Below are 56,635 nucleotides of genomic sequence, written 5' to 3'. Positions count from 1 at the left end.
GATGCCCTGCTGAAGCTTGGCCGGTTCTTCACCCGCTGGGACGGCACCGACGACGGCCGCGCCGTTTTCCGGCAGGGGGGCCGCGCGGGCGATGTCTTCTACCGCGACCGCTGGAGCCACGACAAGGTGGTCCGCTCAACCCACGGCGTCAACTGCACCGGCTCCTGCTCGTGGAAGGTCTACGTCAAGGACGGGATCATCACGTGGGAGGCGCAGCAGACGGACTACCCCACCACCGGCCCGGACCGGCCGGAGTACGAGCCCCGCGGATGCCCCCGTGGGGCCGCGTTTTCGTGGTACACCTACTCGCCCACCAGGGTGCGCTACCCCTACGGTCGCGGCGTCCTCATCGAGATGTACCGCGAGGCGAAGAAGCGCCTGGGTGACCCGGTGGCCGCGTTCCGCGAGATCTCGACGGACCCGGTCAAGCGTCGCAGGTACCAGCAGGCACGCGGCAAGGGCGGCCTGGTGCGCATCTCGTGGGAGGAGGCCCTCGAGATCTCGGCCGCCAGCTACGTCAACACCATCAAGTTCTACGGCCCGGACCGCTGCGTCTCGTTCTCGCCGATCCCGGCGATGAGCATGGTCTCGCACGCCATCGGCACCCGATTCACGCACCTCATCGGCGGCGCGATGACCAGCTTCTACGACTGGTACGCGGACCTCCCCGTCGCCTCACCGCAGGTGTTCGGCGACCAGACGGATGTGCCGGAGTCCGGCGACTGGTGGGACTCCACGTACCTCATGATGTGGGGCTCCAACGTGCCGGTCACGCGCACGCCCGACGCGCACTGGATGGCGGAGGTGCGCTACCGCGGCACCAAGGTGGTCACCGTCAGCCCGGACTACGCGGACAACGTGAAGTTCGCCGACGAGTGGCTGCCCGCGCAGGCCGGCACGGACGCCGCGCTGGCCATGGCCATGGGCCACGTCATCCTCAAGGAGAACTTCGTCGACAAGAAGGTGGAGTACTTCGACGGTTACGTCAAGCAGTACACCGATCTCGGCATGCTGATCACGCTGGTGGACCACCCGGACGGCCACGGCCTGGTGCCGGGCAAGTTCCTCACCGCCGCGGACCTCCCCCTCCACTCGTCGGTCTCCGATGCCGCCTTCAAGACGGTGGTGTGGGACGACGCCACCTCCGGCCCCGCCGTGCCCAACGGCTCCATGGGCTACCGCTACTCGGAGGACGGTGCCGGCCTCTGGAACCTGGACCTCGGCGACATCCGTCCCGCGCTCACCCTGCTTGAGCAGGCGGAGGCGGACAAGGTCGAGATCTCCCTGCCCTGCTTCGAGGACCCGAAGGGGGAGGGCAGCATCATCCACCGGGGCGTCCCCGCCCGGATGGTGGAGGGCAAGCTCGTCACCACCGTCTTCGACCTCATGCTCGCCCAGTACGGCGTGGCCCGCGACGGGCTGCCGGGCGTGTGGCCCACGGGGTACGACGACGCCACCGTTCCCTACACCCCGGCCTGGCAGGCGGAGATCACGTCCGTGCCGGCAGAGGCGTGCCTGCGCATCGCCCGCGAGTTTGCGGCGAACTCGGAGGAGTCGAAGGGCCGCACGATGATCATCATCGGCGCGGGCATCTGCCACTGGTTCCACGCGGACGTCACGTACCGCGCCATCATCGCCCTGCTCATGATGACCGGCTGCATCGGCAAGAACGGCGGCGGCTGGGCCCACTACGTGGGCCAGGAGAAGTGCCGCCCCATGACGGGCTGGTTCAACATGGCCAACGCCACGGACTGGTCGCGGCCACCGCGCACCATGATCGGCACGGCCTATTGGTACATGCACACGGACCAGTGGCGCACCGACGGCTTCTCCGCGGACCGGATCAAGTCTCCGCTGTCCACGGGCAGCCTCGACGGGACCCACTCGGCCGACGCGATCGCGCTGTCGCACCGCCTCGGCTGGATGCCCTTCTACCCGCAGTTCGACGCGAACCCGCTGGACCTGGCCGACGAGGCCATCGCCGCCGTGGGCCGCGGGGAGTACGAGACGCCGCAGGCCTACGTGGCCGCCAAGCTCAACTCGGGCGAGCTGAAGAGCTCCGTCGAGGACATCGACGCGCCGCAGAACTGGCCGCGCACCATGATCCTGTGGCGCTCCAACCTGTTCGGCTCCTCCGCCAAGGGCAACGAGTACTTCCTCAAGCACCTACTGGGCACCCACAACAACGTGATGGCCAACGGTCACGGCGCTGAGCTGCGCCCGGACGTGGTGACCTGGCACGACGAGGCGCCCGAGGGGAAGCTGGACCTGCTGATCACCGCGGACTTCCGCATGACCAGTTCGACGCTGCTCAGCGACATCGTGCTGCCGGCCGCCACCTGGTACGAGAAGTACGACCTCAGCTCCACCGACATGCACCCCTTCGTGCACGCCTTCACCCCCGCCATCGACCCGCCATGGGAGACGAAGAGCGACTTCGACGTCTTCGCCGAACTCGCGATCAAGCTCTCCGAACTGGCGAAGGGTCGCCTGGACACCCGCAAGGATCTGGTGGCCGTCGCGCTGCAGCACGACACTCCGGGGCAGATCGCCCAGCCGGGCGGCCACGTGCCGGACTGGCGGGGGACGGACCTGGAGGGGGTGCCCGGGAAGAACATGCCGGTGCTGGCCGTCGTGGAACGCGACTACACGGCCATCGCGGACAAGTTGCTCACCGTCGGCCCGCTGGCGGAGAAACTGGGCTTCACGGTGAAGAACATCACCTACGACGTGGGCCACCAGGTGACCAAGCTCGGCAAGCTGCACGGCGTGTACCCGTCCGGCCCGGCCGAGGGCCGTCCGGCGATCAACACGGACCAGCGGATGGCCGAGGCCATCCTGATGTTCTCCGGCACCACCAACGGCGAGCTCGCGACGCAGGGTTTCCGGGACCTGGAGCGCAAGACCGGCCGCAAGCTCGCCGACCTGTCGGAGGGGTCGGAGGAGAAGCAGATCACCTTCATCCAGACCCAGCAGTCGCCGCAGCCCGTGATCACCTCACCGGAGTGGTCGGGCTCGGAGACCGGCGGGCGCCGCTACGCCGCGTTCACCATCAACACCGAGCGGCTCAAGCCGTGGCACACGCTTTCGGGCCGCATGCACTTCTTCCTCGACCACGACTGGATGGCGGATGCGGGGGAGCAGCTGCCGATCTTCCGGCCGCCCCTGGACATGGGGCGGGACTACGGCGAGCCGGAGCTCGGGCCCAACGGCGAGAAGGCCATCACGCTGCGCTACCTCACGGTGCACAACAAGTGGTCCATCCACTCGGAGTACCAGGACAACCTGTTCATGCTCAGCCTCGGCAGGGGCGGGCCCCAGGCGTGGCTCAGTGTGGCGGACGCCACCAGCATCGGGGTGAGGGACAACGACTGGATCGAGCTCACCAACGCCAACGGAGTGTTCGTGGCCCGCGCCGTCGTCACCCCGAAGCTGCCGGACGGCATCTGCTACGTCCAGCACGCGCAGGAGCGCACCATCGACGTGCCGAAGTCCGAGGCCACCGGCCGACGGGGCGGCATCCACAACTCGGTGACCCGGATCCTGCTGAAACCCACCCACCTCATCGGCGGCTACGCGCACCAGGCGTACGCCTTCAACTACATCGGCCCCACCGGCGTTCAACGCGACATTGTGTCGACGGTGCGCCGCCGTTCCCAGGAGGTCCAGTACTGATGGCCAAGCAGCGTCGCGTGATGGCCCAGGTGGCCATGGTGATGAACCTCGACAAGTGCATCGGCTGCCACACCTGCTCGGTCACCTGCAAGCAGGCGTGGACCAACCGAGCCGGCACCGAATACGTGTGGTTCAACAACGTCGAGACCCGCCCGGGTCAGGGCTATCCCCGCACGTACGAGGACCAGGAGAAGTGGCAGGGCGGCTGGGTCCGCACCAAGTCGGGGCGGCTGAAGCTGCGCTCCGGCGGCCGGTTCAAGAAGCTGCTCAGCATCTTCGCCTCCCCGGTGCAGCCGGAGATGAGCGACTACTACGAGCCCTGGACCTACGACTACGAGAACCTGGTCCAGGCCCCACTCGGGGACGACTTCCCGGTCGCCCGGCCGAAATCGCTCATCACGGGCGAGAACATGGCGATCAAGGCCTCAGCCAACTGGGACGACGCGCTGGGGGGCATCCACGAGTCCGGCCACGATGACCCGATCGTCAAGAAGCTCCTCGAGGACGCCAACCTGCAGATCAAGTTCGAGTACGAGAAGACGTTCATGTTCTTCGTGCCCCGGATCTGCGAGCACTGCCTCAACCCCTCGTGCATGGCCGCCTGCCCCTCCGGCGCCATCTACAAGCGTTCCGAGGATGGCATCGTCCTAGTGGACCAGGACAAGTGCCGTGGTTGGCGGCAGTGCATCACCGGCTGTCCCTACAAGAAGATCTACTTCAACCACCGCTCCGGCAAGGCCGAGAAGTGCACCATGTGCTACCCGCGCCTTGAGGTGGGGCTGCCGACGGTGTGCTCCGAAACCTGCGTGGGGCGGCTGCGCTACATCGGCATCATCCTCTACGACGCGGACCAGGTCACGAAGGCCGCGCTCGCCGATGAGAAGGACCTCTACCAGGCCCAGCTGGACCTGATGCTGGACCCGCACGACCCTCAGGTGATCGCCGACGCCAGGGCCAACGGCATTCCGTCGGACTGGCTGACCGCCGCGCAGAAGTCGCCGGTGTATGCGCTGATCAAGCACTTCAAGGTGGCGCTGCCGCTGCATCCTGAGTACCGCACCATGCCCATGGTCTGGTACGTGCCCCCGCTCTCCCCGGTGGTGGACCTCCTCAAGGAGCAGGGTCATGACTCGGAGGCCGGCGGCAACCTGTTCGGCGCCATCGACGCGCTCCGCATCCCGGTCGAGTACCTGGCGGAGCTGTTCACCGCCGGGGACGCCGACGTGGTGACCCGCGTCCTGCAGAAGCTCGCCGCCATGCGCTCCTACATGCGCGACGTGACGCTCGGCCGCGAGCGGCAGCCGGAATTGGCGCACGCCGTCGGGATGGAGCCCTCGGCCATGGAGCAGATGTACCGGCTGTTGGCCATCGCGAAGTACGACGAGCGCTACGTCATCCCGAAGGCGCACGCCGAGCAGGCGCACAACCTTGAGGAGATGGGCTGCTCCCTGGACTTCGAGGGTGGGCCGGGGGCCGGGGGCGAAGGGGTGTTCGGCACGTCATCGGGCCGCGTCGTGCCGGTGGCGATCGAGAGCTTCGCCGACGCCAAGGCGCGCCAGCGCGACGCGAGCGGGGCATGATGTCGGCGGTGGTGTTCCAGGCCGCCGGGCTGCTGCTCAGCTACCCGGACGAGGCGCTGCTGGCCCGGCTGCCGATGATCGAGGACGCGGTGGCCGAGACCGGTGCCGGTGCGCTGTTCGCGCCCACCGTCGCGCACCTGCGCAGCATGCCGATCATGGAGCTGCAGTCGTGGTACGTGCAGGAGTTCGACCTGTCCCGCCGCCACGCGCTGCACCTCACGTACTGGACCGACGGCGACACCCGTCGCCGCGGCGAGGTGCTGGCCGCCATCAAGCAGACCTACCGCGATTCCGGCCTCGTCGTCGACCTCGCGGGCGAACTACCGGACTACCTGCCGATGGTGCTGGAGTTCGCCGCCGTCGGGCATCCCGAACTCGGGCTCAGCCTGCTCAACACCTACCGCGCCAGCCTGGAATTGCTGCGCATCGGTTTGCAGGAGGACAAGCTGCCGCAGGCCGGCGTCGTCGCGGCCGTCTGCGACGCCCTCGGCGGCCCGTCCCCCAAGACCCGTTCCGAGGTGCGTGACCTGTTGGGCGGCCCGCCCAGCGAGACCGTCGGCCTGGAGCCCACGTTCCTGCCCTATCCGCAACTGCAAGGGAGCATGCGATGACCACTCTGCTCTGGGGCGTCCTGCCCTACGTCGTGCTGCTGGTGCTCGTCGGCGGGCTGATCTGGCGCTACCGGTTCGACCAGTTCGGCTGGACCACCCGGTCCTCCCAGCTCTACGAGTCGAGGCTGCTGAAGATCGGCTCCCCGATCTTCCACTTCGCGCTGATCGCGGTGCTCATGGGGCACCTCGTCGGGCTCCTCATCCCCAAGGCGTTCACGGACTGGATCGGCATCGACCAGCACACCTACCATGCCGGGGCGCTGTACGGCGGCGGCCTCGCGGGGCTTGCGCTGGTCGTCGGCCTGGTGTTGCTGATCTGGCGCCGGCGCTCCACGACGGCGGTGTTCAAGGCCACCACGTGGAACGACAAGATCATGTATCTCGTGCTGGCCACCGTCATCGGCCTGGGCTTGGTGGCCACGCTGACAGGGGACACCACGCCCACGGGTGAGGAGCACAACTACCGTGAGACCGTCTCGGTGTGGTTCCGCTCGCTCTTCGTGCTTCAGCCCGACGTCGAGGCCATGGGCAACGCCACCTGGCAGTTCCAGACGCACGTCGTCATCGGCATGCTCCTGTTCGCCATCATTCCGTTCACGCGGCTGGTGCACGCCTTCTCGGCGCCGTTCCACTACCTCTTCAGGCCCTACATCGTCTACCGCTCCCGCGACGACTCGGCGCGTCGATCCGCGACCGTGAAGGGCCGCGGCTGGGACCCCGTCGGTACCCAGGACAACAAGCGCGCGCGGCGCTGAGCACCTCCCTCCAGACCCTTCCCCCAGAGAGACCAACGAAGTGAGCAAACACCTCATCGAGGTGGCGCCCGTCCACGACACGGGCCAGGGCGCCGGCCGGGTCATGGTCATGTCCACCCTCGCGTTCACGCTGATGTTCGCGGTGTGGCTGATGTTCGGCATCCTCGGCGTCCCCATCCAGAAGGAACTCGGCCTCACCGACGTCGAGTTGTCCTGGATCTCGGCGCTCGCCGTCCTCAACGGTTCGATGTGGCGCCTTCCGGCCGGGATCCTGGCGGACCGCATCGGTGGCCGGAAGGTCACCCTGTTCCTGCTGTTCGCCACCGCGCTTCCGGCCTTCCTGGTGTCCAAGGCGGACAGCTACGGGTTGCTGCTGGTTCTCGCCTTCCTCGTCGGCTTCGCCGGCAACCTGTTCTCCGTGGGCACCACCTGGAACGCCAGCTGGTACTCGCGCAAGCGGCAGGGCCTCGCGCTCGGCGTGTTCGGCGCCGGCAACGTGGGCGCCTCCGTCACCAAGTTCATCGGGCCGCCCCTCATCGCGGGGACGGCCGGGGCCACCTTCGCGTTCGGTATCGAGGGCGGCTGGCGGCTGGTGCCCGTGATCTACGCGGTGCTGCTGGTCATCGTCGGTGTGGCGGTGTGGATCGTCGTGCCGCACGTGGACCGGGCGCCGGGAACCAGCAGGAGCGTCCGGGAGATGCTGCTCCCGCTCCGGCACATGCGCGTGTGGCGGTTCAGCCTCTACTACGTGGCTGTCTTCGGGGCCTATGTCGCGCTGTCGGCGTGGCTGCCCAAGTACTACGTCGACAACTTCGACGTGAGCCTCACCACGGCAGGCCTGCTCACCGCGACCTTCATCTTCCCCGCCTCCCTGCTGCGCCCCGTCGGCGGGTGGCTCAGCGACCACATGGGCGCGCGCCGGGTCATGTACTGGACCTTCGCCCTGATGCTGGTCACCACGGGCATCCTGATGATGCCCAACGGCCACATCGTCATCGACCACGCCGACGGCACCCAGACCCAGCACCTCGCGTACTCGCTCAACCTGTGGATGTTCGCGGTGCTGGTGTTCCTCCTGGGCTGCGCGATGGGCCTGGGGAAGGCGGCCGTGTTCAAGCACATCCCCGAGTACTTCCCGGAGAACGTCGGCTCCGTCGGCGGCCTCGTCGGCACCCTGGGTGGCCTCGGCGGGTTCGTCCTCCCACCCTTGTTCGCCTACACGAAGGTGTGGTCGGGGTTCCCGACCTCCACCTTCTTCGTCCTGTTCATCCTCACCGTCATCTGCGCGGCCTGGATGCATCTCACCATCGTCAAGATGCTGCACGACAAGTCCCCTGAGCTCGCCGGCACCATCGAACTTCCTCTGGAGGAGGCCACAGTATGAGCACCAAGTTCGAGACCAAGGGTGACTGGCTGCAAGCATGGGATCCGGAGGATCCCGAGAAGTGGGACAGCAGGCTCGCCTGGAACACGCTGACCATCACGACGTTCACGCTGACGTTGGCCTTCGTCGCCTGGTTCCTGCCGAGCGCCATCGTGCCCAAGCTCAACGCGCTCGGGTTCACCTTCACGAAGGAGCAGCTTTACTGGATGGCCGCCATGCCCGGCCTGTCCGGCGGCCTGCTGAGGCTGGTGTGGATGGTGCTCCCACCCAAGATCGGCACCCGCAAGATGGTCACGTTGACCACCCTGCTGCTCATCCTGCCGGTCCTCGGATGGGGCTTCGAGGTCACCAACCCCGACGTGCCGTACTGGCGCCTCATGGGCCTGGCGTTCCTCTCCGGCATCGGTGGCGGCGCCTTCTCCGGCTTCATGCCGTCGACGTCCTACTTCTTCCCCAGGCGCATGCAGGGCACGGCGCTCGGCCTCCAGGCCGGCATCGGGAACTTCGGCGTGTCACTTGTCCAGCTCATGACGCCCTGGCTGATCACCTTCGGCATGTTCGGGTTCCTCGGCTCGCAGCAGATGGCGTTCGCGGGCAAGGACCCCGTCACCGTCTGGTACCAGAACTCGGCGTTGGTCTACATCCCGTTCATCATCGTCGGCGCCATCTGGGCCTACATCGCGCTGCGGTCCGTGCCGATCAAGGCCAACATCAAGCAGCAGTTCGACATCTTCTCCAACCAGGACACCTGGTGGATGACGGTCCTCTACATCATGACCTTCGGCACGTTCTCCGGCCTGGCGGCCCAGTTCGGCCTCCTGATGCTCAACCTGTACGGGGCGGGCAACACCGCCATCGTTGAGGGCGCGGGGGCCACCGCCACCATGCTCGTCGACGGCTACACCCTGCCGGACCCGGTGAAGTTCGTGTTCCTCGGCCCGCTCGTCGGTGCCGGGGCCCGCATCGTGTTCTCGCCGTTGACGGACCGGATGGGCGGCGCCATCTGGACGCTCATCTCCGGCATCGGCATCCTGGGCTCGATCCTCTTCACGATTCCGGCGCTCACCCCGGACACCTCCAGCGCCGCCGCGCTGCAGGGCGGTTTCAACCAGTTCCTGTGGGGCATGCTGCTGATCTTCCTGTTCTCCGGGAACGGCAACGCGTCGACGTTCAAGCAGATGCCGATGATCTTCGAGAAGCGGCAGGCTGGCGGCGTGATCGGCTGGACCGCGGCCATCGCGGCCTTCGGACCGTTCCTGTTCGGCGTCGGACTCACCATCATGAGCCCGACGATGTTCTACGCGATCGGCGCTGTCTGGGCCGTGATGTGCATCGCGATCACCTGGTTCCGCTACGCCCGCCCAGGCGCGCCGAAGCCCAGCTGACCCCTCGGGCTAGGGTGTGTGTGTGAAGCAACTCGCAGGGGTGACGGCCGACGACGTCGACGTCGACGCGCTGACGGGGTTCGTCACCGATGACCGCGCGGGCGCCGTCGTCACGTTCGGCGGCATCGTGCGCAACCACGACCACGGGGTGGCGGTCACGGGCATCGAGTACGTCGGGCATCCGACGGCGCAGGCCGTGATGCGGGAGATCGTGGCCGAGTTCGAGGGGCGCGACGGCGTCCACGCGATCGCCGCGCAGCACCGCGTCGGCACGCTGGGCATCGGGGGAGTTGCCCTGTTCGTGGCGGTCGCGGCCTCGCACCGGGCGCAGGCGTTCGGCTGCGCGTCTGACCTGGTGGAGCGGGTCAAGGAGAGGTTGCCGATCTGGAAGAAGCAATTCCTCGCCGATGGCACCCACGAGTGGTCGCAGTGCCCGTGAGCCGTGGCTGCGAATGCTGAGCGTCGAGGGGTACCTGGAGCGGGTGCTGGCGATGGCCGCGCTCTTGCCATCCGAGGTGACGCCCGTGGGTGAGGGTCGCGGACGGGTCCTGACTGAGGACCTGGTGGCGCGGCTGGCGGTCCCCCCCTTCGACAACTCGGCCATGGACGGGTTCGCGGTGCGCGCCGCCGACGCGACGCCCGGCGCCGCGCTGCGCGTGGTCGGCGACGTCCCTGCCGGCGTCACATCCACCCCGACGGTGGGGCCCGGGGAGGCGGCCCGGATCATGACTGGCGCACCGATGCCGCCGGGGGCCGACGCCGTCGTCCCGGTGGAGGCGACCGACCAGCCGATGGGCGCCGCGCCGCTGCCCGATCGTGTCGTCGTCCACGAGGTGGCGGTGCCGGGCAGGCACGTGCGACGGGTCGGTGAGGACGTGCGCGCGGGTGACGTCGTCCTGCCCTCCGGCGCCATCTGGGGGCCGGAGGCCGCGTCCGCGGCGGCGTCGATCGGCTTCGGGACCGTGCCGCTGCGGCGGAGGCCGCGGGTCGCGGTGCTGTCGACAGGCTCCGAGCTGGCGCCCGCCGGTGAACCGCTCGGCTTCGGCCAGATCCCGGACTCCAACTCGATCCTGCTCGCCGGCCTCGTGGAGAGGTTCGGCGGCCAGGTGGTGCTGCGGCGATCGGTGCCCGACGACGGAGCCCAATTCGCGCGGGTGCTCGACGAGGCCTCCGGCGCAGCAGACGTGGTGGTCACCTCCGGCGGGGTGTCGGTGGGGGCGTTCGAGGTGGTTCGTCAGGTGGTCGAGGGCGAGATCGAGTTCGTCACGGTGGCGATGCAGCCGGGCAAGCCGCAGGCCTGCGGCGCACTGCGCGCCCGGGACGGGCGGGCCGTGGCGTTCCTGGGTCTGCCCGGCAACCCGGTCAGCGTGTTCGTCTCAGCGTGGGCGTACCTGCGCCCGCTGCTGGCCGCTTTCCAGGGCCTGCCCACCCGGTGGCCGTCCGTCGAGCTTCCCGTCGCCGAGGGGTGGCGCAGCCCGCCGGGCCGTCGGCAGTACACGCCGGTGCGCATCGTCGACGGCGCGGTGCTGCCCTCGCACCGGCTCGGCTCAGGCTCCCACCTGGTGGCCTCGCTCCACCTGGCCGACGGCCTCGCCGTCGTTCCAGAGGTGGAGGAAGCCGTCAGTCCGGGCGACGTCGTGGCGGTCCACGTCACCAAATGACCTGAGGAGTGACGTCGGGTGCCGGGTGCGACACCCGACGTCACTGCCTGCGGCGCTCGACAATCAGGCGGCGGGTTCGTCCATGGATCGGCCGGTCTCCAGCAGGGTCTTGAGCCCCGACAGTGCCCACGGCCATCCACCGCCACCGGAGCTCGGATCCGCGCCGCCGGTCACCTCGGCGAGGAGCTGCGGGTTCTTCGTCACGTCGTGGGTGAGGACGAGCTGTGTCAGGCCGCTCGGATACTCGGTGAGCTCCCATGTGACGCGGGTTGCCTCTGCGCCGGGGTACCAGGCCGGCGCCCAGTCAAGGACCAGGCGTCGCGGCTCCTCGATCTCGACCACCGTGCCGCTCACGGCGACGTCTCCCATGCCCATCTGCTTCATCTCGTCGGTGGCCAGATTGCGGTAGTTGCCGCCGGGGCGGGGGTCGATCTCGACGTCGCCGCCGTAGCCCCACCGCGTGGTGTATTCGGATGTGGTGATGGCGTCCCAGACCTTCTGCGCCGGGGCGTCGATGTAGATGCTGTAGATGACGGTGTTGTTCATGATCAGCCTTTCGGAGTGTCGCTCTCGACGACGTGTCTGAGCTGAAGCAGCACGGACGCGATGCCGGCCCGCTCGGTGTACTTGCCGATCCACCGGTCGTGGATCTGCTGGATCGGGACCGGGTTGAGGTGGTGGAGCTTCTCCCGGCCTTGCCTTCGCGTGGTGACGACGCCGGCCTCCTCCAGGATGCGGAGGTGCTTGGCGACGCCGAACCGGGTCATGTCCGCCCGGGTCCGGACCAGGTCCGTCAGTTCCGCGAGCGGGCGGCCGTCCCGCTCGAAGAGCGCATCCATGAGCAACCGACGGATGGGATCCGCCAGCGCCTTGAACACGAGGTCCTCGTCCATGTCCCGAGCATAGGTGACCGAAGGGTCACATATGAAGGGTCGGCTGGCCGGATGTCCGCCGACCTGCCAGGCTTGCGTCATGGAGTTCACCCATCTGGATGCCCGCGGCGAGGCCCGCATGGTCGACGTCACCGGGAAGCAGCCCACGGTGCGCTCGGCCACCGCCGTCGCCTCCGTCCGATGCTCGGCGGAGGTGGTCGCGGCCCTCCGGGGCGGCACGGTTCCGAAGGGCGACGTCCTGGCGGTCGCGCGGGTCGCGGGGATCGCGGCGACGAAGAAGGTGCCGGACCTCCTGCCGTTGGCGCACGTCATCGGCGTCCACGGGGCCGTTGTGGACCTGCAGATCGTGGATTCAGGGGTGTTCATCGAGGCCACCGTCCGCACGGCGGACCGCACGGGTGTCGAAATGGAGGCGCTGACCGCCGTAACCGTCGCGGCGCTGGCCGTCGTCGACATGGTCAAGGGCGTGGACCGCTCGGCCGAGATCGCCTCGGCGAGGATCACGGCCAAGAGCGGGGGGCGCTCCGGTGACTGGACCCGCCCCGTCGGCTCCTGAGCGGTCGGCTCAACTCCACTCCGACGCGGGGGCGACGGTGGGTCGGGCGGTGCTGGAGGGACGGTTGAGGTCGTGGTCCGCGCCGTCGAGCTGGTCCACGATGTGCGCCAGCAGTGGGGCCAGGACCGAGAGCGCGTCGCGGGCGCCGCCGCGGGAGCCGGGGGCGTTGTAGACGAACGCCCGGTTGTCGTCGTGGTCGATGACGCCCGCCAGCCCGCGCGACAGCCACGAGAGGGGCGTGTTGGCCGAGCCCAGGCTGCGGACCGCCTCCGCGACTCCGGGGACTTCGTAGCTGATCAGCGACCGGGTGGCCTCGACCGTGACGTCGCGGGGCCCCACGCCGGTTCCACCGGTGGTGATCACCACACGGGCGCCGTCGGCCACGGCGAGCCGGATCTCGGTGGCGATTACCTCCGCCTCGTCCGGCACGATGACGGGTTCCGCCACGTCGAAGCCGAGCTGGGTCAGTGCGTCGCGGATCAACGGACCCGACCGATCCTCATAGACGTCTGTCGACGCCCGATCCGAGCAGGTGATGACGGCGGCACGATAACTCATGGCTCCAGCGTACGGAACCCCTTGACGGTCAGCCAGAGGCCAGGAAACTGCGCGGTCACGACGCAGGTGTAACGTGCCCCCCATGGCGCAGGTGAAGGGGTCCGTCTGGACCGTGCTCCTCGCGTGCGCTGCGCTGGCGTCGTGCGGTGCGGAGCCGGATGAGGCCCCGGTGGTGTTCGCCGCCTCGTCGTTGAGCACGGTGCTCGCAGACGTCAGCCCGGACGCACGGTTCAGCTTCGACGGCTCGGCCGGGTTGGTGGACCAGCTCAGCTCGGGCGCACCCGCCGATGTCTTCCTGTCCGCAGACGGTCCGACGATGGACCGCGCGGTGGACGCGGGGCTGATCGAGGGGGAGCCGCGACCCTTCGCGTCCAACCGCCTCGTGGTCGTCGTCCCCGCCGGCAACCCAACCGGCGTGACCGGTTTCGACGCGTCGCTCAGTCGCGGCAAGCTCGTGACGTGCGCCCCGGAGGTGCCGTGCGGGGCATCCGCCGTCGCGCTGGCGGCCGCGGCTGGTCTCGAGTTGGCTCCCGTCTCGGAGGAGACCAGGGTGGCCGACGTCCTCGGAAAGGTGGCGTCCGGGGAGGCCGACGCAGGCCTGGCCTACGCCACCGATGCCGCGTCCAGCGACGGCGTCGAGTCCATCGAGATCCCCGGCGCCGACAAGCACGCCAACACCTACTGGATCGCCGTGCTGAGGGATGCGCCGCATCCCAGGGCGGCGCGGGAGTTCGTCGCCTCGGTGCTCGGACCCTGGCAGGACGAGCTGCGGGCCGCCGGATTCGGCCCCCCAGCGTGAGGTCGACGCTCCTCCCCAGGTGGGCCTGGGTGCCGTTCCTGATGGGGATGACGGTGCTGGTGATCCCGATGCTCGGGCTGCTCGTCCGTGCTCCCTGGGGCCGCATGGCCGAGCTGCTCGCCTCGGACAGGGCCCGCGACGCGCTCCTGCTCAGCCTGGGCACCTGCGCTGCCTCGACGGTTATCTGCCTGATCCTGGGCGTTCCGATGGCGCTGGTGCTGGCCAGGTCGTCGGGCGGCTGGGTGGCCGCGGCCCGCACGGTGGTGACGGTGCCGATGGTGCTGCCGCCCGTCGTCGCCGGCCTCGCCCTCCTCGCGACGCTCGGCAGACGCGGCCTGGTCGGCGCTCCGCTGGCCGTCATCGGGATCGAGATCGGCTTCACCACCGCCGCCGTCGTGGTGGCCCAGACCTTCGTGGCCCTCCCCTTCCTGGTGGTCTCGCTAGAGGGGGCGCTGCGGTCCACGGGCACGCACTACGAGCGCGCCGCCGCGCACCTCGGGGCCTCGCCGTCGCACGTGTTCAGGCGGGTCACCCTGCCACTGGCGGCGCCCGCCGTGCTGACCGGGGCGGCGTTGGCCTTCGCCCGCGCGTTGGGGGAGTTCGGCGCCACGCTCACCTTCGCCGGGTCACTGCAGGGCGTGACCCGGACGCTGCCGCTGGAGATCTACCTGCTGCGTGAGTCCGACACCGACCTGGCCGTCGCGCTCGCCGTCGTGCTGCTGACCGTGGCGGCCCTGATCGTCTTCGTCGCCCTGCGCACCGGGGGTCGGGATGTCTGAGGCGATCCGGATCCAGGCCACCCACGCGTCCCGCGGACTCCACCTCGACGTCGTCATCCCGGAGGGCTCGACGGTGGCGGTGATCGGCCCCAACGGCGCCGGCAAGTCCAGCCTCCTGCAGCTGATCTCTGGCGAGCTGGCCCCCGACGCCGGGGTGGTGACCGTGCACGGCCGCGACCTCTCCGGCCCGGGCGGGCACGTCCCGCCGCACCTGAGGCGCTTCGGCTACGTGGAACAACGCTCGCTGCTCTTCCCCCATCTCAGCGTGGTGGACAACGTGGCCTTCGGGCTGCGCGCGCGCGGGATCGGTCGCGCGGTCTCAAGGCGGCGGGCGCTCGACGAGTTGGCCGCCGTGGGGTGCCGGGACCTGGCCGACCGGCGCCCTGCGGAGCTGTCCGGGGGGCAGGCGCAGCGGGTCTCGGTGGCCAGGTCGCTCGCCGCCGACCCCGAGGTGGTCCTCCTCGACGAGCCCATGGCCGCGCTGGACGCCACCGTGGCGCCCGAGCTCCGGCGTCTGCTGCGCGAACGGCTGCAGGACGTGACCACCGTCCTCGTCACCCACGACTTCCTCGACGTCGTGACGCTGGCGGACCGCATGATCGAGCTGGCAGATGGTGTGGTGGTGGCAGAGGGCGCCGTCGACGATCTCGGGGAGCGACCCTCGTCGGCGTTTCTCGCCGGGTTCGTCGGGGTGAACCTGCTCCACGGGCAGTCGCGGGGCGACTCAGCCGTGTGGCTCGACGCGTCGACGGCGATCGCCGGCCTCTCCCGCGACGACCTACCCGCCGGCCCGACCCGCGCGGTGTTCTCGCCGGCGGCAGTCAGCATCTTCCGGGCGGCGCCCCACGGCAGCCCACGCAATGAGCTGCCCGCAACCGTGGTGGGCATCGAGGATCGCTGGCCCGTGCAGCGGGTCACGCTGGAGGTTGCCGGTCAGCGCATCGCCGCAGACCTCACCCCGGCCGCGGTCCGGGACCTGTCGCTGACCCCGGACCTGACCGTGACGGCAGTGGTCAAGGCGACGCAGGTCTCACTCCACCCGGGAGGCGCCACCGGCCCGTGACCGATGGGCGCGCGTCACCCGTCATGCCCCCAGCGGGTAGAGTCTGGCGCGTGCCAGGCTATGAGGGTCCCAAGGAAGAGTGTGGCGTCTTCGGCGTCTGGGCGCCCGAGGAGGACGTCGCCCAGCTGACTTTCTTCGGGCTGTTCGCTCTGCAGCACCGTGGCCAGGAGTCCGCCGGCATCGCGGTGAGCAACCTCCAGCGGATCATGGTCTACAAGGACATGGGGCTGGTCAGCCAGGTGTTCAACGAGGCCACCCTGAAGTCGCTCCCGGGCCGGCTCGCCATCGGCCACACCCGCTACTCGACGACCGGCGCCAGCGTGTGGCACAACGCCCAGCCCACGTTCCGCGCCACGCATGCCGGGGGACTGGCGCTGGCGCACAACGGCAACCTCACCAACACCCACGAACTCGAGGCGTGGCTGGCGGAGCTGGACCCCACGGAGCGGGTGCCCGAGAAGAAGACCATGGACTCCACCAACGACACGTCGCTGGTGACCGCGCTGATGGCGAGCTTCGGCGAGGAGCCCGTCGAGTCGGTGGCCATGAAGGTGTTGCCCCGCCTGCGGGGGGCCTTCTGTCTCACCTTCATGACGGAGCGCACCCTGTTCGCCGCGCGCGACCCCCAGGGGTTCCGCCCGCTCGTCATCGGGCGCCTGGCCAACGGTTGGGTCGTCGCCTCGGAGACCGCCGCGCTGGACATCGTCGGCGCCAGCTTCGTCCGCGAGGTCGAGCCCGGCGAGTTCCTCGCCATCGACGAGCGCGGCCTGCGCTCCGTGCGGTTCGCCGAGGCCGAACCCAAGGGCTGCATCTTCGAATACGTCTACCTCGCCCGGCCGGACACCACCATCGCCGGGCGCGGCGTGCACACGGTACGGGTCCGGATCGGGCAGAAGCTCGCCGAGGAGCATCCCGTGGAGGCGGACCTCGTCATCCCGGTGCCCGAGTCGGGGACGCCGTCGGCCATCGGCTACGCGCAGGCCTCGGGCATCCCCTACGGCCAGGGCCTGGTGAAGAACGCCTACGTGGGTCGTACCTTCATTCAGCCCAGCCAGACCATCCGCCAGCTCGGCATCCGGCTCAAGCTCAACCCGCTCCGCGAGGTGATCGAGGGCAAGCGACTGGTGGTCGTCGACGACTCCATCGTGCGCGGCAACACCCAGCGCGCGCTGGTGCGCATGCTGCGCGAGGCCGGTGCCCGCGAGGTGCACGTGCGGATCTCGTCGCCCCCGGTGAAATGGCCCTGCTTCTACGGCATCGACTTCGCCACCCGCGCCGAGCTCATCGCGCCCGGGCTGACGGTGGAGGAGATCCGTCGCTCGCTGGGCGCCGACTCGCTGGGCTACATCTCGCTCGATGGCCTGACGGAGGCCACGTTGGTGCCGGCGCAACACCTGTGCCGGGCCTGCTTCGACGGGCAGTATCCCGTCGCCATCCCGCCGGCGCAGGCCGAGCTGCTGAGCCTTGAGGAGAACCGATGAACGAGAAGAGCGCCTACGCCGCCGCCGGCGTCGACATCGAGGCGGGAGACCGCGCCGTCGACCTCATGAAGGTCCACGTGGCCAGGACCCGCCGCCCTGAGGTGCTGGGAGGGCTCGGCGGCTTCGCCGGCTTCTTCGACGCCAGGGCGTTCAAGAACTACCAGCACCCCGTGCTGGCCACGTCCACCGACGGCGTGGGCACCAAGGTGGCCATCGCGCAGGCCATGGACAAGCACGACACCATCGGCTTCGACCTTCTCGGCATGCTGGTCGACGACCTCGTCGTCTGCGGCGCCGAGCCGTTGTTCGTCACGGACTACATCGCCTGTGGGAAGGTGGTGCCGGAGCGGATCGCGGCCATCGTCTCGGGGATCGCGGACGCGTGTGTCGCGGCTGGGTGTTCGCTGATCGGCGGCGAGACCGCGGAACATCCCGGTCTCCTGGAGCCGCACGAGTACGACATCGCGGGCGCGACGACGGGGGTGGTCGAGCGGTCGAAGATCCTCGGCGCGGAGCGGGTGCGCACCGGTGACGCGGTCATCGCGATGGCCTCCTCCGGCCTGCACTCCAACGGGTACTCGCTGGTGCGACATGTGCTGCTGACGCAGGCCGGCTGGGCACTGGACCGCCACGTCGACGAGCTGGGCCGGACCCTGGGCGAGGAGCTCCTCGAACCCACCCGGATCTACGCCCTCGATGTGCTCGACCTCATCGGGCGGGTCGAGGTGCACGCCATGAGCCACATCACCGGCGGTGGCCTGGCCAACAACCTGGCCAGGGTGATCCCCAACGACATGGCGGCCGTGCTCCGGCGCTCCAGCTGGACCCCGCCCGCGATCTTCCAGCTTGTTCAGCAGGTGGGCGGGCTGAAGCAGGACGACATCGACGCCACGCTCAACATGGGCGTCGGCATGGTGGCGATCCTGCCGCAGAGCCAGGTGGACGCGGCGCTGGCCGCGCTCACCGCGCGAGGCGTGCACAGCTGGGTGCTGGGCGAGATCCAGGCCTCAGAGGGCCCGGGGGAGGCCTTCCTCCTCTGACGTGCGGCCGGCCCCGCCTCCGGCCCTCGCCGACGGCACCATCGCAGACACGCTGGCGAGCGTCGTCCCCATCTTCCTGGCAGGCAACGCGTTCACCGGCGGGGTGATCGGGGTTCCGGCGTGGAGATGGTGCCCGCTTGTTTGAGCCTGATCTGGGTCTCGCGCCGCTTGGATCGTTCAAGAACGGCCATGCGTGCGTCGAGAGCCGTGTCCGGCTCAACGTCACCCGTTGAGAGCCGTGTCCGGCTCAACGTCACCCGTCGAGAGCCGTGTCCGGCTCAACCAAACCCTCCTGGTCGCACGGCGGTGGGGGCGGCGAGCCAGGCGGTGGTTTCGCCCGGGAGGGAGTCGGTGACCGGGCCGGACGAGAGCAGGAGCTCGCCGTCGGGCAGGGGGAACGGCTCGGTGCCGAAGTTGGAGACCACCTCCCAGCCGTCCCCGCGACGGAACCGCAGCACATCGTCGCGACCCGTCTCCACCCACTCCATGACCTCCCCGGCCAGGAGACGGCGCCGCAGCTCCAGGGCACGACGGTACATCGAGAGCGTCGACGTCGGATCCCCGGTCTCCGCCTCGACGGAGTAGGCGCCGAACCACAGGGGCTGCGGCAGGTGCGACCCGCCGTCGCCGAACCCGAACGACGGCCCGCCGCGGGTCCACGGCAGCGGCACGCGGCAGCCGTCGCGGCCCACCTCCAGCTCGCGGTTGCGGAAGAAGGCCGGGTCTGCCCGCAGCGCGTCGGGGATCTCCGCGACCTCCTGCAGGCCGAGCTCCTCCCCTTGGTAGAGGTAGGCCGAGCCGGGCAGCGCGAGGAGGAGCAGCGAGGCGGCGCGGGCTCGGCGCAGGCCCGCGGCGGCGTCGATGAGCGCAGGGTCGCCGCCCGCCATCAGCCAGTCGCCGCCGTGCTTGCGCAACGGCGCGCCGTCCGGGTTCGTGCCGGGGAACGGGGTGCCGTAACGGCTGGCCGTGCGGATGGTGTCGTGGTTGTTCAGTACCCACGTCACCGAGGACCCGGAGACAGCCGCGACGGCCAGGCACTCGTCGATGATCCTGTGGAAGGCCGCGGCGTCGTAGTCGGCGAGCTGGAGGTCGAAGAAGAACGACTGCCCGAGCGTCGTCGGGCTCGCGTAGAGCGGCACCCGCGAGGAATGCACCGCGGCCTCCGCCACTGCGGTCCGCGGTGGATCGTAGGAGTCGAAGACGGTGCGCCACTCGGCGTAGATCTCCTGGAGCTCGTCGCGGTCCCAGGTGGGGTGGCTCCCGTCCCGGGGCAGGGCCTCCAGCTCGGCCTGGGTGGGCAGCGGCTCGGTGAGGTCCTTGGCGAGCATGTGCGCGGCGTCCACGCGGAAACCGTCGACGCCCCGGTCCGCCCAGAACCGCAGGATGTCGAGGAACTCGGCCCGCACCTCCGCATCCGCCCAGTTGAGGTCCGGCTGTTCCACGGCGAAGGTGTGCAGGTACCACTGCCCGTCGGCCACCCGTTCCCAGGCGCTGCCCCCGAAGATGGAGACCCAGTCGGTGGGCGGTTCCGAGCCGTCCGCCCCGGTGCCGTCGCGGAAGATGTAGCGATCGCGCGCCGGGGATGCTGGCCCGTCGGTGAGCGCCTGCTGGAACCAGGCGTGCAGGTTCGAGCTGTGGTTGGGGACGATGTCGATGAGGATGCGGATGCCGCGGGCGTGCAGGGCTGCGGCCAACTCGTCGAACTCGTCGAGCGTGCCGATGCGCGGGTCGACTCCCCGGTAGTCGATGACGTCGTAGCCGCCGTCCGCGAGCTCCGAGGGGTAGAACGGACTCAACCACACCGCGTCGATACCGAGACCGGCGAGGTAGTCGATCCGGGAGGCGATGCCCCGGAGATCGCCGATGCCGTCGCCGTTGCCGTCGGCGAAGCTGCGGGGATAGATCTGGTAGACGACGGCCTGGCGCCACCAGTCGGCGCTCTGGCTGGGGACCAGGGTCTCCTGGTCCGTGGTGTCCTGCATGGAACGGTGTCCTTTCGGGGAACGAGGCTAGCGGGCCAGCCGGAGGATGCGGGACTCCCAGGGGGCGAGCACCGCGGGGTCTGCGTGGTCGTGGGTTCCGAGCAGCAGTTGTGCGCCGCCGAGCAGGGTGTGGATGTCGAGCGGGAGCTCCGCGGGCGCCGATGAGCAGTTGGCGACCACCAGCAGGGAGTCGTCGCCCAGGGTGCGGGTGAAGGCCCAGAGCTGTTCATGCTCGGGCAGCAGCAGGTCGAAGCGCCCCTCGCGCACCACGGCGTCCTCGTGGCGCAAGCGGATCAGGTGCTGGAAGTGCGTGAAGACCGATCCAGGGTCGCGGCGTGCCGCTTCGGCATTGATCTCGAGGTGGTTGGGGTTGACGGCGAACCACGGCTCGCCGGTGGTGAAGCCGGCGTGCTCGGTGGCGTCCCACTGCACCGGGGTGCGGGCATGGTCGCGGCTCTTCGCGGCCAGCGACCGCAGCACGGCGGCCTCCTCGAGGCCGGCGGAGGTGGCGAGCGTGTGGTAGTTCAGCGACTCGACGTCGCGGTAGTGCCCGATCTGGGTCAGGGGGGCGTTCGTCATGCCCAGCTCCTCGCCCTGGTACACGTACGGGGTCCCCTTGTGCAGGTGCAGCACCGTGGCCAGCGTCTTGGCGGAGTTCACGCGGTGTTCGGGGGAGTCGTCGCCGAAGCGCGACACGGCCCGCGGCTGATCGTGATTGTCCAGGTACAGCGAGTTCCAGCCGGATTCGGCCAACCCGTACTGCCACTCGGCGAGGTTGCCCTTGAGCCGGGGCAGGGACCGCTCGGCCAGGTTCCACTTGCTGCCGGCCTGATCGAGGCTGACGTGCTCGAAGGTGAACACCATGTTGAGCTCTCGGCGGGTTGGGTCTGTGACGCGCCGGGCCACCTCCAGCGTCGCATCAGGCATCTCGCCGACGGTGAGCAGGTTGAGCTCGTCGAGGCCCACCTCGCGGTTCATCTCGGCGAGGAACTCGTCGAGCCGGGGGCCGTTGGCGATCTGCCTGAAGTCGGCCGACCCGGGTTCGACCGGGCCGCCGGAGATGAGGGTGCCGGGCTTCGAGATGAGGTTGATCACGTCCATCCGGAAGCCGTCGACGCCTCGGGCCACCCACCAGCGCATCATGTCGTAGACGGCGTGGCGCACATCCGGGTTCTCCCAGTTGAGGTCGGGCTGCGCGGGGCTGAACATGCTCAGGTAGTACTCGCCGCTGGTGGGGTCGAAGGTCCACGCCGACGGCGCGAACGCGGCGCCGCTGTCGTCGGGCTCGGCGCCAGGCGTGCCCGGCTCGTGCCCGGCTCGGGCCGGCCGCCAGAAGTACCAGTCCCGCTTCGGGGACGAGGGGTCCCGCGACTCGAGGAACCACGGGTGGAGGTCCGAGGTGTGGTTGACCACAAGGTCCATCACGAGCCTGATCCCGCGGCCGTGGGCCTGGGTGAGGAGCTCGGCGAGGTCCTCCAGCGTGCCGAACAGCGGGTCGATGTCGCGGTAGTCGCTGATGTCGTAGCCGTTGTCCACCTGCGGGGAGCGGTAGACGGGCGACAGCCAGATGACCTCGACGCCGAGCTCCGCCAGGTGGTCGAGGCGGCTCGTGATGCCGGGGATGTCGCCGATCCCGTCGCCATTGGAGTCCTGGAAGGACCGTGGGTAGATCTGGTAGACGACCGCAGAGCGCCACCAGCCGTCCGGGCGGTGGGCGGGGGCGGTCTGCTGGCGTTCTGTGGTCATGGTTCTCCTATGCGGTCGGTCGGGAGGTGGGCCCGCGGCGTGCAGGGCCCACCGGGGTGGGTCGGCGCTACTTGATGGCACCCTGCGTCAGGCCGGACATCACCCAGCGCTGCGCGAACATGTAGACGACGATGGCGGGGGCCATGGCCATCAGGTACGAAGCGAAGCTCACGTTGTAGTTGTTGCTGAACTGCGTCTGGAAGATGCTGTTGACCACGGGGATGGTCTGCCACTCCGGCTGCGAGATGATCAGCGACGGCATCATGAAGTCGTTCCAGGAGCCGAGGAAGGCGAAGATGCCCACCGTGGCCGCCATGGGCGACAGCAGCGGAAAGATCAGCTTCCAGAACGTCTGCCACGTGCTGGCGCCGTCCATCCGCATCGACTCCTCCAGTTCGAGCGGGATGGAGCGCAGGAAGGTGCTGAACAGCAGGGTGTTGAAGGCCAATCCGAACACGATGTGCAGGATGGCCACGCCGGCGTAGTTGTCCAACCCGAGGAGGCCGGTGAGCCGCACCTGAGGCAGCGCGACGACCGGGAACGGGATGAACATGGCGGCCAGCAGGTAGTAGAACGAGTACTTGAAGACCTTCCGGTCCCAGTTGCGCACGATGGCGTAGGCGGCCATCGACGACACGAGGATCGCGCCGGCGACCGCCACCAGAGTGACGATCAGAGACACCAGGAAGGCCCGCGGAAAGTTGGTCAGGCTCCAGGCCTCGACGAACCCGCTCACGCTCCACGGGCTGGGCAGGCTGAACGCGTTGAGGTCCGTGGACTGCTGTGCGGTCTTGAAGGCCATCATGACCGTGACGTAGAGCGGCACGAGCACAGTGACGGCTGCCAGGATCAGCAGGATGGTGGCCGTCCAGTTGGTCTTCTCGCGACCTACCCGGCCGCGACGGGCGGCCGTGGGCGCCTGGGCGGCGGCGGCTGCCGCTGCGATGGGAGTGCTCATGAGCTGGACCTTCCTTGGGTGAGGCGGAGCTGCAGCATTGCGATGATGATCGTGATGACGAAGAAGACGGCGGCGTTGGCCATCTGGTAGGCGTAGTCGCCTCCGCTGAACCCGGCGAAGATGGTGAACGCGACGCTCCGGGTGGCCGTGCCCGGACCGCCCTGCGTGAGGCCGACGATCTGGTCGTAGACCGCGAGGTAGCCCTTGAAGCCGAGGATCAGGTTGATCCCCACGTAGCCGGCCACCAGGGGCAACGTGATGTGCCACAGGTTCTTCCACGGGGTGGCGCCGTCGATGGAGCTGGCCTCGTAGACCTCGCCGGGCACGGTCATCAGGCCGGCGATGTAGATCAACATGGCTGCCGGGACCGAACCCCAGGTGGTGACGATGACGATCGCGAACCACGCCCAATCCGGGTTGGCCAGCAGGCTCGTCGACAGCGTCTCGATGTCGAGGGCCTCACCGAGTTGCGGCAGCGAGTTGCTGAACAGGTACCGGAAGACGAACGAGTAGATGATGGCGGAGATCACCATGGGGATGACGAAGATCGCGCGCAGCGGGTTGGTGAGCCTGATCTTCGCGGTCAGGCCCAGCGCCAGGAAGAAGGCGATGATGTTGACCAGCACCACCGTCACGGCGGCGAAGAGGAACGTGAAGCCGTAGGAGGAGAGGATGTTCTCGTCGCGGAATAGGGCCACGTAGTTGCGGAAACCGATCCAGTCGAAGTCGCCGAAGCCCATCGAGTTGGTGAAGCTCATGGCGATTCCCTCGACGGCGGGGTAGGTGATCATGAGCGTGAACACCGCGACGGCGGGGAGCAGGAACAGCCAGTAGATTGGCTCGACGCCGCGACGCGGAGCGCGTGTCCCGGTGGACTCGGGCGCGGTGGCCCGGGGCAAGGTTGACATGTGTGACTCCTTCGTCTCAGGCCCGGAAGGCGAGTCGGGCCCAGTCGCGGTCGAGCTGGGCGAGTAGCGGTTCGGGGTCTGCGCCGAGGACGATCGACTGGAAGTAGTTGGGCGCGGGAATGTTGTTGGGAATGAACTGCGACGGGCCCATGTAGAACTTGCCGGAGTCGTAGTAGGCCTGCATCCCGAGGATCCGCGGGTCGGTGACCGGGGCGGCGTCCTTGGTGGTGCCGAAGCCGAGGAACTGCGCGTTGTACGGGTCCTGGATCTCGGGCTTCATGAGGTGCTGCAGGAACGCGCGGGCCCCCTCCCGGCCGTTGGCCACCTCGGGCACCCAGAGGGCGAGGTCGATGTTCACGCGCACCTTGAGGTCTTCGGGGTTGTCCGTGGCGGGCAGGGGGAAGGTGCCGAGATCCAGGTCGGTGCCGACCTTCTCGAACTCCCCGAATGCCCAGGGCCCCTGGAGGATCATGGCGGCGGTCCCGCTGGCGAAGGCGGTGTTGCCGTCGCCGTACCCGCGGCTGCCGGCGTCCCCGTTGATGTAGGACGTCAGCTGGACCATCTTGCGCACAGGCTCCAGCATGGTGGTCTGGAACGAGACCTCGGAGTCCGGGCCGACGCCGGCGCCGATCTCGTTCATCTTCCGATAGAACTCCGCGACATCGAGCATGCCGCCGGCGACATAGTCGAACCACCCCTGCATGATCGTCCACGGGTCCATGAACGTGGCGTAGAAGGGGGTGACCCCGGCGCCCTTGAGCCGCTCGCAGACGTCGATCAGCGCGTCCCACGTGGTGGGCACCTCGACGCCGTTGTCGGCGAAGATCCGCTTGTTGTAGATCACGGACGCGGCCATCGCGGAGTAGGGCAGCACGCTGGTGCGGCCGGGGTACTGCGGGTAGGACTTGGACAGCTCGATGATGTCGTCGCGGATGGTGCCCGCCTCCGGCAGGTCCGAGAGGTCCGAGAGGGCGCCGCGCTCCATGAACCTGGCCATCTCCAGGTTGTAGTTGAGCATGCCCAGGTCCGGCGGGTTGCTGCGCACGAAACTCGCCGAGAGGTTCGTCGAGATGTCGTGCAGGATGCGGTAGTCGCCCTGCGAGGCGGGGAAGTCGGCAGCGAGTTGGCGGAAGTACGGCACCGCCTCCGGCTTGGACTGGTGGAACGTGATGGTCTGCTGGGCGCCGGATGCGCAGCCGGTCGCCCATGGGATCGCCCCCGCGGCGCCGACGGCGGCGAGGGTCTTGAGGAGGGTGCGCCGGGGTGGGGCCCAGCGCTCGGCAAGGCTGCCCGGTGAGGGCGGTGGGGGTAGAGGCACGTCGTTGTCCCTTCGTCGTCAGCGACTTTTGGTTTCTGTTTCGATTAAATTGAGTCATCGAAGAAAAGCCGTCTCCGTTAGGATGCATCACATCCGGACGAGCGTCAAGGGGGAGGGCAACATGGAATCGGCAGACCGTCTGCCCTTGCGCCGCGCGAGCACATCGGCGGTCCTCGACTTCGCCTGGGACGCTGCTGCGTTCAGGGCAGACGATGTCATCGACGCGCTCGGGATGACCAGGTCCACGGCGCTCTCCGCACTGGATGCGCTGATCGACGTGGGCCTGATCGTCGAGCCGGCCGCTACGGGATCGATGACGACGCAGCGGCTCGGGCGCCCGGCGCGGCGTTTCATGCTGCAGGACGAGGCGGGCCTCATCGTCGGGATCGACGCGGGTGCGTGGACCTTCACCGCCGTGCTGGCGGACCTGAAGGGCGGCGTGCTTGCGCGTGAGCAACTGGCGCTCTCCGACCCGTTCGATCTCGACCAGCGCGACCCGGGAGAGCGCCGCGCCGCCGCCTTCGCCGTGATCGACGCGGTGCTGTCGGCCGCAGGTCGCGATCGGGGGGACGTCATCGCGGTCGGCGTGGGCGTGCCGGCCCCGGTGGACGCCGGCGGTGAGTCCCCGTCGAACCCGTCCGGCTTCTGGCGGTTCATGAACGCAGATCTGCACGGCGCGCTGGCCGAGGTGTTCCCCGTCGTGCGGGTGGAGAACGACGCGGCCCTGGCGGCCCTGGTGGAGGGCGCACTGGGCGCCGCGCGGGGGAGGCGGCACTTCGTCGCCATGCTGTCCGGCCGCCGGCTCGGCTCGGGTGTCTTCCTGGACGGCCGGCTGGTGCGCGGGGCTCACGGTGGCGTGGGCGAGTTGGAGGCTCTGGCCTACGTGCCAGGCGTCGGTGGCACCTGGGGGATGGGGGACCTGGCGGAGAAGTGGGTGCGGGCGGCGCTGGACTCGGGCCGCATCCCTGCGGGTCACCCGTGGTCGCGCCTGACCGACGCAGGCGTGACCGCCGAGACGATCCTCGCCGATGCGCGGCTGTCGGACCCGGTGGCGCGCCCGATGCTCGAGGAGTTGGGCGTCACGCTGGGGCGCATCTGCAGCGTGGTGTCGCGGTTCTACGACCCGGAGGTCATCGTCGTCTGCGGGGCTGTCGCGGGCGCGCTGGGGGAGGTCATCGACTTGGCGGCGGCCCACCTTGCCGACGAACTCGAGTTGAGGCCGCCCGCCGTCGTGGCTTCGGGTTTCGGGGGTGACGTGGTCTCGCTCGGCGCTGTCTCGGCAGCGCGCGAGGCCGCCCGCGGGACAGTGTTGCAGCTGTTCGCCGAAAGGCGGTCGACCGCCTGAGGTCACCTGGGGTTGCGTGCATTTGATTAGTCAAGGTAATGAACTAGACTAATCAACCGCACGAAAGGACTGCATGCCGGACTACGACGCAGATCTCCTCACCCTCGCCAACGACCTGCGGGTCGCCTGCCAGCGCATCTCCCGCCGCGTGCGGTTCGAGAGCACCAGCGACGTGGCCCCGCACCAGTTCTCGGTGCTGGTCTCTCTGCATCACGCAGGACCCCAGACGCCGACACAGCTGGCGGCCCGCGACGCCGTCAGCACGCCGTCGATGACCCGGACGGTGAACTGCCTGGCGGGCAAGGGACTGGTCGAACGCGCGCCGCACCCGGACGACGGGCGCCAGATCCTGGTCAGCATCACCGCCATGGGGGGTCGCGTGGTCGAGGAGACCATCGCCAGCCGGGATACGTGGATGCTCACCCACATCGCCTCCCTCGACGCCGAGCAGTTGGACCTGCTGCGCCGCGCCGCGGGCCTGCTCATGGAGGTCTCGCATGCGGACTGAGCGGGGACGCATGTTCGCCTCCTTCGCGGTCCGCAACTACCGGCTCTTCTTCGCCGGGGCGCTCGTCAGCAACATCGGCACCTGGGTGCAGCGCGTGGGGCAGGACTGGCTGGTCCTGACCGAACTCACTGACGGATCCAGCGCGGCGCTCGGGCTGGTCACGGCGCTTCAGTTCCTGGCCATCCCCGTCCTCGCGCCCTATGCCGGGGCGCTCGTGGACCGGATGCCCAAGCGGCGGATGCTCGTGATCACGCAGACGCTCCTGGGGCTCATCGCCCTGGGCCTGTGGCTGGTGGTGGCCCTGGGGGTCGTTCAGCTGTGGCACGTCTTCGTCTTCGCCTTCCTGCAGGGTGTCGTCACGGCCTTCGACAATCCCGCCCGTCAGTCCTTCGTGTCGGAGATCGTGCCGCCGGAGCTGCTGCCCAACGCGGTGGGACTCAACTCCACGTCGTTCAACGGGGCACGGTTGATCGGGCCCGGGGCGGCCGGCCTGCTCATCGCCGCGTTCGGTGTGGGCCCCACCCTGCTGATCAACGCGATCAGCTTCCTGGCCATGCTCGCCGCCGTCGTCGCGTTGCGGCCCGGCGAGTTGCGGCCCTCCAGGCGGGTCAGGGCACGGGGCGCGACGCGCGACGGGCTTCGTTACCTGCGTGGCCGGCCGGACCTGGTGGTCCTGATGGTGATCGTCTTCGCCCTCGGCACGTTCGGCATGAACTTCCAGATCTACAACGCGACGATGGCCACGGAGGTGTTCGGGAAGGGGGCCCAGGAGTTCGGCCTGCTCGGCACGGTCATGGCCATCGGGACGCTGGGGGCCGCGCTCGCCGCGACCCGCCGCACCCGACCCGGGCTCCGCACCGTCCTGGCCGCGTTGGGGGCATTCTCCGTGAGTACCGCGCTCCTGGCGGCCGCTCCCAGCTTCGCCTCGTATGCGGCGCTGCTCGTCCCCACCGGGTTCTTCGCCCTGACCGTGATGACGACGGCGAATGCCGCGGTCCAGCTGGGGACCGCTCCCGAGTTCCGCGGACGCGTGATGGCCGTCTACATGGCGATCTTCATCGGCGGCACGCCCCTGGGCGCTCCGCTCATCGGGTGGCTGGGGGAGGTGTGGGGGCCGAGGGTCATGGTGCTCGTCGGCGCGCTGAGCACAGGTGCGGCGGCGCTCGGGGTTCTGGCCTACCTCATGATGCACGACGGCGTGAGGCTGGCCGTGGAGCGGGGCTGGCCGCTCAGGTTGCGCGTGTGGATCGCCCAGCGGGAGCCGCAACCGGTGGGGCGCTGACCCTGGTCCGGAGGTGATTGACACTTCAACTAATCTCCGCTAGGATTGTCTCAGGTTCAACTTCCAGTAACGGCCCCACGAGGAGATCCCCCATGACCACCCTGCAGCAGCTTGCCGGCACCTACACCATCGACCCCAGCCACACCGAGATCGGCTTCACCGCGCGGCACGCGATGGTGACCAAGGTCCGCGGTGCGTTCACCGACTTCGAGGGCAGCGCCTCCACCGGCGCCGACCTGCGTGACGCAGCCATCTCCGTGACGATCAACGCCGCCTCCGTCGACACCGGCAGCGCCGACCGCGACGGTCACCTGCGCTCCGGCGACTTCTTCGACGTGGAGCAGTACCCCACCATCACCTTCGTGTCGACATCGGTGTCCGCGCCGAGCGAAGCCGTCCTGCGCGTGGAGGGCGACCTCACGATCAAGGACGTCACCCGTCCGGTGACGATCGACTTCGACTTCGATGGCGTGGCCACGGACCCGTTCGGCAATGAGCGCGTGGGCCTGTCGGGTTCCGTGCAGGTCAACCGCAAGGACTTCGGCCTGGTGTGGAACGCCGCGCTGGAGACCGGCGGCGTGCTCGTGTCCGAGAACGTGTCCCTCGTGTTCGAGGTCTCGGCCATCAAGAACGTCGAGGCTGTGGAGCAGGCCGTGGCCACCGAGCCCGAGGCCACCGTCCAGTCCGAGGCCCCCGTCGCTGCTGCGCGCGCAGCCGAGCCGGCCCCCGCGGCCCAGGGCGGTTTCGTGGGCTGGCTGAAGAAGATCTTCAGCTGACCTGCCGCATCAGACACGAGAGAGGCGCCGCCCGAGTGGGCGGCGCCTCTCTCGTGTGCCATCCGTGTCAGGCGAGCGCGTCGATGATCGCGTTGAAGGTGTGCGAGGGGCGCATCACCGCGACCGTCTTCTCCGCGTCCGGACGGTAGTACCCACCGATGTCCGCGGGCCGTCCTTGCACGGCCAGCAGCTCGGCGACGATCGCATCCTCGTTGGCCGCCAAGGCTTCGGCGACGGGGGCGAAGATGGCCGCGAGCTCGGCGTCGTCGCTCTGGCGGGCCAGCTCCTGGGCCCAGTAGAGCGCCAGGAAGAAGTGCGAACCGCGGTTGTCGATGCCGCCGAGGCGACGGGTGGGCGACTTGTCGTTGTCCAGGAACGTCCCCGTGGCCCGGTCCAGCGTGCCCGCGAGGATCCCCGCGCGCGCGTTGCCCTCTGTCTGCGCAAGGTGCTCGAACGACGCGGCCAAGGCGAGGAATTCGCCCAGGGAGTCCCAGCGCAGGTAGTTCTCCGCCACCAGTTGCTGCACGTGCTTCGGGGCGGAGCCGCCGGCGCCCGTCTCGAAGAGCCCTCCACCGGCCATGAGGGGCACGACGGACAGCATCTTGGCCGATGTGCCCAGCTCCAGAATGGGGAAGAGATCCGTGAGGTAGTCGCGCAGCACGTTGCCCGTCACCGAGATGGTGTTGTCTCCCCGGCGGATGCGCTCCACCGTGAAGCGGGTCGCCTCGACGGGGCTCATGATCTCGATCTGCAGCCCGTCGGTGTCGTGCCCGGCCAGGTAGCCGCGCACCTTCTCGATGAGCTGACGGTCGTGGGCGCGCTCGGTGTCCAGCCAGAACACGGCCGGCCAGCCCGTGAGCCGGGCCCGGGTGACGGCGAGCTTGACCCAGTCCTGGATGGGCGCATCCTTGGTCTGGCATGCACGCCAGATGTCACCGGCGGACACGTCATGGCTCATCAGGACGGTTCCGGCCGCGTCCAGGACCTCGACCACGCCGTCGGCGGGGATCTCGAAGGTCTTGTCGTGTGAGCCGTACTCCTCGGCCTTCTGGGCCATGAGTCCAACGTTGGGCACCGTGCCCATGGTGCGGGGGTCGTAGGCGCCGTGGGCCTGGCAGTCCTCGATCACGGCCTGGTAGACACCGGCGTACGACGAGTCCGGCAGCACAGCCAGGGTGTCCGCCTCCTCGCCGTCGGGGCCCCACATGTGGCCCGACTGGCGGATCATCGCAGGCATGGAGGCGTCGACGATCACGTCCGAGGGAACGTGCAGGTTGGTGATGCCCTTGTCCGAGTTCACCATGGCGAGCGCCGGGCCGTCGGCCAGGCCCTGCTCGAACGCGGCCCTGATCGCGGCCCCGTCGGGAAGGGCGTCCAGGCCGGCGAGGATGGCACCCAGCCCGTCGTTGGGGGACAGGCCGGCGGCCTCGAGGTCTGCGCCGTAGCGCTGGAACACCTCGGGGAAGAACGCTTCGATCACGTGGCCGAAGATGATGGGGTCCGAGACCTTCATCATCGTGGCCTTGAGGTGGACCGAGAACAGCACCCCGGACTCCTTGGCGGCGGCCACCTGGGCGCGGAGGAACTCGTCGAGCGCGGCGGCGCGCATGACGGTGGCGTCCACCACCTCACCTGCGAGCACCTTCAAGCCGGCCTTGAGGACCGTCTCGGTGCCGTCGGCGGCGCGGTGCCGGATGGTCAGGGCGTCGGCGGACGGGAGGACCACGGACTGCTCGTTGTGACGGAAGTCGTCGGCGTCCATCGTGACGACGGCGGTCCTGGACTCGGGCGTCCATGGGCCCATGCGGTGCGGGTTCTTGCGCGCGTAGTTCTTCACCGACTCGGGGGCCCGACGATCCGAGTTACCCTCACGCAGCACCGGGTTGACGGCCGAACCCATGACGCGGTCGTAGCGGGCGCGGATCTCACGCGCCTCGTCGGTCTGCGGGTCCTCAGGGTAGTCGGGAAGCCCGTAGCCCTGGCACTGCAGCTCGGTGACCGCGGCCTTGAGCTGGGGCACCGAGGCGGACACGTTGGGCAGCTTGATGATGTTGGCGTCGGGCGATTTCGCCAGTTCGCCCAACTCGCTGAGGGCATCGTCGATCCGCTGATCCTCCGGCAATGCGTCCCCGAACAGGGCGAGGATCCGCCCGGCGAGAGAGATGTCCCGCGTCTCGACGTCCACGCCGGCCTGGCCGGCGAACGCGTTGATGATCGGAAGGAACGAGTACGTGGCGAGCAGCGGGGCCTCGTCGGTGAGGGTGTAGATGATCTTGCCCATGTTGTGTTGAACTCCTCAGGGTCGAATGCGGCCCAGCTTATCGTTGCGGCGCTGCGCGTGGCGGCAGCGCGCATCGGGGCACCCCGTCGGCCGGTGCTTTGGAGTAACCCGTCTGATTGGGTAGCCTGTACCCCACGAGTATCAGACAAATTCCGCGGCCAGCCCGCGAGGGACAAAGCGAGGGGGTCGACCCGATATGGGGCGCGGCCGTGCAAAGGCGAAGCAGACCAAGGTCGCACGAGACCTGAAGTATCGCGCGGTGGACACCGACTTCGCGTCACTCGAGCGCGAGCTCCGTGGCGACGAGTACGTCGGCGAAAGCAGCAACAACGACATCCCCGAAGCGTATGCCGAGGTGCCCGAGGAGTACGACGACGATTACGAGCGCCGCTCCTCCTGAGGCTGGGCACCCCTGGGTGCCCGACGGTGAGCTGCCCGGGTACGAGCAGCTGGTCATCCCCCTTCCGGATGAGCCCACCTATGCTCTCGAACCGGCCGGCACTCTGGTGGCCACGCTCGTCCGTCGCAATGAACCCACCGGAGGCCGGGCCGTCCTCTACGTCCACGGGTGGAACGACTACTTCTTCCAGGCGCATCTGGCCGACGAGATGGCGGCGCAGGGGTACGACTTCTACGCGGTGGACCTGCGGCGCTACGGGCGTTCCCTGCGCAGCAGGCAGCTGGCGGGCTACGTCGCGAACCTCACCGACTACTTCCGTGAGCTGGATGAGGCGCTGTCCGTCCTGGTCGACGAGGGGCACGACAGGATCGTGCTGATGGGCCACTCCACGGGTGGTCTGGTGGCGGCCCTGTGGGCCCACGAGCGGCCGGGTGCCTTCGCGGCGCTCATCCTCAACGCGCCGTGGCTCGAGCTCCAGGCCAACTCGCTGCTCCGGCCGGCCACGCAGCCGGTGCTCAGCGCGGCCCGCGCGGTGGTGGCCACCACCGTGCTGCCGCAGGTGGACAGCGGCTTCTATCGGCGCTGCATCTCCCGGTCCGAGGAGGGGGAGTGGGAGTACAACCTCAACCTCAAGGGGGACAAGGCGTTCCTGATCCGGGTCGGCTGGATGGCCGCCATCCTCGACGGCCACGCACGCGTGGCCGCCGGCCTCGCCATCGACTGCCCCGTGCTGGTCGCCGTCTCGGGACGCAGCGATTTCCGTCGTGCCTGGGACGAGGGCTTCAAGGTGGCAGACATCGTGCTGGACGTCGAGCGCATCGCGGCCCGCGCTCCCCAGCTCGGGCACCTCGTGGTCATCGCCCGTTTCCCTGACGCCCTGCACGACCTGGTGCTCTCGCGAGAGGACGTGCGCGGGCGGGTCTTCGCTGAATATGCCCGCTTCCTGCGCTGCTATTCGGGCTGATCCGCGGCGCAGGGGTCGGCGGTTACGCCGAACCCGCATCTACTACGTTTGGTAGCACTACTATGCGGCGTAGGAGTAGATGCAATGACCGCACGCACCGGAGTCCGGGCCTGGCTGACGAGGCCGCGGCTGCTCATCGCAGCAGCCGTGTTCGTCGTGGGGTCGCTCATCGGGGTGGGCCTGTTCACCTTCGTGTACGCCCGTGGCATCTCCTACCTCGGCAACGACCCGGCGTCCTGCGTGAACTGTCACGTCATGGAGCGCCAGTACGACGCATGGCTGGCGGGCAGCCACACCAACGTGGCCACGTGCAACGACTGCCACGCGCCCCACGACAACCTCATCAACAAGTACTACGTCAAGGCCGACAACGGGTTCTGGCACGGGCTGAAATTCACCACCGGCTGGTACCCCGAAAACATCGAGATCCGTGATTCCAACCGGGCGGTGACGAACGAGGCATGCCTCTACTGCCACTCGGACTTCACGAGTGATATGCGCATGACCGCCGGCAGCGAGCAGGTCAACTGCACCCGCTGCCACGTCGACGTCGGGCACAGGAGCAGGTGAGGCACATGACTACCACCGAAGAACCTCAGGCAACGCCGGAGAAGAGGAAGCGCAACCGCTGGATCGGGATCCTCATCGTGGCGATCGCGATCACCGCCGTCGTGACGGCGGGCATCACCGCGCTGCTGGCGAACGTCATCGAGCGGATGGAGGAGGCGAGCGACTCGTTCACGAAGGTGGTCGAACTGGACGACACGGTCGTGGACCCGGCCATCTGGGGCCAGAACTTCCCGGCCCAGTACCAGTCCTTCCTCAGGACGAAGGAGATGGAGGCCACCACGCACGCCGGCTCTGTGGCGGAGGAGCGTACCGTCACCGCCACGGACCCGCGGACCGTCGTGTCCACCAGCAGGCTGGAGGAGGATCCCCGGCTCAAGGACATGTGGGCCGGCTACCCGTTCTCGGTGGACTACCGGCACGCCCGCGGGCATGAGTACATGCTCGAGGACCAGCGCTACACACTGCGGGTCACCGAGTTCAACCAACCCGGCACCTGCATCAACTGTCATGCCTCCACCGTCGCACTCATGAACGAACTGGGTGACGGCGACCGCCAGGCAGGGTTCATGGAGATGAACCAGATGGCCTACACGGACGTCACCCAGCTCGTGGAGCATCCGGTGGCCTGCATCGACTGCCACGACCCCGAGACCATGGAGCTGCGGATCACCCGCCCGGCTTTCGAGACCGGCATCGCGGCGCTCAAGGCCAGCGAGGGTATCGAGGACTACGACGTCAATCGCGACGCCACCCGCCAGGAGATGCGGAGCTTCGTGTGCGGCCAGTGCCATGTGGAGTACTACTTCGAGAAGGAGTCCAAGGAGCTCATCTTCCCCTGGACCAAGGGCCTCGACATCGACCAGATCTGGGAGTACTACCAGGAGGACGGCCACAAGGACTTCGAGCACGCCACGACCGGCGCGAAGGTGGTCAAGGCGCAGCATCCGGAGTTCGACATCTTCTGGTCCAACTCGGTCCACGCGGCCAACGGTGTCAGCTGCGCGGACTGCCACATGCCCTACGAGGCCGAAGGCGCCCGCAAGGTCACCAGCCACCACATCCAGTCCCCGCTGCTGGCCGTCAACTCCTCCTGCATGACCTGTCATCACACCAGCGAGGAGGAGATGACCGAGCGCGTGGTCGGCATCCAGGACCAGTTCATCGGCACTCGCGACGTGGCCTTCGACTCGCTCGTGGCGCTGATCCGTGCACTGGAGACGGCGCAGACGGACGGGACTCCGGCGGAGGCCATCGAGCAGGCACGCGAGTTCCAGAACAAGGCCAGCTTCTACCTCGATTACGTCTACTCCGAGAACTCCTACGGGTTCCACGCGCCGGCCTACATCCAGCGGATCCTGGCGGACTCGCTCGACGCGTCGCGCAAGGGCCAGCTGGTCCTCACCGGCGTCGACGTCACCACATTGGAGCCCTCCGACATCAGTGCGGAGAACGAGCAGAAGTCCGAGGAACGTGGAGCCTGACACCAGCGCGCGGCCCGGGGCCCCCGACACGGTCGAGAGCCCCGCGGACGCGCACACCCAAGCCCTGCTGGACTTCCTCGCCATGGCCCCTGGGCCGCTGCGGGAGTGGGCCGACGCCCGCGCGGACGAGGCGCGGGCCCAGGCTGCGTCCTCGCAGGCCGCTCCCCCGTGGGTCGGGCCATTCGAGATCCACGACGCGGCAGACCTCGCCCTGGCCGAGCTGGGGGAGCACGACGACGAGCCCCGTCGCCGGCCCCTCGTCCATACGCCGGCGGACAAGCCGGCCGCCACGGTCGCGGCTGCCCCCAGGAAGTCCGGGATCCTCGTGCCGCTCCTGGGCGTGCTGCTCGTTGCGGCAGTGGTCTATGGCGTCTTCCGGATGGGTCTCCCGGCGGACACCGCAGCCCTCGCCACGACACAGGCCTCGCAGGCGACGGCCACCGACAGCGCCGCCCGCAGGGCCGAGCTGGAGGCCACGCTGGCAGAGAGTCCTGAGGATGTGGCCGCCAATCTCGAGCTCGGCGTCCTCACCTTCAACGACGGCGACGTCGAGCGGGCGGAGCAGCTCTGGACCACGGTCACCGAGGTGGACCCCAGCAACCCGCAGGCCTGGTTCAACCTCGGATTCGTCCACCTCTCGGAGGACCCGCCTGACGCCGAGGCGGCACGCGCCGACTGGCAGAAGGTCCTCGACGTGGCCCCCGACTCGGACCTGGCGGCCACCGTGCGCTCCCACCTGGACGCCTTGGCCGCCTCATCGGCCTCCCCATCCCCGTCCAGCGAGGAGTGAGGGGCCGTGCGCGAACTGTTCAGCTGGATCTACCGGCTCCTTCGATCCAAGCTTCTGGGGGTTCTGGTCATCCTGGCGATGGCCGTGCTGGCTCTGCTGGGCACCATGATCGTCCAGGCCCCGGCCGGCCTGGACGCGCTCGCCAGGGCCGACTGGCTGGAGTCCGTCCGGCCCCGCTACGGCGGATGGACGCCCGTCCTCGAGTTCCTCGGTCTATTCGGAATCTGGACCTCCCCGCTGTTCCTCGGCGTGACGATCCTGCTGGCGATGTCGATCATCGCCTGCACCGTCCACCGGCTTCCACAACTCTGGGAGCGCGCCACCCACCCGCGGACCCATGTGACGGAGAAGTTCTTCGACCATGCCCAGTACCGGGCCGAGATGACCTTGCCGCTGGGCCCGGAGCAGGCGGTCGCCCACGTCCGATCCGTGCTGGGCGGCCAGCGGTACCGCTTCCTGGCTGACGAACGGCTCACTGCGCCCGCCGTCGGCGTGTACGCCGACAGGTTCAGGTGGGGCCCCTTCGGCACGGCCATCGCCCACTCGGCGATGGTGGTGATCCTGGCTGCCTTCGGGGTCTCCGCGTTCACCGGCTTCGAGACCAACCTGGACATCGCCGTCGGCGAGAGCGTCGACGTGGGCCACGGCACCGGTCTCACGGTCACCGCCGAGTCCTTCATGGACTCCTACGACGACGCCGGCCGTCCCACGGACTACGTGAGCCACCTCGTCGTCACGCGCGACGGTGCGGTGCTCGACGCCCGCGACGTCCGGGTCAACTCTCCCCTGGTGGTGGAGGGCGCCGCGCTCCACCAGGCGTCCTTCGGTATCGCGGCTCGCCTCCGCATCGCCGACGACGCCGGCGCCACCCTGTTCGAGGGCTCCGTCCCGTTGAAGTGGCAGAGCAACGACGGGCGCTACGCCATCGGCAAGATCACGCCGGAGGGTACGGGCATGGAAGTCCTGGTGGTCACGCCCGCCTCCGGCGCCGTCGACGCGGCCATCACCGCCGGCAGCGCGGTCTTCGAGCTCTACGACGTGGCCAGCGGTGAGAGGGTGGACGTGCTGCCGGTTGAGCAGGGCGAGACCGCATCCGGGGCCGGGCTGCAGCTCACCTTCGAGCGCGAGCAGCGCTACACCGGCATCATCGCCCGCCAGGACCCGGGGGCGATCTGGATGTGGATCGGGTCCGCACTGCTGGTGCTGGGCATGACGATGACGTTCACGCTGCGCCACCGGCGCCTGTGGGTGCGCGCGGTGCCGCAGGGGGACCACACCATGCTGCGCATCGCCTCTGCCGAGAAGTTGGACACCACCTTCGAGCGGCACTTCCGTGCCCTCGTGGAGCAGATCGACGCGACCGCCCCGGCCGCCGACGCTGAGAAGGAGCCTGTTGATGCTCGAGTTCGCTGAATATCTCGTCACCGCCGCCACCGTCTTCGTCCTGCTGGGCCTGGTCAGTGGCATCGCGCTGGTCACGTCGCGTCGCCGAGATGCCGTGACCACGGTCAGCGCGCGCGCGAAGGTGAGTGTGGGTGGCGCCGAGTTGGCTCCCGCGCAGTCCGAGGCGCCCGTGCAGCCCGGAAGGGGCACCAGCCTGGGGTGGTACGCCACGGCGTTCCAGGTGATAGCGCTGCTGCTGCTGACGGCCTACATGGCGATCCGGATGAGTCTCACCGGGCACGGGCCTTTCGCGAACCAGCACGAGTTCGCTGTCGCCTTCACATGGGGGATCCTGCTGGTCAACCTGTTCTTCGGGCTGCGCTACCGGATCCGGATGCTGTCGCTGGTCGTGCTGCCCGTGGCTGCAGCCATGCTCGTCTACGCGCTGAGCCTGGACACCGGCGTCCGGCCCTTGATCCCCGCCCTGCAGAACAACCTGCTGCTGACCCTGCACGTCGGATTCGCCATCATCGCCTACGGCGCCGCCTGCGTCTCGTTCGGGGCCGCCGTGCTGTACCTGCTGCATCCGCACCTCACCCGGCTCCACCTGCCGCGCCAGGAGGTCCTCGACGACGTGGGCTACCGCGCCGCCGTCATCACCTTCCCCCTGCTCACCATCATGATCGTGCTGGGCTCGGTGTGGGCGAGCACCGCGTGGGGGCGCTACTGGGGCTGGGATCCCAAGGAGACGGCCGCCTTGGTGACCTGGTTGGTCTACGGCGCGTTCCTGCACGCCCGGGTGGTGCGGGACTGGCGTGGCACCAAGTCCTCCTGGCTGCTGGTGATCGGGTTCCTCACCATCCTGTTCGCCTACTTCGGCAACCACTTCTTCGGGGGTCTGCACTCCTATGCGTAGCGGACAGGCCCGCGGACGCCTCCTGGGCATCCTGGGGCTTGCTGTGCTTGTCGTGCTCGTGGTGGGTGCCATCTATCTCGTCAAGGGTGGGGCAGCCAGTGAGGCGGCCTCTACGGGGCAGACGGTGCCGCTCGAAGGGCCGGCCGTGGGTGCCCGGGCGCCGGGATTCACGGCGCTGGACATCGACGGGGTCCCCGTCTCGTTGGACGACTATGCCGGACGGCCCGTGTGGCTGCTTTTCCAGGCCACCTGGTGCTCGATCTGCCGTGCGGAGCTACCGGACGTCGAGGCGGCGTCGGACCGGATCGACGTGGTGGCCATCTACCTCCGCGAGGACCGGGACCTGGTCACGGACTACGCAGATCGCCTTGACCTCACGATCACCAGCGTCCCGGACCCCATCGGGGAGATCTCGCTGCGCTACCTTGCCTCGTCGGTGCCCACGCACTACTTCGTGAAGGCCGACGGCACTCTGGCAGCCGTCCGCAAGGGAGCGATGTCCCCGGGGGAGATCAATGAGGCTCTGGCGCTGCTGGGCGTGGGGTAGGACCGAAAAAACCCCGCCGGAGCGGGGCATTCGGTGGCCAGGGCCGGGATCGAACCGGCGACCTTTCACTTTTCAGGCGAACGCTGCTACCAGCTGAGCTACCTGGCCAGGTGGCCGGGCGTTTCCGCCGACCCAGCGACCCCGACGGGACTCGAACCCGCGACCTCCGCCGTGACAGGGCGGCGCGCTAACCAACTGCGCTACGGGGCCAATTTCTTGACCTGCTGGCCACGCCAGCCCGGTAACTATAGCGTGCCAGATTCCTGGAAGGGAAATCGGGCCAACACCTTGTCGTAACCGGTTCAGACCCCCTCCGGAGAGTGGGCATGAGCATCCCCAACGGGATTCGAACCCGTGCTGCCGCCGTGAAAGGGCGGAGTCCTAGGCCGCTAGACGATGGGGACCAGCACCGGACAGTCTAGGGACTTCGCCGGGGGGCGCGCAAACGGGCCGCGCCGACCCATCCGGGATCCGGATGGGTGGGGGAGAGTGCTCAGCCGTAGGTGTTGATGTGGACGTGGTTGTAGTGGTTGGCGTTGTCGCTGCCTCGATCGGCCATGGCGCGCCACCCTTCGCTGGAGCGTGCCACGGACCAGATCTTCTGCGCGAAGATGATGTAGTTGATGTTGTACTTGGCGGCGTTCGCCCGGTAGTACTCGGCGATCTCCCACCCCAGTGCCTGGTTGGCCGAGTAGCTGGGGATCATGACGTCGACGGCGCGGCCGGCGGGGTGGTCCGGCGTCACGTCGCGGCGCCAGCCGTACATGGTGGTGATCGCGGGGTAGCGGTTCCAGATGTCGCGGGTGATGGCCTGGACGTTGGCGTTGGTCAGGTCGAGGCCGCTGGAGTATCCGCGGTTCAGCGTGGTGCTGCTGCCGCCCGACGCGGTCCCGTCGGCCGGTTCCGTCGCCGAGAGGTAGCGCGCGGTCACCCAGCGCACGGCGCCGTTGACGACGGCCTGGGCCCGGCCGTTGGTCACCAGGCCGGTGACCTGGACCTCGCCGCCCTTGGGGATCTCGCCCACATAGGACGTTCCGCTGCTGGCGGTCCAGATGTTCAGCACCGTGGTGGCGTAACGCAGCGTGGTGGCGGGGACGGCGGGGGCGGTGGGTGCGGGCGTGGTGGCCGTGACTGCGGAGAGGTACGTGGCGTTCACCCACCGCACGGCCCCCTGGTGGATCACCTGGGCCATGCCGTTGGTGACCACGCCCGTGGTGTCCAGGATCGTGCCCCGGGGCACGTCGCCCAGATTGACGAACGCGGCGGTGCTGGTGGTGCGGATCATGAGCGCGGTGGTGGCCCGGCCCTTGCCGGTGACCGGAGGCAGTTCGGAGTATGCGGCCGACGCCGTGGCGGACAGGTAGCGGGAGGCTGCCCACAGCACCTTGCCGTTGTAGGACACCTGGGCGTAGGTGCCACTCACCGTGCCCGTGAGCGTGAGGGCCGTACCGCGCTGCACGACGACCGAGATGGAGTCCGACAGCGAAGGGCCGACGCGCAGGTTGAGGTTGCCGGTGGTGAAGACGCTGCCCGTCGCGGAGGTGGTGGTTCCGTTCGTCGTCTGCGACGACGGCGCGGCCGAGGCGGTGCCGCCGGTCAGATAGGCGCTCGCGACGTAGGCGGTCCGCCCCTGGTACGTGACCTTCGTCCACCCGTTGGCCGACCCGTCGCTCGGCAGGCTCTGGCCGCGCAGGAGCACGGCCAGGCGCGTGCTGGAGGTGGTGGGCGAGGTCCTGATGTTGACGTTGGCGGTGGCCGTCACCGACGCGATGTCGGCGTCGGCAGCCGGGCCGAGGGCGATCGTTCCGAGCCCTTGGACCAGGATCGCGATGCCCGCCGCGGCGGCGATGCCACGGAGGCCCTTGAATGCTGTCTTCACGTCTCTCCTCGTGCAGGTGTGCGGTGGAGACCGGACGTCCCGCTTCCCCGGGGCTGCGTAGCCCCCGACACGTCCGGCCGCTGCCTCGGACACTAAGAGCCCTTGTCGGAGGCGGACAATCGCCACTTGAGGGTTGCCTGAGAGAAGGCAAGGCGACACGCCGTGCGCGGGGTGAAAATTACAGCTGTGTCATTCGCGTGCCCGTGCGGCGGCTATATCGCCCTGACTAGGACGTTAATCAAGCAGCTGTGCCGGGGAGGTCAACTGAACGCTCGTTGAGAGAGTCTTGGGCGGCTCAGAATCAAGTGAGCTGAAGTCTGACTTGAGGTTCATGGTCGAGGTTGAGGTTCAGCCGAGGTCCAGGGGATCGACCCACGCGCGCCGCGCGGTGCTCGACCATGTGGCGGCGCGGCCGTAGACCTGCTCCGGCAGATAACCGGAGCGGAGGTCGTCCAGGGGAACCTGCGCGACGCCGAGCAGTTCGGCCAGACGCGCCCGGTCCCTGCCACCCGCAACGGCGCCCACCAGAGCCAGGCCCAGCGCTCGGCGGTTGGCGGCCAGCGTGCTCAGCACCTCAGGGTGGAAACCTGCGGCGACCAGGACCAACGGGGCCTCGGCGGAAGCGCGGGAGACCGGGCCCAGAAGTTCCCGCATGGAGCTCACCTCGCCGTCGATCACCAGGATCTGCGGGTCACGCCAGAGCGCGCCGTCGCGGTGGGTGGCGAAGTCGGGGTGGGCGTGGCCGAAGCCGAACCCCTCGCCGGCGTGTCCGAGGTGCGCGGGCCCCGCGCCGGCCGAGGGGGCGCGCATGGCGTCCACCTCGTCCTGCGTGATGTAGTGCGGGACGTTGCGGTCCACCTCGTCGAGGCCCCGTCGCGGTGCGGCCTCATCGGCCCCCGTGGCGCGCCGCCGCGCGCCTCTGTCCGCGAGGACCGCCGCGCCCAGCAGGGCGCCCCCGACGAGGAGGGCGACGACGAACCAGGACCACGCGGGCATGGGCCCCAGCCTGCCACGCCCTGGACCGCTACACTGCTGTGGCCCCTATAGCTCAGCAGGTAGAGCAGTGGACTTTTAATCCATGGGTCGCGGGTTCGAGCCCCGCTGGGGGCACCGCCGCAGGCCGCAGACCCGTCAGCGCGTGAACCAGTGCACCGCGTAGGGACGCAGCGTCATGGTCCAGGGCGTCAGGTCCCACTCCACGCCGTCGAGCAGCTCCCGGGCGGTCTCGCCCAGGGTCTCGCTCACGCACGCCATGGGCACCGTGATCTCCGCCGGCGACATGTTGTAGACCTGCACCATGGGGCCGACGGGGTGGTCCCGCTTGATGGCCAGGACCCGGGGGTCTCCGGTTTCGAGGAACTGGCCCTCCCGCGCGGCGTGCAGGTGCGGGGTCACGCGCCGGACGCCCAGCACGTGACGCAGCCACGCGTTGACGCGGGCCGCGGGCGAGGAGGGGTTGTCTCCCAGCGCCGCCACGGCGTCCCAGTCCATCACCGGACGGTGGACCCAGCGATTGTCATCGGCGTGGGCAGGGTCCCGGGCGAAGTCGTGGTCGTTGAGGGTGGCCACCTCGTCACCCATGTAGAGCAGCGGCACGCCGCCCCACCCGCAGATGACCGCGTGCAGCAGGTTGATCCTGGCGACGGCGAGCTCGATCCGGTAGGCGTTGCCGGAGTCGATGGCCTTCTCGAGCCCAGCCAGTGAGGCCAGGGACCCGGAGATCCGCCGGTCCCCTGTGGTCTCGTTGGCCTGGAACACCAGCCCCTTCGCGAACGAGTCCGGGTGTTCGCCGGAGTAGAAATCGCTGAGGAACTTGCGGTGCGCGAAGCCGTTGAGGCCCGCCGTCGCGGCGTCCACGTCGTCGATGGCCCAGCCGATGTCGTCGTGGCATCGGATGTAGGTGCCCCACGTGGCCGTGGACGGCTTCGGCGGGAACCCGCCCAGCGCGCGGCGCATCAGGGTGGTGTCGTGCGTGGCGAGCGTCGACCACAGCTGTGCCATCAGCGAGTTGTGGTAGGCGATGTCGGAGACCTTGCCGTAGTGCTCGCCCTCGCCGAAGTACGCGATGAGATCCTTGGGGCCGACGATGGCTTCTGCCTTGAACGCCACCGCGGGGGCCGCGATGCGCACGGCCGCGCGCATCGCCTGCGAGACGGCGTGCACCGGGGGCTGGTTCTGGCAGTTGGTGCCCATCACCTTCCAGATGAACGCGATGGCGTCCAGCCGGAGCACCTCGACGCCCCGGTTGGCCAGGTCCAGGATGATGTCCAGGTACTCGACGAACACGTCCGGGTTGGCCCAGTTGACGTCCCACTGGTAGTCGTTGAACGTGGTCCAGACCCAGCCGGCCAGGTCGTCGTCCCAGGTGAAGTTGCCGGGCGCGAAGTCCGGGAACACCTCCGGGAGCGTCTGCTCATAGCGGTCCGGCATGGTCCGGTCCGGGAAGACCATGAAGTAGTTGCGGTACTTCTCATCCCCGGCGCGCGCCCGCACCGCCCATTCGTGCTCACGTGCCACGTGGTTGAGCACGAGGTCCACCACCAGCGAGATGCCGTTGCGCCGGAGGTTTCCGGTGAGTTCCTCCAGATCCTCCATGGTGCCGAGATCCGGGCGGACCGTGCGGTAGTCCGCCACCGCGTATCCGCCGTCGTTCGCGCCCTCACGTGGCTGCAGGAGCGGCATGAGGTGCAGGTAGGTCACGCCCAGGTCCTGCAGGTAGTCGAGATGGTCCGTGATGCCGCGGAGAGTGCCGGCGAACCGCTCCGTGTAGGCCACGTAGCCCACCTGGGTGGGCAGCTGGAGCCAGTCAGGACGCAGGAGGCGGGCCTCGTCGAGTTCGCGCAGCTCGTCGCTGCGTGCGTCGAACTTGGCCCGCACGAGGTCGCGGACCCTGTCGGTGACCTCCCACGAACGCTCGCCGTACACGCTCTCCAGGGCTGAGATCAGATCTGCCCCGTAGCGCTCCCACCTGAGGTCGAAGGTTGTCTTCACGGGCTCAGCCTAGTGGTCAGGCCTGGGGCGTGAGGGGCATCCAGGGGGGTTGCATGCTCGGGGGCACGGGGTGCCGCTCCCATGTCGTCCACCACGAGTCGGCGCCGTCCGGCAGTGGTGTGCCGTGGGTGCTGCGCACGGCGTCCCGCAACTCCACCTTGGCGCTGCGCAGGCCAAGGAAATCCCTGCGCGCGGGCTCGGGGTTGCTCAGCAGCTGCTCCTCGAGCCGCAGGATCCTCATCCGCAGGGCCGTGATGCGCCTGTGCAGGGTCTCCGCCGACTCGCCGAGCCCGAGGTGGCGCTCGGCGGCGCGCAGCCAGCCGTAGTCACGGTTGATGGCGATCAGCCCCGGGTGCACCGTCATGGAGTCATGCACGCCGAGCTCGGGGTGGATGACGATGGCGCCGGCCGAGTGGGCGTAGGCCAGCTCGTCGCGGCCGGCCTCGTCGATGAGGATCTCCGTGGCGCGCATCACCACCGAGAACATGTCCGCATCCACCATGCTGGGACGTCTGGGCACTCCGCTGGCCTGCGACGAGATGACGTAGTTGCGGGCGGCGCCCAGCTGGCCGATGGTCAACTCCGCGGGAAGGTTCTCGCGGGCGCCGCCGTCGACATAGGTCTCGTCGCCCAGGGGAACCGGCCGGAACACGGCGGGAATGGCACAGGAGGCCAACACCCCCACGGCCAGGTTGTGCGCGGTGTCGTCGACAGGATCGTTCCGGCGGTCGACGAGGGTGCCGGCCTCCGTCATGAACCGCAGCTCGCCGGATTCCAGTGACACCATCGCGATCCTCAGCGTCACCCCGGACGCGGCGACACGGCCTGGGTCGAACGTGTCCGGGTCCAGGAGATGGGCGAGCATGGGGCCGGGCCGGAACATCGAGCGGGAACGGTCCATGCCCTGCCAGATGGTGCTCAGGCCGGTGCCAATCCGCGGTAGGCGGCCCAGATGCGAGGCGATGCCCGACAGTACGGTCAGGGACCAGTCCGAGCGGACGTCCTCGTCGGGGGTGAGCGCCAACTCGAGCGGATCAGGCGGTGGCGCCGGCTCGGCCGGGCTGGACGGGCTCCCGGGCGAGTAGCGCAGGAAAGGCAGGAGCGCCGCGCGTGGCCGGGAGGTACGGGCCGGCGCCTCCCTGATGGGCGTGACCACCTCGAGCCACCCCGGTGCCTCCGCCTGCAACCGCTCGAACCAAGGTCGCGGGGTGAACATGTCGGCCGGCCCCGTCATGGCCATCCAGATCTCGGTCAACCGGTTCAGGTAGCGCTGCTGTCCGTCCCTGGTGGGGTCCTGGGCCAGCGCGGAGGCCACGATGGCGCCGGCGGAGGCGCCGACGAAGATGCTGGGTGAGAAGGCCTCGTCGTGCCGGTACAGGTAGTCGAGCGCGCCCAACTGGAAGCCCGCGCGTGATCCGCCCCCCGAGAGCGTGCAGGAGACCACCTCCGGGCGGGGACTCTGCCCGAAGAGAGGAAGTCCGAACCAACCCTTGACAGCCATCCCACCAAGCCTACTCAGCACGCGGGTCGATCATCGGCCGCGGTGGGGTGCGGGTTCGCCTGTCCTGCCGCTGAGAATGTCGCTAGGCTCATCGCAGCTTGTGGGCGAGGAACCCGGTGTGACTCCGGGGCGGTTCCGCCACTGTGATGTCGTTGATCGACCAGCCAGACACTGTCCACAGGTGCATCCGACCGATCTACGGGGCGAGAACCCCGAGGAGGAAACCCGCGAATGGCTGATTCACCCGCGCACATCGCGCTGCTGTCCACGTCCGATACGGACCTGTTGTCCGCCCGCGCCAGCGGCTCGAGATACACGTGGGCCAATCCCGGACGGGCGGCCGACGACACGCTGGCCCGCCTCGTCGCCGACGCGGACCTCGTGGTCGTCCGGCTCCTCGGCTCCCCTCAGGACCTCTGGCCGGGAATCACCCACGCACGGGCCTCCGGTACCCCGCTGGTGATCCTCGGCGGTGAGCATCAGCCGAGCCCTGAACTGATGGAGCTGTCGACGGTGCCGATGAGGGTCGCGGCCGAGGCGCACCGCTACCTGGCCGAGGGCGGCCCGGCGAATCTGGCCGAACTCCACGCCTTCCTCTCCGACACCATCCTGCTTACCGGCCTCGGATTCGAGCCCCCCAGCGTGATCGCCGCGTGGGGCTACGCCGAACGGCCCGCCGGCGATCCGGCACTTCCGCGCATCGGCATCCTCTATTACCGGGCCCACGAGGCGAGCGGTAACAACGCTTTCGCGCATGCGCTGGCCGACGCCGTCGATGACACCCGTGAAGCGGTCGGCGTCCCGATCTACGCGGGGTCGCTGCGCTCGGCCCCTGACGCCCTCTACGAGGCACTCGGCACCTTGGACGCGCTCGTGGTCACCGTGCTGGCCGCCGGTGGATCCGTCCCCGCCACCGCAGGGGCCGGCGGAGAGGACGAGTCCTGGGACGTCGCCCGGATGGCCGCACTGGACATCCCGGTGCTACAGGGTCTGTGTCTCACCGCGGCGCGCGCCGATTGGGAGGCCTCGGCCGAGGGCGCGACGCCGCTCGACTCGGCCAACCAGATCGCGATCCCCGAGTTCGACGGGCGCATCATCACCGCACCGTTCTCGTTCAAGGAGATCGACGAGCAGGGCCTTCCTGCCTACGTCGCTGACCCCGAGCGCACCGCCCGGGTGGCACGGATCGCCGTCAACCACGCCCGGCTCCGCCGCATCCCTAACGCGCGTAAGCGCGTGGCCCTGGTGCTGTCGGCCTATCCGACCAAACACTCCCGCATCGGCAACGCGGTGGGGCTCGACACCCCGGTCTCCGCGATCCGTCTGCTGCGCCTCCTCCGCGCCGAAGGCTACGACCTGGGTCCGGCCGACGACACCGCCGACTTCCCGATCCACCACCTGCTGGACCTGGGCGACGACACCGCGGCCGGGGACGCGCTCATCCACGCCCTTATCGCCGCCGGTGGGCAGGACGAGGAGTGGCTCACATCCGCGCAGCTGACCGAGGCGCACGTCCGCATCTCGTCCGCCCAGTACGACGCCTGGACCGCGCATCTGCCCGCCGACCTGCGCGCCGCCATGGTGGCCTCCTGGGGGGAGTCGCCCGGCACTCTGTTCGTCAACGAGGCCGGGGAACTGGTGCTGGCGACACTCCAGGCGGGCAACGTCATCGTCCTCATCCAGCCACCGCGGGGCTTCGGTGAGAACCCCGTGGCGATCTACCACGACCCGGATCTGCCGCCCAGCCACCACTACCTCGCCGCGTACCGCTGGCTCGAGCACGGCTTCTCGGCCGACGCGGTGGTCCACCTGGGCAAGCACGGCTCGATGGAGTGGCTCCCCGGGAAGAACGCCGCCCTATCGGCCTCCTGCGGACCCGATGCCGCGATCGGCGACCTGCCCCTGATCTACCCGTTCCTCGTCAACGACCCGGGGGAGGGTGCCCAGGCCAAGCGCCGAGCGCACGCGACGATCGTCGACCACCTCATCCCGCCGATGGCCCGGGCGGAGACTTATGGCGACATCGCCCGGCTCGAGCAGCTCCTCGACGAGCACGCCAACATCGCCGCCATGGACCCCGCGAAGCTCCCCGCGATCCGCGGCGAGATCTGGCAGCTGATGCGCTCGGCGGAGATGCACCGCGACCTGGGCCTCGACGAGCAGCCGCATGACGACGACTTCGATGACTTCCTGCTCCACGTCGACGGCTGGCTCTGCGAGATCAAGGACGCCCAGATCCGCGACGGTCTCCACATCCTGGGTGCCGCCCCCACGGGTGAGGCCCGCGTCAATCTCGTCCTGGCGATCCTGCGCGCGACGCAGGTCTGGGGAGGCGTGGGCGACGCCGTCCCTGGTCTGCGGGCCGCGTTGGGCCTCACCGAGGGAGCAGACCTGGCGGCCGTCGACCTGGCCGAGTCCCAGGCGCGGGATCTCATCCACCGGGCGGAGGCGGCGGGCTGGGACCCGTCCGCCGTCTCGACGCTCCACGAGGACGCCGAAGTCGGGCGCGTCCTCAGGTTCGCCGCGGAGCAGGTCGTCCCGCGGCTGGCGGCCACGACGGACGAGCTCAGCGCCGTCGTGCATGCGCTCGCTGGTGGCTTCGTCCCCGCCGGCCCCTCAGGCTCGCCGCTGCGCGGGCTCGTGAACGTGCTGCCCACCGGGCGCAATTTCTACACCGTGGATCCGCGGGCGGTGCCGAGCCGCCTGGCGTGGCAGACAGGACAGGCGATGGCCGACTCCCTGCTCCAGCGCCACCTCGATGAGGCCGGCACCTACCCGGCGTCGGTCGGGCTCTCGGTATGGGGCACCAGCGCCATGCGCACGTCCGGCGACGACGTCGCCGAAGTCCTCGCCCTGCTCGGCGTCCGGCCGGAGTGGGACGAGGCGTCGCGGCGGGTGTCGCGGCTGACGGTGGTACCGCTCGAGGAGTTGGGCCGCCCCCGCATCGACGTGACGCTTCGGATCTCAGGTTTCTTTCGCGATGCGTTCCCGCACGTGGTCGCGATGCTCGACGACGCCGTCGGCATGGTCGCCGGCCTTGACGAGCCCGACGAGATGAATTTCGTGCTGGCTCACGCCCGCGCCGATCTCGCGGTGCACGGCGACCACCGCCGGGCGACCACCCGCATCTTCGGCTCGAAGCCCGGCTCCTACGGCGCCGGCATCCTGCAGGTGATCGAGTCCGGTACCTGGCGCAACGACGCGGACCTCGCCGAGGTGTACACGGCCTGGGGTGGCTTCGCCTACGGCCGCGGTCTCGACGGGTCCCCGGCTGCCGAGGACATGCGAACCAACTACCGACGTATCGCGGTGGCGGCGAAGAACATCGACTCCGCCGAGCATGACATCGCGGATTCCGACGACTACTTCCAGTACCACGGCGGGATGGTGGCCACCGTTCGGGCGCTGGCCGGGACGGCGCCGAAGGCGTACGTCGGGGACTCCACCTCACCGGATTCCGTACGCACCCGTACTCTCGCCGAGGAGACGGCGCGCGTATTCAGGGCCCGGGTCGTGAATCCTCGATGGATCGCGGCGATGCAGCGTCATGGCTACAAGGGGGCCTTCGAACTCGCCGCGACCGTCGACTACCTGTTCGGCTTCGACGCGACGGCGGGTGTGGTGCATGACTGGATGTACGACCGGTTGGCCCACGCGTACGTCCTCGACGACGCCACGCAGGAATTCCTGCGCAGGTCGAACCCCTGGGCCCTGCGTGGGATCATCGAGCGGTTGCATGAGGCCGCGGAGCGCGGGCTGTGGGCGGAGCCCGATGCCGATACCCTCGCGGCCATGCGTGACATCTACCTCGAGGTCGAGGGCGAGTTGGAGGACGACACATGAGGGGACCGGTGAGGGTGCGGATCCTCGGCATCGGCATGGGTGCGCACCACGTGACGCCGGAGGTGTCGCGGGCTCTGGCTGAGTCCGACTACGTGCTCGCAGCCAGGAAGCGCGATGACGACGGACTGTTGGCGGCCCGCCGGGCCATCGCCGCCGCCCACGGCGTCGAGGTGGTCGAGGTGCCCGACCCCGAGCGCGACCGCGACGCTCCTGCGGACTATCCGGCCGCGGTCAGAGCCTGGCACGCGGCCCGGGTCACCGCCTACGAGGAGATCCTGCGTGCCCGGGGTGGCACCGCGGCCTTCCTGGTCTGGGGTGACCCGGGCCTCTACGACTCGACCATCCGCATCGTCGAGGGGATCGCCGCGAGGCTCCCGCTGAACTACGACGTGCTGCCGGGGATCAGCGCTCCGCAGGCGCTGGCGGCCCGGCACCGGATGGTCCTCCACCCCGTCGCAGACCCGGTGCACGTCACGACGGCGCGCCGGCTGCGCCAGGACATCGCGGCCGGCCAGACGAACCTCGTCGTCATGCTGGGTGGGGTGCCCGCCCTCGAGGGCCTCGACGACTGGTCGATCTGGTGGGGGGCGAACCTCGGCGCCGACTCCGAGGAACTGATGGCCGGCCGGGTGGCGGAGGTCAGCCACGACCTGCCTGCCGCGCGGGAGCGTGCCCGGGCTCGCGCCGGCTGGGTCATGGACATCGCACTCCTGCGTGCCCCCGGTGGGTCCCCGCCACCGCTGGAGGGCGGTGCCGGATGAGGCTGCTCATCCTCGGCGGCACCAGCGAGGCGCGCCGGCTGGCCGCGCGGCTGGTCGAGGTACCGGGCGTCGACGTCACCACTTCCCTGGCCGGCCGCGTCGCGGCCCCGCGACTGCCGCCGGGGCGCGTTCGGACGGGAGGTTTCGGTGGTGTGGAGGGCCTCCGTGCCGAGCTGGTGGCCTACGACGTCGTCGTCGACGCCACCCACCCCTTTGCGCTGGGGATGACCGCGAACGCGGTCGAGGCGTGCCGCGCCGACGGTGTGCCGCTGCTCAGGCTGGAGCGGCCGGGCTGGCCGCCCGACCCGGCCTGGCGCTGCGTGGACGACCACGAAACGGCGGCCGATGCCGCCGCCCGGGCAGGTGCCCGGCCATTCCTCACGGTCGGACGGCAGGAACTTGCGCGCTACGTGCCGGCGCTGGGCGACCTTCCGGTGCTGGCCCGCGTGGTGGATGCCCCCGACGTCCCGGTGCCCCAGTCCTGGGAGGTCCTGCGGAGTCGCGGCCCGTACCCGCTCGACGACGAGCGGGCGCTCATGCGCCGCCACCGCACCGATGTCCTCGTCACGAAGGACTCAGGGGGCACCTACACCCGGGCGAAGCTGGAAGCGGCCGCGGAACTGGGTGTGAGGGTGGTGATGGTGCGGCGGCCACCGGGCCCCCAGGGCGTGCCCACGGTGGTGGATGTCGACGCGGTGCTGGCCTGGTTGCTGCGGAGGATGTGAGCGGGGCGACCGGCCGGCTCACCACTCGATGCCGCGCTGCCCCTTCTGTCCCGCGTCCATCGGGTGCTTCACCTTGGTCATCTCGGTGACCAGGTCCGCCATCTCGACCAGACGCGCATCGGCGCCGCGACCTGTGATGATCACGTGCTGCGTCCCGGGGCGGAGGGCCAAGGTGGTGACCACGTCCTCGACGTCGACCCATCCCCACGTCATGGGGTAGGTGAACTCGTCCAGGATGACCATGTCGTGCGCCTGGTCGGCGAGCCTGCGCTTGACCTCCAGCCATCCCTCGCGGGCGGCGGCCCGATGGTCGTCCACGTCACCCTGCTTACGGGTCCACGACCAGCCGGCGCCCATCTTGTGCCATTCCACAGGACCCCCCTCGCCTGTCTCGTCATGGAGCCGCCCGAGGCGTTCCAGGACGGTCTGCTCACCGATGCGCCACTTGGCGGACTTGACGAACTGGAAGACGCCGATGCGCCAGCCCTGGTTCCACCCACGCAGCGCGAGGCCGAAGGCCGCCGTGGACTTGCCCTTGCCCTCGCCGGTGTGGACGATGAGAAGTGGCTGGGTACGGCGCTGGCGTGTGGTGAGTCCGTCGTCGGGGACGGACAGCGGTTGGCCTTGGGGCATCAGGCGGCTCTTCTCGTGTGGGTGTGGACCGTGGACGTGAGGGCGTCCGCGGTGACCTCGGCCACGGGGACGTGTCGGGCGCCGAGTCGATCGGCGAGGCGCGCGGCGAGGCCGAGCCGCAGCGGGCCGCTCTCGCCGTCGATGACGACGCTCATCACGCCGAGCCCCGCGAGGTGCGCGGCAGCCAACTCGGAGCGGGCCAGCGCGTCGGCGCCCCCGGTGGCGCGCCCGTCGGTGACGACGATGAGGAGAGGGCGCAGTCGCGGGTCGCGACGGCGTTCACGTGTCAGCACCGCTGCCGCCTCGAGGAGCCCCTCGGCCAGCGGCGTGCGGCCGCCGGCGGCGAGATCGTCAAGGCGGGCCGCCGCCACGTCGACGGAGTGCGTCGGCGGCAGGACCAGATCCGCCTGCCGGCCCCGGAAGCTGATGAGCCCCACCTTGTCCCGCCGCCTGTAGGCGTCGAGCAACAGCGAGAGGATCGCCGTCTTGACCTGCCCCATCCGCTTTCGGGCTGCCATGGACCCGGAGGCGTCGACGCAGAAGAGGATGAGATTGGCCTCGCGGCCCTCCCGCACCGCGGTGCGGGCATCCTCCGGCTGCAGCAGCACCCGCCCCTGACGGTCCCGCTCCGGCGCACGCTCGGCGGCGGCCAGCAGGGTTTGGACGAGGTGCAGACCGCCGACGGCGCCCACTGCGCGGCTCGCCCCGATCCGACGGCCGGTCTCGCTGATGGCGCGGCTGCGGCGACCGGCCGCCCCGTGACCGATTCCCTGCACGATGAAGGCCTTCGGCCGGTAGGGGTCCCCGCTGGAAACCCGGCTCTCGGAGGCCGCGTCCGATGCCGGACCTGCGGCCGCCGTATCCGGGCCCTCGCCGTCGAGCGGCGGGCTGCCCTCCGCGGAGCGGTCCGCCGCCGAGTCGGTGCCGGTGGGGTCCTGCGGATCAGGGCTCTCGTCGGTGGGATCCCCCGGCGGGGAGGCGTCGTCGCGGGTCGGATCATCGTCCGGCGGAGGAAGGTCGCGCCCGAGGAGGTCGTCGAGGAGCTGCTCGTCGAGCCCGGGCGCGTCGAACGGGTTGCGCCGCCGCCGGTGCGGCAGGGCCAGGAGAGCAGCCCGGCGGATATCGGCCCGCGTCACTTCCGTGCGGCCCTCCCAGGCGGCATGCGCCACGGCGGTGCGGGCCGTGACGAGGTCGGCGCGCAACCCGTCGACCTCGAAGGCCGAGCAGATCTCGGCGATCTTCAGCAGGGCGGCGTCGGGCAGCCGAACCGAGACGACCCTGGCGCGCGACGCCTCGATCCGGCGGGTGAGCGCCTCCTCCGCGGGCCGGTACCTCTCGGCGAAGCCGATCGGGTCCCCGTCGAAGGCCATCCGCCGCCGTACGACCTCCGCCCGCAACCCGGGGTCCCGGGGGGCCGCAACTTCCACGGTGAGGCCGAAGCGGTCCAGGAGCTGCGGACGCAGTTCGCCCTCCTCGGGGTTCATGGTTCCGATCAGCACGAAGCGCGCCAGGTGCTCCACGGAGACGCTGTCACGCTCCACGCTCACCCGCCCCATCGCGGCCGCGTCCAGCAGCAGGTCGACGAGGTGATCGTGCAGGAGGTTCACCTCGTCGACGTACAGCAGACCCCGGTGGGCGCGGGCGAGCAGGCCGGGCTCGTATTCGACGCGTCCGTGGGACAGCGCCCGCTCCAGGTGCAGCGAGCCGAGCACGCGGTCCTCCGTCGCCCCGACAGGAAGTTCCACGAGACGCACGGGCCGGTCCACGGTCTCGGCCCCGGGCCCGAAGGGGCCGTCAGGGGAGGTCGCCGCGGGGTCCGCCGGATCAACCGAGAACCGGTCCGCGGCGTAGACCCTCACGTGCGGGAGGACGGCGGTCAGCGCCCGCACCGTGGTCGATTTGGCGGTCCCCTTCTCGCCGCGGATGAGGACCCCGCCGATTTCGGGGGAGATGGTGGACAGGACCAGCGCCAGGCCCATGTCGTCCATCGCGTCGGTCTCGCAGCCGAGAACGGCAGGGAAAGGAAAGTGCACCGGCATGTGAGGCTCCCGCTCGTGTCGCCATGGTCATGGTCGGGCGCGAGGCCGGTCTTCGGACTTGCCTGGTCCTTCGCTCACGCGAAGGCCGGGCTCACCGCAGCGGGCCTGTGCCGGACTCTCACCGGCTTCCCAGATTCTCCCCGTCGCCTGCGCCACCGTGTCCGATGGTTGAGCCTTCCGGGGCACCTCGTGCCTATGCCCACATGATAACGTCCTTTGTCGTGTCCGACAGAAGCCCCGCGGCGGCTGGCCGCGCCACCGGCCGGGTGATCGTCGTCGGCGTCGCGGCCGACGGCGTTCACGCGGTCAGCGAGGAGCTCGCCGGATCCGGAACCCTCGTCGTCGGCGCGGCGCGGCACCTGGAGCTTCTGCCCCCGGTCCCCGGGCAGGTGCGGCTCCGCCTGCCCTCCCCGCTGCGGGCCGGCCTGGCCGAGATCGTCACCGCTCACCCCGACACCACGGTGGTGGTGCTGGCATCCGGCGACCCGCTGGTCTCGGGGATCGGCTCGGTGCTCATCGACATCCTCGGCCCGGACGGCGTCGAGATCCGCCCAGCTGTCTCATCGGTGGCGCTGGCCCGGGCCGCCATGCGCTGGCCGGCGGAGTCCCATGGCCTTGTCAGCGTGGTGGGGCGTGACGTGTCTCTCGTGCTGCGGGACCTGGCGCCCGGCCGACGCCTGCTGGTGCTGTCCTCAGACGACGTCACCCCGCGGCTGCTCGGGGCGCTCCTCGTCGAGGCCGGATACGGCTCGTCGCGCCTGACGGTGCTGGGGAATCTCGGCGGAGACGAGAGTCGGCTCGACCTCGACGCCTTCGCCGCGGCCGAAGGCGCGGAGTTCCCGCGGCTGAACATCGTCGCGATCCAGTGCGTCGGTGAGTTGATCGCCGGGTGGACGGCGGGTGTGCCCGACAGCCTGTTGGCGGGGGTGGGGCCCCCCCTCCCGCGCGATGTCCGGGCGTCGGCCCTGGCGCTGTTGGGGCCGGTCCCCGGCGGGCGGCTGTGGGACATCGGCCGAGGCGCGGGTCCCGTGGCGGTCGAGTGGCTCCGCGCGCATCCCACCTGCCTGGCCACGGCGGTCGTGCCCGATGCGGCGGCATCCGGGCCGATCGGCGACCTCGCTGCGCGGCTCGGCGTCCCCAGGCTGCCGGTCGCGGTCGGGACGGCGCCGTCGGCCCTGGCTGGGCTGACCGTGCCGGACGCGGTGCATCTCGGCCCCGGCGCGGCCGCGTCCCGGCTCGCTGCCGCGTGTCTGGGTGCCCTTCGGCCCGGCGGCCGGCTCGTCGCCCATGCCGTCGGGAAGGGGGACGCGGCGCGGCTGGTAGAGCTGCAGCACCGCTTCGGGGGACAGCTCACCAGGATCGGTTGCGAGGTGCGGACGCCCTCTGGGTGGGTGCCTGGCTACGCGGTCACGCGATGGGCGCTGACGATCGCCTGACCACAGGCGGTCTGCGGCGCGCGCGGTCCGGGTCGTACAGGTAGGATTCGCCGCCCGGACTCGGGTCCAGGGCCGGCCCGACCAGGATCACGGCCGCCTGCCGGAGCCCTGCGCCCTCGACGGCATCCGCGATGGTCCCGACCGTCGCGGTGAGAATCTGCTGCTCCTGCTGACTGGCCCGGTAGACGACGACGGCGGGGCAGCCGGCGCCGTACTCGGGCTCGATCTCCGTCATGAGACTCCGCACCCTCGTGATGGCCAGGTGGAGCACGAGGGTGGCGCGGGTGGCGGCGAACGCGGCGAGCGATTCGGTCGCGGGCATCAGTGTCGAGCGGGCCTGGGCGCGGGTGAGGACCACCGACTGCGCCAGCATCGGTACCGTCAGCTCCCGCCCGATCGCGGCGGCCGCCGCGGCGTAGGCGGGAACACCGGGGGTGACGTCCCAGGGGACCCCGACGGCGTCGAGACGTCGCGTCTGCTCCGCGAGCGCGGAATACAGCGACGGATCACCGGAGGTGAGCCTGACCGCGACCCGGCCCGCTCGGTGCGCGGCCACGAGGCGGTCGGTGATCTCATCCAGGTCGAGGTGCTGCGTGTCCACGAGAGCCGCAGCCGCGCCCGCGTGTGACAGCACATCGGGATCCAGATAGGTGCCCGGATAAAGCACGACATCTGCGCCGGCGAGCAGGCGCGTGGCCCGTACGGTCAGCAGGTCCCCCGCCCCGGGACCGGCCCCGACGAAGTGGACGGTCACCGCACGAACCTCGGGGTCCACACGCCGGCGGGCCCCACGCGGGTTCCCGAGGCGCCCACGATGACGAGGCACTTCATATCGATCGACGCCGGATCCAGCTCGCCGAGCGTCGTGACCGTGAGGGATTCCTCCCGACGCCCGACGTCGCGCCCCACCACCACGACGGTGTCGCGGGCCCGGTGCTCGAGCAGAATGCGGCGCGCCTCGGTGATCTGGGTGCTTCGGGCCCGCGAGGCGGGGTTGTAGATGGCCAGGACCAGGTCGGCGTCGGCGATCGCGCGCAGGCGACGCTCCACGACTGTCCAGGGCTTGAGCCGGTCGGACAGGCTGACCACGGCGAAGTCGGCGCCGATCGGTGCGCCGGCGCGGGCGGCCACGGCCTGCACCGCGCTGACGCCGGGGAGGACGCGGATCCGCACGTCGGCGTACAGCGGATCCTCGGCCGCCTCGAACACGGCAGCGGCCATGCCGAAGATGCCGGCATCGCCCCCCGACACCACCGCGACCCGCTCGCCCGCGCGCGCGAGGTCGAGGGCCAGCCGGGCCCGCTCGACCTCGACGGTGTTGCCCGACGCGTGCCGCGTCAGACCCACCCGGTGCGGTACCCGGTCCACGTAGGGTCCGTAGCCGACGACATGGTCCACGTCGCTCAACGCCGTGACCGCCTCGCCCGTCATCCAGTCCTCCGGCCCAGGTCCCAGCCCGACGACGAGGACCTCACCGGTCTGCGAGGTGGTCAGGGCCGGTGCCGTCGGCTCGTCGCCGTCGCGGGACCGGGTGCCGTTGCGTGAGTCGCCCGTCACGACGATGAGCGAGAAGTAGGGCACCTCGTCAGCCTTCACCTCGCTCACGGGCATCCAGCGCTCCTCGCTCATCGACGCGCGCTCGACGTACACGGACTCCTTGAGCCGGCCCGAGGCCTCCAGCGCGCGGCGGACCGCCGGAAAGGTGCGGCCCAACTTCATGATGATCGCTCCGTCCGTGTCGGCGAGGCGCCGGGCGAGTTCCTGCTCGGGGAGGGTTCCCGGGAGCACGGTCAGTACGTCGGTCTGGCGCACCAGGGGGCTGCGGACCGCCGCGGTCGCGGCGGCGAACGCCGGCACGCCGGGAACGATTTCCGTGTCGAAGTCCACGGCGAGCCGGTCCTGCATGTACATGCAGGACCCGTAGAGCAGCGGATCACCCTCGGCGAGCAGCACGACATCGCGCCCTGCCTGGAGATGTCCGGCGAGCCGTGCCGCGGAGTCCGCGTAGAAGGCGGCCATGGCGCCCGCGTAACCGCCCGGGTGGTCCGTCTTCCCCGTAGTCAGCGGGTAGGTCAGCTGCTCCTCCACAACATCCGACCGGAAGAGTCCGCTGGCGGTGCGACGGGCGTTCGACTGGCGGCCCACGCCGGCGTGGTAGGCCACCACGTCGGCGCCCTGGATGAGGCGGGCCGCCTTGAGCGTGATGAGGTCGGGGTCGCCGGGGCCGACGCCGACACCGTAGAACCGCCCCCTCATTCCTGCTCCAGTGCCAAGGCGTTGAGCGCCGACGAGGTCATGGCCGACCCGCCCCGTCGTCCCAGGACCGTGAGATAGGGGATATCGATGCCGTAGCGGTCATGAAGATCGATCAACTCCTGCTTGGACTCCGCTGCGCCGATGAAACCGACGGGGCAGCCGAGGATCGCGGCGGGCCGGGGGGCGCCGTCGATGA

General features: G+C 69.6%; 48 protein-coding genes, 4 tRNA genes, 1 pseudogene and 2 riboswitches (2 of these 55 only partly in view). Of the genes and pseudogenes, 32 read left to right on the top strand and 21 right to left on the bottom strand.

The window, feature by feature from the left end; all coding sequences use genetic code 11:
* The 8 genes in view from ACX1D0_RS08485 to ACX1D0_RS08450 are tightly spaced (at most 40 nt apart) and all read left to right on the top strand, a layout consistent with a single transcriptional unit that may run on beyond the window.
* Positions 1 to 3,675: the 3' portion of a nitrate reductase subunit alpha gene (locus tag ACX1D0_RS08485; protein WP_459017474.1), read on the top strand. 39 nt of this gene lie to the left of the window's left edge; only the last 3,675 of its 3,714 coding nucleotides appear in the window; the start codon falls outside the window, past its left edge; it ends in the stop codon at positions 3,673 to 3,675.
* Complete coding sequence (gene narH, locus ACX1D0_RS08480; RefSeq protein ID WP_459017473.1) at positions 3,675 to 5,255, top strand: nitrate reductase subunit beta; 1,581 nt, start codon at positions 3,675 to 3,677, stop codon at positions 5,253 to 5,255. The genes ACX1D0_RS08485 and narH overlap by 1 nt, the downstream gene beginning before the upstream one ends.
* Complete coding sequence (gene narJ / locus ACX1D0_RS08475) at positions 5,252 to 5,866, top strand: nitrate reductase molybdenum cofactor assembly chaperone (protein WP_459017472.1); 615 nt, start codon at positions 5,252 to 5,254, stop codon at positions 5,864 to 5,866. The genes narH and narJ overlap by 4 nt, the downstream gene beginning before the upstream one ends.
* Entirely contained in the window at positions 5,863 to 6,621 is a 759-nt protein-coding gene (narI, locus tag ACX1D0_RS08470) for a respiratory nitrate reductase subunit gamma (RefSeq protein ID WP_459017471.1), read from the top strand. Before narJ ends, narI begins: the two co-directional genes overlap by 4 nt.
* A gap of 40 nt (positions 6,622 to 6,661) precedes the next feature.
* Entirely contained in the window at positions 6,662 to 8,005 is a 1,344-nt protein-coding gene (locus ACX1D0_RS08465; protein ID WP_459017470.1) for an MFS transporter, read from the top strand.
* On the top strand, positions 8,002 to 9,390 hold the full coding sequence (locus ACX1D0_RS08460; protein WP_459017469.1) for an MFS transporter: 1,389 nt from the start codon (positions 8,002 to 8,004) through the stop codon (positions 9,388 to 9,390). Before ACX1D0_RS08465 ends, ACX1D0_RS08460 begins: the two co-directional genes overlap by 4 nt.
* A 22-nt stretch (positions 9,391 to 9,412) precedes the next feature.
* Entirely contained in the window at positions 9,413 to 9,829 is a 417-nt protein-coding gene (locus ACX1D0_RS08455) for a molybdenum cofactor biosynthesis protein MoaE (RefSeq protein ID WP_459017468.1), read from the top strand.
* Positions 9,798 to 11,051, top strand: coding sequence for a molybdopterin molybdotransferase MoeA (locus tag ACX1D0_RS08450; RefSeq protein WP_459017467.1), 1,254 nt, complete (start codon positions 9,798 to 9,800; stop codon positions 11,049 to 11,051). Before ACX1D0_RS08455 ends, ACX1D0_RS08450 begins: the two co-directional genes overlap by 32 nt.
* Before the next feature lie 63 nt (positions 11,052 to 11,114).
* Here ACX1D0_RS08450 and ACX1D0_RS08445 read toward each other — a convergent pair whose 3' ends face one another.
* Both ACX1D0_RS08445 and ACX1D0_RS08440 read right to left on the bottom strand, forming a co-directional pair.
* Complete coding sequence (locus ACX1D0_RS08445; protein WP_459017466.1) at positions 11,115 to 11,597, bottom strand: SRPBCC domain-containing protein; 483 nt, start codon at positions 11,595 to 11,597, stop codon at positions 11,115 to 11,117.
* Positions 11,598 to 11,599: 2 nt separating this feature from the next.
* Positions 11,600 to 11,944, bottom strand: coding sequence for an ArsR/SmtB family transcription factor (locus ACX1D0_RS08440; protein ID WP_459017465.1), 345 nt, complete (start codon positions 11,942 to 11,944; stop codon positions 11,600 to 11,602).
* 79 nt (positions 11,945 to 12,023) lie between these two features.
* Here ACX1D0_RS08440 and moaC point away from each other — a divergent pair, with 79 nt between their 5' ends.
* A complete protein-coding gene (gene moaC / locus ACX1D0_RS08435) occupies positions 12,024 to 12,500 on the top strand; it encodes a cyclic pyranopterin monophosphate synthase MoaC (RefSeq protein ID WP_459017464.1) in 477 nt (158 codons plus the stop codon).
* Between the two features lie 9 nt (positions 12,501 to 12,509).
* Here moaC and ACX1D0_RS08430 read toward each other — a convergent pair whose 3' ends face one another.
* Positions 12,510 to 13,058, bottom strand: a complete 549-nt coding sequence (locus tag ACX1D0_RS08430; protein WP_459017463.1) for a MogA/MoaB family molybdenum cofactor biosynthesis protein — start codon at positions 13,056 to 13,058, stop codon at positions 12,510 to 12,512.
* 82 nt (positions 13,059 to 13,140) lie between these two features.
* On the opposite strand from ACX1D0_RS08430, the gene modA reads away from it, so the two are divergent.
* The 6 genes and pseudogenes from modA to purM all read left to right on the top strand — a co-directional run bounded on the left by modA (position 13,141) and on the right by purM (position 18,220).
* Positions 13,141 to 13,857: a molybdate ABC transporter substrate-binding protein gene (modA, locus tag ACX1D0_RS08425; protein ID WP_459017462.1), complete on the top strand. Its 717-nt coding sequence runs from the start codon at positions 13,141 to 13,143 to the stop codon at positions 13,855 to 13,857.
* Between the two features lie 29 nt (positions 13,858 to 13,886).
* Positions 13,887 to 14,636, top strand: a complete 750-nt coding sequence (locus ACX1D0_RS08420) for an ABC transporter permease (protein ID WP_459017461.1) — start codon at positions 13,887 to 13,889, stop codon at positions 14,634 to 14,636.
* Between the two features lie 79 nt (positions 14,637 to 14,715).
* Positions 14,716 to 15,054: pseudogene (locus ACX1D0_RS08415) on the top strand (ATP-binding cassette domain-containing protein); the annotation flags it as partial.
* A gap of 54 nt (positions 15,055 to 15,108) precedes the next feature.
* Positions 15,109 to 15,699, top strand: coding sequence for a TOBE domain-containing protein (locus tag ACX1D0_RS08410; protein WP_459020425.1), 591 nt, complete (start codon positions 15,109 to 15,111; stop codon positions 15,697 to 15,699).
* A 23-nt stretch (positions 15,700 to 15,722) separates the two neighbouring features.
* On the top strand, positions 15,723 to 17,180 hold the full coding sequence (gene purF, locus ACX1D0_RS08405; protein ID WP_459020424.1) for an amidophosphoribosyltransferase: 1,458 nt from the start codon (positions 15,723 to 15,725) through the stop codon (positions 17,178 to 17,180).
* Complete coding sequence (purM, locus tag ACX1D0_RS08400; protein WP_459017460.1) at positions 17,177 to 18,220, top strand: phosphoribosylformylglycinamidine cyclo-ligase; 1,044 nt, start codon at positions 17,177 to 17,179, stop codon at positions 18,218 to 18,220. The genes purF and purM overlap by 4 nt, the downstream gene beginning before the upstream one ends.
* A gap of 278 nt (positions 18,221 to 18,498) precedes the next feature.
* On the opposite strand, the gene ACX1D0_RS08395 is transcribed toward purM, so the two are convergent.
* The 5 genes from ACX1D0_RS08395 to ACX1D0_RS08375 all read right to left on the bottom strand — a co-directional run bounded on the left by ACX1D0_RS08395 (position 18,499) and on the right by ACX1D0_RS08375 (position 25,132).
* Positions 18,499 to 20,202 carry a glycoside hydrolase family 13 protein gene (locus tag ACX1D0_RS08395; RefSeq protein ID WP_459017459.1) on the bottom strand — a complete coding sequence of 568 codons (1,704 nt, stop codon included), beginning with the start codon at positions 20,200 to 20,202 and terminating at the stop codon, positions 18,499 to 18,501.
* A gap of 27 nt (positions 20,203 to 20,229) precedes the next feature.
* Positions 20,230 to 21,948, bottom strand: coding sequence for a glycoside hydrolase family 13 protein (locus ACX1D0_RS08390; protein ID WP_459017458.1), 1,719 nt, complete (start codon positions 21,946 to 21,948; stop codon positions 20,230 to 20,232).
* A 67-nt stretch (positions 21,949 to 22,015) separates the two neighbouring features.
* Positions 22,016 to 22,906 carry a carbohydrate ABC transporter permease gene (locus tag ACX1D0_RS08385; protein WP_459017457.1) on the bottom strand — a complete coding sequence of 297 codons (891 nt, stop codon included), beginning with the start codon at positions 22,904 to 22,906 and terminating at the stop codon, positions 22,016 to 22,018.
* The gene (locus ACX1D0_RS08380) at positions 22,903 to 23,814 is read right to left on the bottom strand and encodes a carbohydrate ABC transporter permease (RefSeq protein WP_459017456.1); all 912 of its coding nucleotides are present in this window, start codon (positions 23,812 to 23,814) and stop codon (positions 22,903 to 22,905) included. The genes ACX1D0_RS08385 and ACX1D0_RS08380 overlap by 4 nt, the downstream gene beginning before the upstream one ends.
* A gap of 16 nt (positions 23,815 to 23,830) precedes the next feature.
* Entirely contained in the window at positions 23,831 to 25,132 is a 1,302-nt protein-coding gene (locus ACX1D0_RS08375) for an ABC transporter substrate-binding protein (protein WP_459017455.1), read from the bottom strand.
* Positions 25,133 to 25,253: 121 nt separating this feature from the next.
* On the opposite strand from ACX1D0_RS08375, the gene ACX1D0_RS08370 reads away from it, so the two are divergent.
* The 4 genes from ACX1D0_RS08370 to ACX1D0_RS08355 all read left to right on the top strand — a co-directional run bounded on the left by ACX1D0_RS08370 (position 25,254) and on the right by ACX1D0_RS08355 (position 29,043).
* Positions 25,254 to 26,477 carry an ROK family protein gene (locus tag ACX1D0_RS08370; RefSeq protein ID WP_459017454.1) on the top strand — a complete coding sequence of 408 codons (1,224 nt, stop codon included), beginning with the start codon at positions 25,254 to 25,256 and terminating at the stop codon, positions 26,475 to 26,477.
* A 73-nt stretch (positions 26,478 to 26,550) separates the two neighbouring features.
* Complete coding sequence (locus ACX1D0_RS08365) at positions 26,551 to 26,985, top strand: MarR family winged helix-turn-helix transcriptional regulator (protein ID WP_459017453.1); 435 nt, start codon at positions 26,551 to 26,553, stop codon at positions 26,983 to 26,985.
* The gene (locus tag ACX1D0_RS08360) at positions 26,975 to 28,267 is read left to right on the top strand and encodes an MFS transporter (protein ID WP_459017452.1); all 1,293 of its coding nucleotides are present in this window, start codon (positions 26,975 to 26,977) and stop codon (positions 28,265 to 28,267) included. Before ACX1D0_RS08365 ends, ACX1D0_RS08360 begins: the two co-directional genes overlap by 11 nt.
* Before the next feature lie 92 nt (positions 28,268 to 28,359).
* The gene (locus ACX1D0_RS08355; protein ID WP_459017451.1) at positions 28,360 to 29,043 is read left to right on the top strand and encodes a YceI family protein; all 684 of its coding nucleotides are present in this window, start codon (positions 28,360 to 28,362) and stop codon (positions 29,041 to 29,043) included.
* A gap of 67 nt (positions 29,044 to 29,110) precedes the next feature.
* Here the strand turns inward: ACX1D0_RS08355 and ACX1D0_RS08350 are convergent, their stop codons facing one another.
* On the bottom strand, positions 29,111 to 31,324 hold the full coding sequence (locus ACX1D0_RS08350) for an NADP-dependent isocitrate dehydrogenase (protein ID WP_459017450.1): 2,214 nt from the start codon (positions 31,322 to 31,324) through the stop codon (positions 29,111 to 29,113).
* A gap of 196 nt (positions 31,325 to 31,520) precedes the next feature.
* Here ACX1D0_RS08350 and ACX1D0_RS08345 point away from each other — a divergent pair, with 196 nt between their 5' ends.
* The 8 genes from ACX1D0_RS08345 (at position 31,521) to ACX1D0_RS08310 (ending at position 38,375) form a co-directional block, all read left to right on the top strand.
* Positions 31,521 to 31,724, top strand: coding sequence for a DUF3073 domain-containing protein (locus ACX1D0_RS08345; RefSeq protein ID WP_459017449.1), 204 nt, complete (start codon positions 31,521 to 31,523; stop codon positions 31,722 to 31,724).
* A gap of 16 nt (positions 31,725 to 31,740) precedes the next feature.
* Positions 31,741 to 32,688 carry an alpha/beta hydrolase gene (locus tag ACX1D0_RS08340; protein WP_459017448.1) on the top strand — a complete coding sequence of 316 codons (948 nt, stop codon included), beginning with the start codon at positions 31,741 to 31,743 and terminating at the stop codon, positions 32,686 to 32,688.
* 84 nt (positions 32,689 to 32,772) lie between these two features.
* The gene (gene nrfH / locus ACX1D0_RS08335; protein ID WP_459017447.1) at positions 32,773 to 33,258 is read left to right on the top strand and encodes a cytochrome c nitrite reductase small subunit; all 486 of its coding nucleotides are present in this window, start codon (positions 32,773 to 32,775) and stop codon (positions 33,256 to 33,258) included.
* Positions 33,259 to 33,263: 5 nt separating this feature from the next.
* Positions 33,264 to 34,739, top strand: coding sequence for an ammonia-forming cytochrome c nitrite reductase subunit c552 (locus tag ACX1D0_RS08330; protein ID WP_459017446.1), 1,476 nt, complete (start codon positions 33,264 to 33,266; stop codon positions 34,737 to 34,739).
* A complete protein-coding gene (locus ACX1D0_RS08325) occupies positions 34,729 to 35,529 on the top strand; it encodes a tetratricopeptide repeat protein (protein ID WP_459017445.1) in 801 nt (266 codons plus the stop codon). Before ACX1D0_RS08330 ends, ACX1D0_RS08325 begins: the two co-directional genes overlap by 11 nt.
* A 6-nt stretch (positions 35,530 to 35,535) precedes the next feature.
* A complete protein-coding gene (locus ACX1D0_RS08320; protein WP_459017444.1) occupies positions 35,536 to 36,942 on the top strand; it encodes a cytochrome c biogenesis ResB family protein in 1,407 nt (468 codons plus the stop codon).
* Positions 36,926 to 37,828 carry a c-type cytochrome biogenesis protein CcsB gene (ccsB, locus tag ACX1D0_RS08315; protein ID WP_459017443.1) on the top strand — a complete coding sequence of 301 codons (903 nt, stop codon included), beginning with the start codon at positions 36,926 to 36,928 and terminating at the stop codon, positions 37,826 to 37,828. The genes ACX1D0_RS08320 and ccsB overlap by 17 nt, the downstream gene beginning before the upstream one ends.
* Before the next feature lie 43 nt (positions 37,829 to 37,871).
* Entirely contained in the window at positions 37,872 to 38,375 is a 504-nt protein-coding gene (locus tag ACX1D0_RS08310) for a TlpA family protein disulfide reductase (RefSeq protein WP_459017442.1), read from the top strand.
* Between the two features lie 34 nt (positions 38,376 to 38,409).
* Here ACX1D0_RS08310 and ACX1D0_RS08305 read toward each other — a convergent pair.
* From ACX1D0_RS08305 to ACX1D0_RS08285, 5 genes are all read right to left on the bottom strand, one after another.
* Positions 38,410 to 38,483 (bottom strand) — tRNA-Phe (locus ACX1D0_RS08305).
* 28 nt (positions 38,484 to 38,511) lie between these two features.
* Positions 38,512 to 38,585, bottom strand: a tRNA-Asp gene (locus ACX1D0_RS08300).
* Between the two features lie 121 nt (positions 38,586 to 38,706).
* Positions 38,707 to 38,779 (bottom strand) — tRNA-Glu (locus ACX1D0_RS08295).
* An 89-nt stretch (positions 38,780 to 38,868) separates the two neighbouring features.
* On the bottom strand, positions 38,869 to 40,254 hold the full coding sequence (locus ACX1D0_RS08290; protein ID WP_459017441.1) for an SH3 domain-containing protein: 1,386 nt from the start codon (positions 40,252 to 40,254) through the stop codon (positions 38,869 to 38,871).
* A gap of 348 nt (positions 40,255 to 40,602) precedes the next feature.
* Complete coding sequence (locus ACX1D0_RS08285; RefSeq protein ID WP_459017440.1) at positions 40,603 to 41,250, bottom strand: hypothetical protein; 648 nt, start codon at positions 41,248 to 41,250, stop codon at positions 40,603 to 40,605.
* A 41-nt stretch (positions 41,251 to 41,291) separates the two neighbouring features.
* Between ACX1D0_RS08285 and ACX1D0_RS08280 the strand changes: the two genes are divergently transcribed.
* Positions 41,292 to 41,364, top strand: a tRNA-Lys gene (locus ACX1D0_RS08280).
* Between the two features lie 21 nt (positions 41,365 to 41,385).
* Here ACX1D0_RS08280 and ACX1D0_RS08275 read toward each other — a convergent pair.
* Both ACX1D0_RS08275 and ACX1D0_RS08270 read right to left on the bottom strand, forming a co-directional pair.
* Positions 41,386 to 43,245, bottom strand: coding sequence for an amylosucrase (locus ACX1D0_RS08275; RefSeq protein WP_459017439.1), 1,860 nt, complete (start codon positions 43,243 to 43,245; stop codon positions 41,386 to 41,388).
* A 16-nt stretch (positions 43,246 to 43,261) separates the two neighbouring features.
* Complete coding sequence (locus ACX1D0_RS08270; RefSeq protein ID WP_459017438.1) at positions 43,262 to 44,746, bottom strand: patatin-like phospholipase family protein; 1,485 nt, start codon at positions 44,744 to 44,746, stop codon at positions 43,262 to 43,264.
* An 84-nt stretch (positions 44,747 to 44,830) separates the two neighbouring features.
* Positions 44,831 to 44,939: riboswitch (cobalamin riboswitch) on the top strand.
* Positions 44,940 to 44,977: 38 nt separating this feature from the next.
* Here ACX1D0_RS08270 and cobN point away from each other — a divergent pair.
* Genes cobN through ACX1D0_RS08255 form a run of 3 tightly spaced genes read left to right on the top strand, consistent with a single transcriptional unit; the run spans position 44,978 to position 50,075 of the window.
* On the top strand, positions 44,978 to 48,589 hold the full coding sequence (cobN, locus tag ACX1D0_RS08265; RefSeq protein ID WP_459017437.1) for a cobaltochelatase subunit CobN: 3,612 nt from the start codon (positions 44,978 to 44,980) through the stop codon (positions 48,587 to 48,589).
* Entirely contained in the window at positions 48,586 to 49,350 is a 765-nt protein-coding gene (cobF, locus tag ACX1D0_RS08260) for a precorrin-6A synthase (deacetylating) (protein ID WP_459017436.1), read from the top strand. The genes cobN and cobF overlap by 4 nt, the downstream gene beginning before the upstream one ends.
* The gene (locus ACX1D0_RS08255; protein ID WP_459017435.1) at positions 49,347 to 50,075 is read left to right on the top strand and encodes a cobalt-precorrin-6A reductase; all 729 of its coding nucleotides are present in this window, start codon (positions 49,347 to 49,349) and stop codon (positions 50,073 to 50,075) included. Before cobF ends, ACX1D0_RS08255 begins: the two co-directional genes overlap by 4 nt.
* 18 nt (positions 50,076 to 50,093) lie before the next feature.
* Here ACX1D0_RS08255 and cobO read toward each other — a convergent pair whose 3' ends face one another.
* Positions 50,094 to 50,708, bottom strand: a complete 615-nt coding sequence (gene cobO / locus ACX1D0_RS08250; RefSeq protein ID WP_459017434.1) for a cob(I)yrinic acid a,c-diamide adenosyltransferase — start codon at positions 50,706 to 50,708, stop codon at positions 50,094 to 50,096.
* A complete protein-coding gene (locus ACX1D0_RS08245) occupies positions 50,708 to 52,687 on the bottom strand; it encodes a VWA domain-containing protein (RefSeq protein ID WP_459020423.1) in 1,980 nt (659 codons plus the stop codon). The genes cobO and ACX1D0_RS08245 overlap by 1 nt, the downstream gene beginning before the upstream one ends.
* 86 nt (positions 52,688 to 52,773) lie before the next feature.
* Positions 52,774 to 52,920: riboswitch (cobalamin riboswitch) on the bottom strand.
* 48 nt (positions 52,921 to 52,968) lie between these two features.
* On the opposite strand from ACX1D0_RS08245, the gene cbiE reads away from it, so the two are divergent.
* A complete protein-coding gene (gene cbiE, locus ACX1D0_RS08240) occupies positions 52,969 to 54,183 on the top strand; it encodes a precorrin-6y C5,15-methyltransferase (decarboxylating) subunit CbiE (protein WP_459017433.1) in 1,215 nt (404 codons plus the stop codon).
* Here cbiE and ACX1D0_RS08235 read toward each other — a convergent pair.
* The 3 genes in view from ACX1D0_RS08235 to ACX1D0_RS08225 are tightly spaced (each overlapping or abutting the next) and all read right to left on the bottom strand, a layout consistent with a single transcriptional unit that may run on beyond the window.
* On the bottom strand, positions 54,155 to 54,937 hold the full coding sequence (locus ACX1D0_RS08235; protein ID WP_459017432.1) for a cobalt-precorrin-4/precorrin-4 C(11)-methyltransferase: 783 nt from the start codon (positions 54,935 to 54,937) through the stop codon (positions 54,155 to 54,157). The two genes, cbiE and ACX1D0_RS08235, sit on opposite strands and share 29 nt — an antisense overlap.
* Positions 54,934 to 56,439, bottom strand: a complete 1,506-nt coding sequence (locus tag ACX1D0_RS08230) for a precorrin-2 C(20)-methyltransferase (protein ID WP_459017431.1) — start codon at positions 56,437 to 56,439, stop codon at positions 54,934 to 54,936. Before ACX1D0_RS08230 ends, ACX1D0_RS08235 begins: the two co-directional genes overlap by 4 nt.
* Positions 56,436 to 56,635, bottom strand: the final stretch of a protein-coding gene (locus ACX1D0_RS08225) for a precorrin-8X methylmutase (RefSeq protein ID WP_459017430.1). 466 nt of this gene lie beyond the right edge of the window; the window shows 200 of its 666 coding nt (coding positions 467–666); the start codon falls outside the window, past its right edge — the gene reads right to left on this strand; the stop codon is at positions 56,436 to 56,438. The genes ACX1D0_RS08230 and ACX1D0_RS08225 overlap by 4 nt, the downstream gene beginning before the upstream one ends.

It is taken from the genome of Tessaracoccus pujii (assembly GCF_054483895.1).
Note: the sequence above shows the minus strand (reverse complement) of the source record. Positions and strands in the feature narration are given on the sequence as shown.

Bases quoted from the DNA above. Each gene is read 5' to 3' on its own strand.
- ACX1D0_RS08350 (WP_459017450.1), bottom strand. From the start codon at position 31,324: ATGGGCAAGATCATCTACACCCTCACCGACGAGGCCCCGCTGCTCGCC.
- cobN (WP_459017437.1), top strand. From the start codon at position 44,978: ATGGCTGATTCACCCGCGCACATCGCGCTGCTGTCCACGTCCGATACG.
- ACX1D0_RS08445 (WP_459017466.1), bottom strand. From the start codon at position 11,597: ATGAACAACACCGTCATCTACAGCATCTACATCGACGCCCCGGCGCAG.
- ACX1D0_RS08370 (WP_459017454.1), top strand. From the start codon at position 25,254: ATGGAATCGGCAGACCGTCTGCCCTTGCGCCGCGCGAGCACATCGGCG.
- ccsB (WP_459017443.1), top strand. From the start codon at position 36,926: ATGCTCGAGTTCGCTGAATATCTCGTCACCGCCGCCACCGTCTTCGTC.
- nrfH (WP_459017447.1), top strand. From the start codon at position 32,773: ATGACCGCACGCACCGGAGTCCGGGCCTGGCTGACGAGGCCGCGGCTG.
- modA (WP_459017462.1), top strand. From the start codon at position 13,141: ATGGCGCAGGTGAAGGGGTCCGTCTGGACCGTGCTCCTCGCGTGCGCT.
- ACX1D0_RS08230 (WP_459017431.1), bottom strand. From the start codon at position 56,439: ATGAGGGGGCGGTTCTACGGTGTCGGCGTCGGCCCCGGCGACCCCGAC.
- ACX1D0_RS08270 (WP_459017438.1), bottom strand. From the start codon at position 44,746: ATGGCTGTCAAGGGTTGGTTCGGACTTCCTCTCTTCGGGCAGAGTCCC.
- ACX1D0_RS08390 (WP_459017458.1), bottom strand. From the start codon at position 21,948: ATGACCACAGAACGCCAGCAGACCGCCCCCGCCCACCGCCCGGACGGC.
- ACX1D0_RS08245 (WP_459020423.1), bottom strand. From the start codon at position 52,687: ATGGGCCTGGCGCTGGTCCTGTCCACCATCTCCCCCGAAATCGGCGGG.
- ACX1D0_RS08355 (WP_459017451.1), top strand. From the start codon at position 28,360: ATGACCACCCTGCAGCAGCTTGCCGGCACCTACACCATCGACCCCAGC.
- ACX1D0_RS08440 (WP_459017465.1), bottom strand. From the start codon at position 11,944: ATGGACGAGGACCTCGTGTTCAAGGCGCTGGCGGATCCCATCCGTCGG.
- cobF (WP_459017436.1), top strand. From the start codon at position 48,586: ATGAGGGGACCGGTGAGGGTGCGGATCCTCGGCATCGGCATGGGTGCG.
- ACX1D0_RS08285 (WP_459017440.1), bottom strand. From the start codon at position 41,250: ATGCCCGCGTGGTCCTGGTTCGTCGTCGCCCTCCTCGTCGGGGGCGCC.
- purM (WP_459017460.1), top strand. From the start codon at position 17,177: ATGAACGAGAAGAGCGCCTACGCCGCCGCCGGCGTCGACATCGAGGCG.
- narH (WP_459017473.1), top strand. From the start codon at position 3,675: ATGGCCAAGCAGCGTCGCGTGATGGCCCAGGTGGCCATGGTGATGAAC.
- ACX1D0_RS08450 (WP_459017467.1), top strand. From the start codon at position 9,798: ATGGCACCCACGAGTGGTCGCAGTGCCCGTGAGCCGTGGCTGCGAATG.
- ACX1D0_RS08365 (WP_459017453.1), top strand. From the start codon at position 26,551: ATGCCGGACTACGACGCAGATCTCCTCACCCTCGCCAACGACCTGCGG.
- ACX1D0_RS08460 (WP_459017469.1), top strand. From the start codon at position 8,002: ATGAGCACCAAGTTCGAGACCAAGGGTGACTGGCTGCAAGCATGGGAT.
- purF (WP_459020424.1), top strand. From the start codon at position 15,723: ATGCCCCCAGCGGGTAGAGTCTGGCGCGTGCCAGGCTATGAGGGTCCC.
- ACX1D0_RS08430 (WP_459017463.1), bottom strand. From the start codon at position 13,058: ATGAGTTATCGTGCCGCCGTCATCACCTGCTCGGATCGGGCGTCGACA.
- ACX1D0_RS08410 (WP_459020425.1), top strand. From the start codon at position 15,109: ATGGCCGCGCTGGACGCCACCGTGGCGCCCGAGCTCCGGCGTCTGCTG.
- moaC (WP_459017464.1), top strand. From the start codon at position 12,024: ATGGAGTTCACCCATCTGGATGCCCGCGGCGAGGCCCGCATGGTCGAC.
- cobO (WP_459017434.1), bottom strand. From the start codon at position 50,708: ATGCCCCAAGGCCAACCGCTGTCCGTCCCCGACGACGGACTCACCACA.
- ACX1D0_RS08360 (WP_459017452.1), top strand. From the start codon at position 26,975: ATGCGGACTGAGCGGGGACGCATGTTCGCCTCCTTCGCGGTCCGCAAC.
- ACX1D0_RS08345 (WP_459017449.1), top strand. From the start codon at position 31,521: ATGGGGCGCGGCCGTGCAAAGGCGAAGCAGACCAAGGTCGCACGAGAC.
- ACX1D0_RS08330 (WP_459017446.1), top strand. From the start codon at position 33,264: ATGACTACCACCGAAGAACCTCAGGCAACGCCGGAGAAGAGGAAGCGC.
- ACX1D0_RS08395 (WP_459017459.1), bottom strand. From the start codon at position 20,202: ATGCAGGACACCACGGACCAGGAGACCCTGGTCCCCAGCCAGAGCGCC.
- ACX1D0_RS08380 (WP_459017456.1), bottom strand. From the start codon at position 23,814: ATGTCAACCTTGCCCCGGGCCACCGCGCCCGAGTCCACCGGGACACGC.
- narJ (WP_459017472.1), top strand. From the start codon at position 5,252: ATGATGTCGGCGGTGGTGTTCCAGGCCGCCGGGCTGCTGCTCAGCTAC.
- ACX1D0_RS08255 (WP_459017435.1), top strand. From the start codon at position 49,347: ATGAGGCTGCTCATCCTCGGCGGCACCAGCGAGGCGCGCCGGCTGGCC.
- narI (WP_459017471.1), top strand. From the start codon at position 5,863: ATGACCACTCTGCTCTGGGGCGTCCTGCCCTACGTCGTGCTGCTGGTG.
- ACX1D0_RS08385 (WP_459017457.1), bottom strand. From the start codon at position 22,906: ATGAGCACTCCCATCGCAGCGGCAGCCGCCGCCGCCCAGGCGCCCACG.